Source organism: Desulfovibrio sp. An276 (genome assembly GCF_002159665.1).
Lineage (GTDB): Bacteria > Desulfobacterota > Desulfovibrionia > Desulfovibrionales > Desulfovibrionaceae > Desulfovibrio > Desulfovibrio faecigallinarum.
In genome coordinates this window covers 1-42,910 of the sequence record NZ_NFJC01000026.1, presented here as the reverse complement: position 1 = coordinate 42,910, position 42,910 = coordinate 1, and the positions used below count along the sequence as shown (strand labels likewise).

At 53.5% G+C, this 42,910-nt stretch carries 29 protein-coding genes; 10 read left to right on the top strand and 19 right to left on the bottom strand.

Annotated elements, in window-relative coordinates; all coding sequences use genetic code 11:
• Window positions 1-306 precede the first annotated feature (306 nt).
• The 14 genes from B5F76_RS10520 to B5F76_RS10455 all read right to left on the bottom strand — a co-directional run bounded on the left by B5F76_RS10520 (window position 307) and on the right by B5F76_RS10455 (window position 16,691).
• Window positions 307-1,650 carry an HD domain-containing protein gene (locus B5F76_RS10520; RefSeq protein ID WP_087354306.1) on the bottom strand — a complete coding sequence of 448 codons (1,344 nt, stop codon included), beginning with the start codon at window positions 1,648-1,650 and terminating at the stop codon, window positions 307-309.
• A gap of 224 nt (window positions 1,651-1,874) precedes the next feature.
• Entirely contained in the window at window positions 1,875-3,053 is a 1,179-nt protein-coding gene (gene dsrP, locus B5F76_RS10515; RefSeq protein WP_087354304.1) for a sulfate reduction electron transfer complex DsrMKJOP subunit DsrP, read from the bottom strand.
• Window positions 3,054-3,064: 11 nt separating this feature from the next.
• Entirely contained in the window at window positions 3,065-3,862 is a 798-nt protein-coding gene (dsrO, locus tag B5F76_RS10510; RefSeq protein WP_087354302.1) for a sulfate reduction electron transfer complex DsrMKJOP subunit DsrO, read from the bottom strand.
• 3 nt (window positions 3,863-3,865) lie between these two features.
• Window positions 3,866-4,243, bottom strand: coding sequence for a sulfate reduction electron transfer complex DsrMKJOP subunit DsrJ (gene dsrJ, locus B5F76_RS10505; protein WP_087354300.1), 378 nt, complete (start codon window positions 4,241-4,243; stop codon window positions 3,866-3,868).
• Window positions 4,244-4,246: 3 nt separating this feature from the next.
• On the bottom strand, window positions 4,247-5,884 hold the full coding sequence (dsrK, locus tag B5F76_RS10500) for a sulfate reduction electron transfer complex DsrMKJOP subunit DsrK (RefSeq protein ID WP_087354298.1): 1,638 nt from the start codon (window positions 5,882-5,884) through the stop codon (window positions 4,247-4,249).
• A gap of 11 nt (window positions 5,885-5,895) precedes the next feature.
• Window positions 5,896-6,930 (bottom strand): sulfate reduction electron transfer complex DsrMKJOP subunit DsrM, encoded by a 1,035-nt coding sequence (dsrM, locus tag B5F76_RS10495; protein WP_087354296.1) that lies wholly within the window; start codon window positions 6,928-6,930, stop codon window positions 5,896-5,898.
• A gap of 24 nt (window positions 6,931-6,954) precedes the next feature.
• Window positions 6,955-7,488: an RsbRD N-terminal domain-containing protein gene (locus tag B5F76_RS10490; RefSeq protein ID WP_087354294.1), complete on the bottom strand. Its 534-nt coding sequence runs from the start codon at window positions 7,486-7,488 to the stop codon at window positions 6,955-6,957.
• Window positions 7,489-7,796: 308 nt separating this feature from the next.
• Complete coding sequence (locus B5F76_RS10485; RefSeq protein ID WP_087354292.1) at window positions 7,797-8,786, bottom strand: hypothetical protein; 990 nt, start codon at window positions 8,784-8,786, stop codon at window positions 7,797-7,799.
• A 174-nt stretch (window positions 8,787-8,960) separates the two neighbouring features.
• Window positions 8,961-9,905 carry a radical SAM protein gene (locus B5F76_RS10480; RefSeq protein ID WP_087354290.1) on the bottom strand — a complete coding sequence of 315 codons (945 nt, stop codon included), beginning with the start codon at window positions 9,903-9,905 and terminating at the stop codon, window positions 8,961-8,963.
• 182 nt (window positions 9,906-10,087) lie between these two features.
• Window positions 10,088-11,359: a sulfate adenylyltransferase gene (sat, locus tag B5F76_RS10475; protein ID WP_087354288.1), complete on the bottom strand. Its 1,272-nt coding sequence runs from the start codon at window positions 11,357-11,359 to the stop codon at window positions 10,088-10,090.
• 298 nt (window positions 11,360-11,657) lie between these two features.
• Window positions 11,658-12,254, bottom strand: coding sequence for a single-stranded DNA-binding protein (locus B5F76_RS10470; RefSeq protein ID WP_087354285.1), 597 nt, complete (start codon window positions 12,252-12,254; stop codon window positions 11,658-11,660).
• 22 nt (window positions 12,255-12,276) lie between these two features.
• The gene (locus tag B5F76_RS10465; protein WP_087354283.1) at window positions 12,277-12,924 is read right to left on the bottom strand and encodes a biotin attachment protein; all 648 of its coding nucleotides are present in this window, start codon (window positions 12,922-12,924) and stop codon (window positions 12,277-12,279) included.
• A 41-nt stretch (window positions 12,925-12,965) separates the two neighbouring features.
• Complete coding sequence (locus B5F76_RS10460; protein WP_087354312.1) at window positions 12,966-15,206, bottom strand: acetyl-CoA carboxylase carboxyl transferase subunit alpha/beta; 2,241 nt, start codon at window positions 15,204-15,206, stop codon at window positions 12,966-12,968.
• 54 nt (window positions 15,207-15,260) lie between these two features.
• Window positions 15,261-16,691, bottom strand: a complete 1,431-nt coding sequence (locus B5F76_RS10455; protein WP_087354281.1) for an ATP-binding protein — start codon at window positions 16,689-16,691, stop codon at window positions 15,261-15,263.
• 366 nt (window positions 16,692-17,057) lie between these two features.
• On the opposite strand from B5F76_RS10455, the gene typA reads away from it, so the two are divergent.
• Window positions 17,058-18,893, top strand: coding sequence for a translational GTPase TypA (gene typA, locus B5F76_RS10450; protein ID WP_087354279.1), 1,836 nt, complete (start codon window positions 17,058-17,060; stop codon window positions 18,891-18,893).
• A 97-nt stretch (window positions 18,894-18,990) separates the two neighbouring features.
• Here the strand turns inward: typA and B5F76_RS10445 are convergent, their stop codons facing one another.
• Window positions 18,991-19,356 carry a DsrE family protein gene (locus B5F76_RS10445; protein ID WP_087354277.1) on the bottom strand — a complete coding sequence of 122 codons (366 nt, stop codon included), beginning with the start codon at window positions 19,354-19,356 and terminating at the stop codon, window positions 18,991-18,993.
• Between the two features lie 500 nt (window positions 19,357-19,856).
• Here B5F76_RS10445 and B5F76_RS10440 point away from each other — a divergent pair, with 500 nt between their 5' ends.
• The 3 genes from B5F76_RS10440 to rlmN all read left to right on the top strand — a co-directional run bounded on the left by B5F76_RS10440 (window position 19,857) and on the right by rlmN (window position 26,967).
• A complete protein-coding gene (locus B5F76_RS10440; protein WP_162608806.1) occupies window positions 19,857-21,965 on the top strand; it encodes an autotransporter assembly complex protein TamA in 2,109 nt (702 codons plus the stop codon).
• 13 nt (window positions 21,966-21,978) lie between these two features.
• Window positions 21,979-25,632 (top strand): translocation/assembly module TamB domain-containing protein, encoded by a 3,654-nt coding sequence (locus B5F76_RS10435; protein WP_087354271.1) that lies wholly within the window; start codon window positions 21,979-21,981, stop codon window positions 25,630-25,632.
• Between the two features lie 177 nt (window positions 25,633-25,809).
• Entirely contained in the window at window positions 25,810-26,967 is a 1,158-nt protein-coding gene (rlmN, locus tag B5F76_RS10430) for a 23S rRNA (adenine(2503)-C(2))-methyltransferase RlmN (protein WP_239407028.1), read from the top strand.
• 111 nt (window positions 26,968-27,078) lie between these two features.
• On the opposite strand, the gene B5F76_RS10425 is transcribed toward rlmN, so the two are convergent.
• The 4 genes from B5F76_RS10425 to B5F76_RS10410 all read right to left on the bottom strand — a co-directional run bounded on the left by B5F76_RS10425 (window position 27,079) and on the right by B5F76_RS10410 (window position 34,609).
• Window positions 27,079-28,491 (bottom strand): oligosaccharide flippase family protein, encoded by a 1,413-nt coding sequence (locus tag B5F76_RS10425; RefSeq protein WP_087354268.1) that lies wholly within the window; start codon window positions 28,489-28,491, stop codon window positions 27,079-27,081.
• A 16-nt stretch (window positions 28,492-28,507) separates the two neighbouring features.
• Window positions 28,508-29,374 (bottom strand): efflux RND transporter periplasmic adaptor subunit, encoded by an 867-nt coding sequence (locus tag B5F76_RS10420; RefSeq protein WP_239407027.1) that lies wholly within the window; start codon window positions 29,372-29,374, stop codon window positions 28,508-28,510.
• Between the two features lie 212 nt (window positions 29,375-29,586).
• On the bottom strand, window positions 29,587-31,341 hold the full coding sequence (locus B5F76_RS10415; RefSeq protein WP_087354265.1) for a TolC family protein: 1,755 nt from the start codon (window positions 31,339-31,341) through the stop codon (window positions 29,587-29,589).
• A 64-nt stretch (window positions 31,342-31,405) separates the two neighbouring features.
• Complete coding sequence (locus tag B5F76_RS10410; protein ID WP_087354261.1) at window positions 31,406-34,609, bottom strand: acyltransferase domain-containing protein; 3,204 nt, start codon at window positions 34,607-34,609, stop codon at window positions 31,406-31,408.
• An 857-nt stretch (window positions 34,610-35,466) separates the two neighbouring features.
• Here B5F76_RS10410 and B5F76_RS10405 point away from each other — a divergent pair.
• The 6 genes from B5F76_RS10405 to B5F76_RS10380 all read left to right on the top strand — a co-directional run bounded on the left by B5F76_RS10405 (window position 35,467) and on the right by B5F76_RS10380 (window position 42,539).
• Window positions 35,467-36,759: an aminotransferase class I/II-fold pyridoxal phosphate-dependent enzyme gene (locus B5F76_RS10405; protein WP_087354256.1), complete on the top strand. Its 1,293-nt coding sequence runs from the start codon at window positions 35,467-35,469 to the stop codon at window positions 36,757-36,759.
• Between the two features lie 13 nt (window positions 36,760-36,772).
• Complete coding sequence (locus B5F76_RS10400; RefSeq protein WP_087354254.1) at window positions 36,773-37,762, top strand: hypothetical protein; 990 nt, start codon at window positions 36,773-36,775, stop codon at window positions 37,760-37,762.
• 11 nt (window positions 37,763-37,773) lie between these two features.
• Entirely contained in the window at window positions 37,774-39,096 is a 1,323-nt protein-coding gene (locus B5F76_RS10395) for a glycosyltransferase family 4 protein (protein WP_162608805.1), read from the top strand.
• A complete protein-coding gene (asnB, locus tag B5F76_RS10390; RefSeq protein ID WP_087354248.1) occupies window positions 39,084-40,982 on the top strand; it encodes an asparagine synthase (glutamine-hydrolyzing) in 1,899 nt (632 codons plus the stop codon). The genes B5F76_RS10395 and asnB overlap by 13 nt, the downstream gene beginning before the upstream one ends.
• 206 nt (window positions 40,983-41,188) lie before the next feature.
• Window positions 41,189-42,109 (top strand): zinc metalloprotease HtpX, encoded by a 921-nt coding sequence (gene htpX, locus B5F76_RS10385; RefSeq protein ID WP_087354245.1) that lies wholly within the window; start codon window positions 41,189-41,191, stop codon window positions 42,107-42,109.
• Window positions 42,110-42,119: 10 nt separating this feature from the next.
• Window positions 42,120-42,539 carry a DVU_2496 family lipoprotein gene (locus B5F76_RS10380; protein ID WP_087354243.1) on the top strand — a complete coding sequence of 140 codons (420 nt, stop codon included), beginning with the start codon at window positions 42,120-42,122 and terminating at the stop codon, window positions 42,537-42,539.
• Window positions 42,540-42,910 lie beyond the last annotated feature (371 nt).

Sequence of the window (42,910 nt, the reverse complement as noted above, 5' to 3'; positions counted from 1 at the left end):
CACGTCAAATGCTGAGGCATTTACGAGTCAATTCCAAACAAGATTTGATTAATCGAATCGAAGACTGGTTAAAGGAGATAAACAGTGAACGAGTCATTTTTCGTTGGAAATGGAAGCTTGAGGACATTGAAAATGCCTTCCTGCCCAAGAGTGAGAAGGCAGTTTAGTGCTAAACGAATTTGTCGAACGATATACTAGTACTGCGCCATGCCGGGCGCACCAAATCAAAAGCGGGAAAGAATATTCTTTCCCGCTTTTGATTTCTGCCCCTAGTCAAGCGACCAAGGGCTTCCTTTCGCAATATGTCTACTCGCCCAATGTCTTGGCGTACTGGCGCACAAAAGCCTTTGCGGATTCTACATCCTTGACATCGCCCGCAATCTGGGCCTGCAGCAGGGCTTCACGAATGTAGCCAACCTGCGGTCCGGGATTGAGCTGTGTTTCCTGCATGATTTCGTTGCCATTGAGCAAAGGTTCAAGCATCTGTTCGGGAGTATTTGCGCGCTCAAGATACTTCATGTTGTGGTTGAAGGATGTATACACGTCATCCCTTGCCTGAATATCAGCCCTAGCCATCTGGATAAGACGAGGATACTGATCCAGTGCCATGAAACGCCGTATACCCCTGTCCGTCATCATGGAGTAGAAGCGCATGTGATTGCGTACGAGATGGCAAATGACATCAATGTCTTCTGCAGAGAAGTGCAGCCTGCGCAAAATCTTGCGGGTCACCTGGGCGCCGACCCTGTGATGCTGATAGAATGTCCAGTCACCATCAACATATTCTGCAGTGAAAAGCTTGCCCACATCATGGAACAGCATGGCCATGGTGCCAATCCAGTCATAATGCAGCTTGTTGAGCGGATAGCAGCGGACACATTCGATGGTGTGCGTCAGAAGATCCTCGGTTTCGGCAGACTTCTTGTTGCGCCGATGCCGCAGAAGAGAAAGTGCAGCAAGTTCTGGGATGAGCCCCTGCAAAAGATGTACGTCGAAAAGATGCCGCACAAAAAGGTGCATGGATTCCGCAGAGACCAGTCGCCACTCGGCCATAATCTCCTTGGCAGGGACGTAGTCCAGCACGCGTGAAGAGGCACGCACAATGGCAAGACGGGTATTTTCTTCTATAGGATAATCAAAGTTGGCCGCAAAACGCAGTGCTTTGACAGCCAATAGATAGTTGTGACGCAGTGTGTCATCAGGCAAGCCAGCTAGTTTGATTTCACCGGAGGCCAGGGGTTCAAAGCCCTCGTAAATATCCTTCTCCTCGTTTGCCTGAGGCCCTCCAAAGCCAGTGAGACACAATTTGTGACGTTCATCAGCCGGCATCAGCTCTGCCATGGTCGGTGTCAGGCGAAGCAGACTCAGCTCGGGATGAGCGCTGTTCTCCACAGAAAGAGGATAAAAACGGAAGAGAACGCCTTCCTGTTCGAGGGTAGCGGTTACCCTGCTCTCGTCGTTGCCTTCCTTGACATCAGGGAAAATCTTGGCAAGCACCGGATAGCTCGCCTCACAGGCCAAATCCACTGCCAGTTTGTCGGCATTGGCAAGAAGGTGTTCCTGCAGGGGCGCGTTTACGACATGGGCGTCGTATCCGTTGCGGAACAGGGTTTTGCAAAGCACGGCTGCTTCTTTCAAAGCTTCACGCATGGGCAATCTCCTTACATCAAGGGCTTTATATGCAAGTGATTATGCCTTGTGCCACTGAAAAAGGCAAGGAAGCGAAAAACCTGAAAAATTCGTGCATTGCGCAAGTATGGCGGGTGATCCTTAGCGAAGGCAAGCGCCCATTTCTTTCACTGCCTACGCCATAAAAAAGGGACCTCAGGAGAACATCCCGGGGTCCCTCTCGAAAAACAGCGTACTTTGAATCTCTACTTGATCAGATCGCCGTCGTTGTGGCCTGTCTCGAACTTGATGCTCAAGGCAATCTTCCACAAGAGGGAAAGGACAAGTGCGCCAACAGCATACACGCCAATGGCTACGGCAATCTCACGCACAGTTGGCGTGTAGATTGTCACGGATTCGAACATGTTGGGGGTAAAGCCGCCGATGAGGAGACCAAGGCCCTTGTCGATCCAGGAAGCCAGCACCAGCATCCCAAGTGCATAGGGCATGTACTTGCCGGAACGGGTCTTCGGAGGAATGAGGATGGCGAGGCAGCCAATGGTACACAGAACGGCAAGCCACATGCAGGGAGTCACCCAGGAGGTCACGCCATGATGGCCGCTGAACAGGAAGACCAGGGGATCATAGTGACCGGGGATGCCACTGTAGAAGGCCGTGAAGACTTCAAGCAGGTAGAAGAAGACGTTCAGGCACATCGCATAGGTGATGATGGTTGCCAGGGTGTGAATGGCTTCCTTGCCGGGATTGAAGCCCGTGAGCCTGCGCAGAAGCAGCATGAGCAGCAGCAGGATTGCAGGACCAGAGCAGAATGCGGAGGAAAGGAAGCGGGCTGCCATGATGGCGGTCAGCCAGTAGTGACGACCGGGAATGCCTGCGTACAGGAAGGCCGTCACTGTATGGATGGAGAAAGCCCAGATGATGGAGAGGTAGGCAAGATAGAGCACCCACTTGGGAGGAGTGGTTTCATGCCGCTCGGCTTCAAGGGTCACCCAACCAATGATGCAGTTCAGGGTCAGGTAGCCAATCAACACGATCATGTCGTAGAACATGACGGAGTTGGGCGTGGGATGCAGCATGACGTTTGCCATGCGCTGAGGCTGACCAAGGTCAACAACAATAAAGAGGCAGCACATGACCACAGCGGAGATTGCCATGAATTCTCCGAAGATGATCATGATCTTGAACTTTTTGTAGTGATGGAAGTAGGCGGGAAGCACAAGCATCACGGCCGAGGCAGCAACACCGACCAGATAGGTAAACTGGGAGATGTACAAGCCCCAAGACACGTCGCGGCTCATACCGGTAACGCCCAGACCATCAAAGAGCTGGAAGAGATAGACAATGCCGCAAACCGCTATGACAGCGACCAGGAAGAGCAGCCACATATAATAGCGCTTCGAGCCTTCGAGTACTTTTTCAACCATGGCAGGACTCCCTAGACAATGTAGTAGACACCAGGCTGCGTGCCCAGCGAAGGCTTGCGGCGGATGGTGTAGTTTTCGGCAAGTGCCTTGCGCACCGAGGAATTGGGATCATCAAGATCGCCAAAAAGAATCTTGCCATTGGACGCTTCAACGCAGGCAGGCATGAGCCCCTTGGCCAGACGTTCCACGCAGAAAGTGCACTTTTCCACAACACCAATCATGCGGGTGGGGTACTCGGGGTTGCTCACCGGGTCGCTCATATAGCCGCGAGGATCGATGAAGTTGAAGGAGCGGGCGCCGTAAGGACAGCCAGCCATGCAGAAACGGCAACCAATGCAGCGATGGTAGTCCATGGTAACAATACCATTGGGCAGCTGGTAGGTAGCCTGGGTGGGGCAGACACGCACACAGGGCGGGTTGGTGCAGTGGTTGCACAGGAGCAGGACCGGGCGATTCTTCACGCGTTCGGCAAGATGCTCGTTGAGCTCATCCGGAAATGCGTGTGTGTAGGAATCTGTCCAGAGCCACTTGATCTCCTGATCCTCGTGGCCATCAGCCTTGCTGCGGATGTCGGGTACGTTGTGCGTCGCGTGGCAAGCCTTGATGACAGCCTTGAAGTCATCCGGCGTATTGAAGGCCCTGAGGTCTATGACCATGGCCCAGCGTTTGGCTTTGAGGCCCTGGCCAGCATGCTCATACTTGCCCGGAGAGACGGCTGCCTGGGCAGAGCCCAGTCCAGCAACCCCACTTGTCAGGGCAAATACCGACAGACCAGCCACCTTGAGAAAAGATCTTCTGTTCTTGTTCATAGACTATTTGCCCCCCTTGGGAAGGATGTGGCAGGTCCAGCAGTAGGGATCGACGTTGTTGGTCACGTGGCACTTGTCACAGAACTGTTCGTAATCGTTGTGGCACTTCATGCACGTATTTTGCAGGCTGATTTCCCACTTCTTGCCAGTGGAAGAAATGTAGACCCTGTTATCCTCGCGCAAAGCCTGGTCGCGCCACTCATTGAGCAGCTGCATGTGTTCCGCACGCATGAACTCGGCGCTTTCAACGCACTCGGGCTTCTTGGGCAGAACAACTTCAGGCTTCTTGTAATCCCCGGAACCAATGCCGGCCCAGAAAGGGGAAGTACAGATCACAAGAAAGGCGATGATGCCTGCTATGACAGCTTTAGAGTTGTACATCTGCTATTCCCCCTCGTTTCCTTCATCCCCGTCGTCATCATTGACATGGGGGAGGTCCTCCTGGCGGAGGTTGACGGTACGTTTGTGCTCGCCCTTGCAGACAAGAGCGTTGGCCAGAAGTTCCGTCAGACCACTGATGGTCACGCCCGGAGCCCAGTAGTCGGCAAGCGGAGGCAGAGTGGCACGGTCAATGGCACACACGCAGGCCATGCGATTCACGCCGTATTTCTGCTGGACATAGCGCAGGGCATTGCCGCGAGGCATGCCGGAACGCATGCGCAGCTCCATGATTTCTTCGGTATTGAGACCGGAGCCTGCGCCACAGCAGAAGGTTTGCTCGCGAATGGTGTTCTCGGGCATTTCGTAGAAGTTATTCACACAATGCTTGAGAACGTATCGGGGCTCGTCGAGAAGACCCATGCCGCGGGCGGGGTTGCACGAGTCGTGCCAGGTGCAGATAAGGTCGTCGTTGCGGCTCGGGTCAAGCTTGAGCTTGTTGTGGCGGATAAGGTCTGCCTCAAACTCGGCAATGTGAACCATCTTGGTGGCAGCTGCGTTTTTGAACACGGTACCGGTGTAGGGGTTCACGGGAGTGGTCATATGGGAAGGAGTGGGACCGTTGTAGGTAGCCATGTACTGGTTGATAACACGCCACATATGGCCGCACTCGCCACCAAGTATCCACTTGCAGCCAAGACGCTCAGCTTCCTCGTACATTTTGGCATTCAGTTTCTTGGCCATGTTGAAGGACACGAAGGAACCGAAGTTGCCGCCCTCGGAGGCATAGGTGGACAGGGTGTAGTCCAGATCCAGTTCATTGAACAGGATGAGGTAGCCCATGAAGGTGTAAATGCCGGGGTCGGCAAACACGTCACCGGAAGGACAGATGAAGAGGATTTCGTGTCCACGCTCGTTGAAGGGCGTTTTGGGACGCACGCCAACAATGTCCTCGCAGTCATCGGCCAGCATTTCCACGATTTCCACGTAGGAATGGGGCTTGATGCCAAGGTGGTTGCCAGTGAAGCTGCAGTTTTTCACAGGATCCATGATCCAGTGCAGTCCAAGGCCGACCTCGTGGAGGAGTTCACGCACTATGGCAGTGATTTCTGCAGTGTCGATGCCGTAGGGGCAGAAAAGCGAACAGCGACGGCATTCGGTGCACTGGTAGGCGTAGTAGAACAGTTCCTTGACTGTCTGGTAATCCCAGGAACGGGCACCAATTTTCTTGCCAAGGATCTTGCCGAGCATACCGTAGTCCCTACGATACAGAGAGCGAAGAAGCTCGGCACGCAGCACAGGCATGTTCTTGGGATCGTTTGTTCCGAGGAAGAACTGGCACTTGTCCGCACAGGCGCCGCAACGCACGCAGATATCCATGAAAACCTTGAGGGAACGATGTTTTTGCAGACGTTCCTCAAAGGCATCACACAAAATTTTTTCCCAGTTGTCAGGCAGATTCCAGTCTTCTGCTGCCGGATCCCACTCATGAGGATGCGGCATGTGCATCAGCTCCATGGTCGCCTTTTGAGCAGGGTAGCAATAGCTGCCGGGAACAAACTTGGGTTTGGTCTCCAGCCACCCTTCAGCAGGAAAAGCCGGCCTGTTGGCGACCAGTTCTTGTGGGGTAGGTAATTTTGCCATAGAAGGACTCCTTAATCGCCAGACTTTTGTTTTGCTTCGTCTTCCAGCGGCTTATCCAGAGGAAGACCTGCACCGGCCATAGCTTCGCGGTAAAGATCCTCGTATTCGGGATATGTCAGGAAGTCCTTGGGCGGATTCCAAGGATTGACGTGGCGAACACGCCGCGTGTTACACGGCAGGTTGCGGGTGGGACTGAAGAAGATGCCCGCCATGTGAGTCAATTTGGAGAAGGGGAAGTAGATGAGCAGCACGCTCACCAGACAGACGTGCACGAAGAAGATGGGATCTATCCCCTCGGCAGATATGGGCTGGAAGCTCACCAGTCCCATGACGAAAGCCTTCACCTGGGTGATGTCGGTCTTCAGGAAGTAGCGCATCAGGATACCTGTGCACACGATGCCGAGCAGCAGGAACAGCGGGAAATAGTCCTGCGAGAGGGAGATGTAACGCACCTTGGGGTTTACCAGTCTGCGGCCAATAAGGAAGAGAATGGCAACAAGGAGCAGGCCGCCGGTCAGGAAGAAGCGCGGTGCGCCAATCTGCAGGAAGCCGTCGATCATTTCCACAAAGCTGACGCAACCGGGAACGGGGTCAACGAAGAAGCGGAAATGACGGAAAAAGACAATGAAGAAACAGTAATGGAACAGAAGAGCGAAAACCCAGAGCCATTTCGAGGAGTAGTAGATGATTCTGGGACCGCCGTTGACGGGATCGTCCTGCTTGATTTCCGCATTCACGTTGCGGAACAGGGAGCGGAAAAGAAAGACTTCCAGGAACATGCGCTTGACGACACCAAAAGTGGTGTCGGGGCAGTCGAATTTGGCCTGTTTGATGAAGTCCAGGGACTTTTCCTGACCACCAGTCGTGGGGATGGCAAAGGGCACAGGGGATTTGGCCCACCAGACCATCCTCCATACCACGCCAGCCAGGAAGACCACGATTGCCACATAGGGGAGAACGATTCCAAAGAACGCTCCCATACCTACTGCTGAACCGAGCCAGGCGATGATTGTGACAATAGCCACAACCAGTAAAGAGTTTAACATTCCCTACCTCTCTGTACGATAGTGTTAGCTTTGCCCTTCTTCAGGAAGAGGGGCTCCTCCCACTCGCTGCGCCCAGCGCACCAGCTGGGCGTGTTGGTTTTTAATCTCGTTGATTCTGTTTTGAGCAACAACTTCCCGAGATTTTGTATACAAGTCAAAACCCAGAAGAACAATTGTGTCCAAACGGGATTCTGCTTCAAGGTACTCCTTCATTTTGCCGGCTTTGGACATGGCAGGCATAATATGCTTTCGCATCAGTGGCTTGAGAAGGTAGAAGACAAGCATGGCCTGGCTCGGAAGAAATGTCTGCACAGCGCGCATGTGGACGAAACGATCAATGGCTGCCCGTACGTCTGCTGGTTTCTTGTCCCATCCGGAAACGGCCTCATAAACCGTGTTTGCGGCCTCACGCGTCATGTCAGCGACAGGATTGGTAAAAGGATCATCGTTTGTCCGCAAGAAACCTGTCGTCTGAAAGGGATATGTATCAAAAATGGCATTGATCCATTCTTCAAGAACCACATCCCTCACACTGAAAAAATATTCCGTGGACTGCATGAAACATCTTCCTCCGGCTGCCAACTTCCTGCAATAACATAGAAAAAATTGTTTGCAGGAGACAGGCAGACTGCTCGAAGTCTTGTTTTTGAACGTTATCCCGAAAGCATCGGCTTTCGAACGACAACATCCGAATCGAATTTCGTGAAGTGGAGAATTTTATAAAGAAACAAATGATGGGTCAATAGAGCAATCCGGCAAAAAAATCCTGCCTCACACTTGTCATTCCGTCTGGCAAAGCTGATTCAGGCAAGCGGTATCATGAGCATTTTTTGCGGCTTCAATTATCGCAAGCCTCAAGCCCTTCGCTAATACTGCCTGGCTGGCGTGAGAGCATCCCCCCCATCCTCACAGGGTTTGCTGCCAGTACAAAAGCCGGTTACCGAGGAATCAAGAGGCAACGTCGGATCCTTCCATCCCGATCTTTCCGTATACCTTGGGCGCTGGGGGGCGCTTTTTTGCAGGACATGTTTTGGAAGTCCCCTGTACTCCAGGAAGGGCACCTTGCCTCCCCCCTGCATGAAGACATGAGCCTTGTTGAAAAGCAGCTTCAGCTGCAAGAAAAGCATGGAGGGCATGTAAAGCTCAAGACCGGATGGGGGCGTGGCGGAATTGGCTGAATGAAAGGCTTCGCGCACACTCATGCCTTGTTCAAGATACTTTTCCATTAAGGCTACACGCTTTACATCCCAACTGTTCTCCGCAACAGGAAAGAATGCTACATCTATATTTCCGGAAAGTCCTTCAATCCCCTGCTTGCAAACAGAACACGAAGGAGAAAAATACATGTAGACAGACGCGTCCTCAACATTGTCGCTAATATCCCACAAGGGTATGGATGTCTTTACTACTATTCCAACATTGCAAACAAAGAGCACTGACCACAGATATACAAGGGCAGGATATTTGCGTTCTGCATGATTCCATGATCTTTGCTGAACGCTATTTCGCAGAGTCAAATAGACACATAGCAGAATCAGGGCAAAGATCATGCAGAAAAAGCATGGAGCCGTGAGAACAAGGAGTGCCAATAAAAAGCAGTCGCAGATCACGCCAATCATGGCAAGCCAATACGCAATGTGGGCTTTGCCAAAAAGTGAAAGTGCGCCCATCACAACGAAGGCGACCATGCCCACTACCCACAGTGAAATACCCGCTACGCTGGTCTGCTGATACAAGGAACAGCCTGCGGTAAAACAGGCTTCCTCCACCTGCCCCACATGAACCCAGAGGCAGAAGAGAACACCTATTGCGCAAAGCAGTGCAGAGGGCTTGCTGACATAGAGCTTGGATTTCATGATCAATAGAGAGAAATACGGTGCAGCGAGACTTGCCCCTCACTCACCCTATTTTCCACAACCTCCGTGTCTGTGATATGGCGTTGCTCAACGAGTGTACAGGACTTGTGCTGGCAGGGCAAACGGTTGCAAGAGAGCGGCTGAAATTATCCCCTCCTGTCCGGTTTGCGCCTATCAGCTGGGATTTGTCACTACGTAGAATGTCTTGCCTTCGCATTCATTGGCTGCAAGCACGTTGTCTGTTACCAGTTTCTCCACAATGGGCCGTATTATATCCACTCCGACATCAAGACCTTCGGCAATGCCTTCGAGAGTACTGGGATGGCGTTCAACAAGATCGGCAATCTCGCCTGCAGACACACTCTTCTTGCCGTGGCCCCCTTCCTTGTCCCCAAAAAAGGAGGCAATGATTTCGACCTTGCCGGGCAGTTGTCTTCTTATGGCCTCGAGGCGCTCTCTGGAAACAGCGCCTACATGTTTTTCTGCAGGTGGGCGTACCACCGTATTGAGCTGTATGCATTCCAGATTCTCAAGCCCCCTTGCTGCACCTACCAGAGCGTTCACATCGGCGTCACTATCATTCATGCCTGCAGCCAGGAGAATTTCAAGCCAGATTCGTCCCCTGTATTCATGACAAAAGGACTTAATCCCCTGATAGAATAGCTCGCAATTCAGTCCCTCGCATGGTCTGTTCACCTTCTGTAGTGTTTGTGGAACAACAGCATCCATGGACGGACTGATGATATCAGCCAGCGCAAGATTCTGCCGCACTTCCGGCTTCCACAAAAGTGAAGAGTTGGTGAAGACCACAACAGGCACATCGGTCATCTTCTTGATGCCAGCTATAATGTTACCAAGAGCACTGTTTAGGGTTGGCTCGCCCGACCCGGCAAAGCTGATGGCATCGGGCTTGTCTTCAGAAAGTTTTCTTTCGAGCTCTTCAAGCACCGCATCACAGGGCACATATTCAGCCAGTTTGCTTGTGTGCGTCTTCGTTCGTCCCAAAAGACAGTAGACACAGTCATAGCTGCAGGTTTTGAAAGGTATTATGTCTACTCCCAGAGATCTGCCAAGCCGTCTGGAGAGCACAGGTCCGTAGATATATTTGTAACGCTCCATCTTGGGCCTCCGAAACAAGTTCGCATGTCCGCTGTCGTTGTTGCGTCCTTGCACTTATCCGACAACGAAAGGCCTTTGCAAGCAGATTTGCGAACCGGACGCACATCTTTTCTGCATCCACAAAAAAACGAGGGGCAATGACCTTGCGATCATTGCCCCAAAAACTGTCTTTTAGTCAACGACTATTCGGCAGGACCAGAAGCAGCGTGCTGCATCTTGATCTCGACCTTCTCGGTCAGGCCGGAGTAGTACTCACGCAGAATGTCAAGGACTTCGTTACGGCCAAAGTGATCCGGAATGGGCTGGCCTTCGGAGAGGAACTTGCGCAGCTTGGTGCCGGACAGAATGACGCGGTCTTCCTTGCCATGGGGGCAGGTCCTCATGGAAGCCATGCCGTCACACTTGGTGCAGTAGAAGGTCCAGTCGATCTTCAGAGGTTCGCAGAGCAGGCGCTTGCCGGGATCTGCAGGCTGAGGAATCTTGTCGAAGATTTCCTGAGCTTCGAACATGCCGTAGAAGTCGCCAACGCCAGCATGGTCACGGCCGACGATCTGACGGTTGATGCCGTAGTTCTGACGGAAGGTTGCGTGCAGAAGAGCTTCGCGGGGACCGGCATAACGCATGTCGAGAGGATAGCCAGCCTGGATGACGTTTTCCTTCACGAAGTACTTGTCAACAAGGGTGTTGATGCACTTGATGCGCACTTCGGCCGGGATGTCGCCGGGCTTCAGGTTGCCGACCAGGGAGTGGATCACAACGCCATCGCACACTTCAATAGCCAGCTTGGCAAGATATTCGTGGGAGCGGTGCATGGGGTTGCGCAGCTGCAGGGCAGCAACGGTCTTCCAGCCGCGGGCGTCAAGCTGTTCACGCAGCTGAGCGGGAGTCATGTAGGTGCCAGCAAACTTTTCGGGGAATTCGCCCTGAGAAAGCACTTTCACCTTGCCAGCCACGTTGAAGGGCTTCTGGGCAAGGACCATCTTGACGCCGGGGTGGTCGGTGGGGGCAACGTCCCAGAACTTCTGGGAATCTTCGCCCTGACCCTTGAAGACCAGCTCGCACTCGAACTTCTTGTCTTCGTCGGTCATCTCGTAGATCTCGTCGACCTTCATGGTCGCAAGCAGCATGCCGTTGCGAACAAGGGCGATTTCCTGTCCGGCTTTGATCTCAGCCGCATCTTCGGCGGAGATGTCCAGGGTAACAGGCACAGGCCAGAAAGTGCCGTCGGTGAGCAGCATCTTTTCACAGACGCTCTTCCAGTTGGCCTTGTCCATGAATCCGTCCAGCGGAGAGAAGCCGCCGATCCCCATCATGATAAGGTCACCCTTGGCGCGGGAAGAAATTTCGACTTTCTTGAGGCCTTCTGCCTTTTTGATCTCGTCTTCCAGAGCTTTGCCCTCAAGAAGAGCGCACACAAGACCTTTACCGCCATGCGGGGGGACAAGTTTGGACATATCCATTCCTCCATGAGTTTTATAACACGGCCAATGAGCCGTATTTGTCGGGATTGCGAGCATCTTGTGAAATTATGTACGAAATGTCAATGCCTGTTCAGGTTCTTCGCGAGTTCTTTTTGGTAACAACTTGAAATTATTGTATAAATTTTATCAGACAGGGAAATTTATTTCTTCACAAGCTTGTGAAAGATCATAAAAAGGACGGCAAAGTCGCAAAAACTCTACCGTCCTCGAAAAAAACCGGAACTTTTCAGCTCTTCACTGCCCTGCTTGAGCGTGCACGCCTTGGCATGGTCTAGAAGGGCACTTCGTCAAGAGATGATTCCGAAGGAGTCGGGCTGCCAAGATCCTTGTCCCTGTTGGCTTCCATATCCTGGTTCATCTGGGCATCATCCCTGAACCGATTCTGCTGGGAAGTCTGAGAGGAGCCGTAACCTGTCTGCTGGTAACCTTCCTGGGCATACGACTGAGGAGCCTGCTGCTGGTAGGACTGGCCGTGATTGCCATTCCAACCTCCACGCCCCTGCTGGTAATCGTCTCCGCCACGCTGCATCCCATCGACATTACCCTTGCGGTCGAGAAACTGCACACGCTGGGCACGAATCTCTGTGGTATACCTGTCCATTCCCTGCTGATCCTGCCATTTTCTGGTCTGCAGGGAACCTTCCACATAAACCAGGCTGCCCTTGGAAAGGTAGTTGGAACACAGCTCTGCCTGTTTCTGGAAGACTGCAACCCTATGCCATTCGGTCCTTTCCTGTCTGTTGCCATCACGGTCAGTGTAGGATTCATCCGTTGCAACATTCAGCGAAGTAACCGGTGTGCCATTTTGTGTATACCTGAGCTCCGGATCGCGTCCAAGTCTGCCGATAAGCATTACCTTGTTAAGCATATATATCTCCTGAGAACAATCGCTAATTTTCCTGCCATTCGGTCTGAACGCGCATGATTACTTCCTTGATATTGGGCAGTTCATCCTTGGGACAAACGCCGATCAAGGGGGAATCAGTGTCTACATTGTCATTGGGCTTGAAGTAGGTAGCGTAAATAACTCCTTCTGGGCCGGAATAGTAGAGGGGAAGCTCACGCTTCATTCGGCTCATGATAAAGAGCTCCTGGCCATCCCTGATAACAACACTGCCTGGATCGGAAGATCTCATTTTGGCATCTATCTCGGGGGTAAAATAGTACTTTGCCCTTTCCGGTGCTCTGAAGAGGTGAAGGGCACTTTTCAGGATAATGCCTTCCACTTCTTCCCTGGTCAGGTGGTGACGTATGGTGACAAGCGGTGTGCCGTTTTCCACAAAGGCATTTTCGTACTCGCTGTACACCTTGTCTACCACGCCTTTTTCTGGAGCAAAGATGGGCTTGGGATTGCGTTCGCGGGTAAGCGTCGCCAGCCTAGTTCCACTGCGCTCCTTCCATTGTCCCTCGGGACCGTGCACAGCATCGCCCTGCTTGATGTCGGCAAAGTTCACAACACCTGTGTGAGGAGTCCTGACGACAATTTCCCTGTATGGGTTCTGTTTAATCTGTTCAAGCAAATCGGAAATATTCAGCATAGAGAACCTTCAGTTCCGGCTTTTTGTGGCGCGGAAAATCCTTAGCGATAGTACAGATTTCGGCCGCCGATAGTCTGCAGGGCCTGAATGAGGTTGTGACGCATCTGGCGACGATCCCAAATACCCTGGATGTGTCCCCTGTCCATGGCCTTGTAGCAGCTGTGGTAATGCGGGGGAACATCCATGCCTGTTGTAGACTTGATGACGCCAGGCCCGGCAAAACCGATATTGGAGGAACGAATGGCAAACTGGTAGGGCGAGCAGCCAAGGAAACTGGCCACCGGTCCTGCAAAGCTGTTGGTATCGTAGAGGACCATGTAGAGGCCACCGTTTTCTATGTACCTGTGCACGGCAATAGTACAGCGGGGCATCTGGATAACGCCGTTTGTTCCTTCCTGGATACGAATACCTGCCGTTCCGTGAACATAGGCAATAAAGGGGTAGCGGTTTTTGGTCGCTCTCTGGGCAGCTTCAACAAACTTGTACCCTTCGGCTGCACCAAAGGAGCCTCCGCGGAATGTGCCCATGAGCATGGCGACAACGACCTTGATATTGTCGATGCGAGCCTCGAAGGTCATGCAACCGCTCTTGCAGCCCGTTTTTTCCTGGGCGGCTCTGATGGACTTGTCAAAATTGGGGTACTCCAGAGGATTGCCAGCCTCTATTTCCTCATTGAACTCCATGACAGTGCCCACGTCAAAGACGTTGCGCACGTACCACTCCGGCTCCATGGGGAAATGGTGTCCGCAATTGCTGCAAACTCCTGCAAATTCGGCAAAGAGGTCCGGCCCCCACAGATCCGGACAACCGTATACCGATGCATTGGGGCAGGTAACGGCCTGATCGATCTTGTAACGGGGCGAGAGATAGTTCCATCTCTTGTGACGCTGCGCATCGGCCCATGTCGACAGCGAGGTCAGCTCGTTGTTGACAGCCTCCTTGGCCTTTTGCTCTTCCTGTTTGCCAAAGGGTTTTTTCAGCCAGCTCTTGAAAACATCCCATTCGTTCTCGGCTTCCTCAAGGAATGCATGAATCTTGCGCTGATGCTTGCGGTAGAACTCGTACTTGAGTTCATTGACCGGAGTCATCACAAGATCATCCAGAGTATGCAGAGCCTTTGTGAGGAAGGGACGCTTGTCCACAGCAGCTTCCCTGGAAAGTTTCAGGAACTTGTTCTGGCGCTTTTTGACAAGTCTTGTCTTGGCGCTCTTGCCCAGGCTCCAACGCATGTACATCTCGTCAAGATTGACGCCCGGCTTGTTGCGGTGTGAAACACCGATTTTCTTGAAGGGCGACAGCTTGGCAGAGAGCACAACCTCGTCTGTTGCAAGCAGAATTTCCTGACGAAGCTGACGAAAAAAGTCGAAGTGGTAGGAACGAGCCCCGAGCGGAGGTTCCTGAATTATCTTGTCAATATAACCGAAACGCAGATTGTCCTCTGCGGTAAGTTTCAGATTGTAGGCGCACTTTTCCACCAATTCCTGCGAAGGACGCTCTCCTCCACGACAATGGCCCTCGATGGCGGCAGCCCCTTCGGGAGAAATCACCGAATAGTAGCCATTCGAGAGCATGAGTCTCTTGTCGGCCAGACCAATGGCTTCTGCACCACCGCTGCCGCCTTCGGAGATAACCGCCACTACGGGAACACGCAGACCTGCCATGCAGTAGATATTGCGGGCAATCTGCTGGGCAGCCCCGGGATAGTCTTCGATGGGAAAGGAACCGGGGGTAAAAATATAGGTATGGACGGGAATTCCCTCTGTTTCGGCAACACGCATGAACTGGCGGGCCTTGGCATTGCCCCAGGGCTTGACGGAACCTCCGTTGCGAATTTCGGCACCGTGCCCCTTTTCCTGGCCAATGACCATGACAGATTGCGTGTAGCGCTTTTTGCCACGACGACGGGTAATGACTGCACGGGCTATGACCATGCTGGGGTCAATGCTGTGCTCGTCCTGTCCGCCTACTTCCGTGAAATTGTCGTACACATTTTCCAGAATATCCCGCAGACATATGCGCTGTGGGTGGCGCACAATTCGCACCTTGTCCAGCGGCGTTATGGAAGCGTCCAGTCTTGCTTCCACATACTTGAAGAGATCTTCAAGAGCCACCAGTTCCTCGTAGGGATTGACCAAGCTGTCGCTAGTGGCCTTTTCCGTAAATTCATCCAGCTTTTGCTGCAGTAACGACACGCTGTCTGCATGCTTGCCGGCAAATATATCCTGCATGTAGGAAAGTCTGTCTGTGAGACTTTGTATGCGCTTTAAAAAAAGGTTGTCCATGTTCCTCTGTGTCCTTGTCTGCACTGCTGTGGCGGCCACTGGGGCCTTGTTTACCTAGAACTTCAATATCTGTGGTGTCTTTTCCATGAGGAAGGCGATATTGTTCTTCATGGCTTCACCTGCAGCATTATGGCCCTGCAGTTCAAGCTCATTCAGGAAAACAAGACCGCGCTCCTTCAATTCCTTGAGGTCCTTACCCCAGATAATGGCAAGCGCAAGGTTGGGATCGAATTCCGTAGGAATATTGTAGGCGGACTTGGGCACCTGGGTGTGTACAGAAAGCCAAGGATGTTCCTTCCATCTGAAACGATCAATGGTCCCAACCCAGGGAGTGAAGTTGTTTTCCGGGGACTCTGCTATGAGGCGATATTCAAGGGCAAAGCCGTCAAACTGAATATCGTGCTGCGTATAGCCCAGGGGTTCACCAAGGCCTGTGCGGATCTGCTCGGCTATAAGATCAACGCCCTCCTGCCCCTTGACCCGGGCAATGCGGGCTGAGACACCATTTTCCACCTGGATTCTGGTGTTCACCTCCATAAGGAAGGGGGCTCCCTGGCGCGTGACAATCCATTCCCACGTACCCACACTGTCGTAGCCGACTTCTCTGGCCATGGTCAGGGAGTACTGCGTGATGGCGTCAAGCACCCCGTGGGCATCAAAGTTGTATTCGTTCTCAGACGGGTCAAAACCCGGAGCCACTTCCAGGCGCTTTTGGCGGCCAGTAGACTGTATGGAACAGTTGCGAGTGCCAAAATGCACCTGATTCTTGCCGGATCTGTCACCTATTATCTGCACTTCAAGATGATTGAAATCTGTGACGCGCTGTTCAATGAGCACGCCTTCGTCCTTGAACTGGCGAGCAGCATAGTTGCGCACGCGGCGATAGACGGAACGGAACTGATCTATATCGTCCACTTCCTCGATGCCCATGCCACCGCCACCAGCAGAGGCCTTGATGAGCACCAGGGGATGGTCGATTCCCTGCTGCAACTGGAAATCGAATACATCCTCGGCGATGTTCTCGGCTTCCATCTCGTCATAGATGGGCCTGTCCGAGCCGGGCACTGTAGGCACCCCTAGGCTGCGGGCAAGACGTTTTGTATTGATTTTGTCACCAAGCTCGCGAATTATCTTCCAGGAGGGACCAAGGAAGATCATTTTTCTGTCACGCTTTGTCACCCTGCGGGCAAAGCGAAAGTCCTCGGCAAAAAAACCGTATCCCGGGTGCACTGCCGTGCAGCCCGACACATCGGCTACTGCCATGAGCTCGTTGGCATCATGATAGGAGGAAACCATGTACAGGCCATGTTCCCCGCCATGATCCCTGGCAAAGCTCACATGTGTGGATTCCTTGTCCTCGGGAGTATATATGGCTGTAAAGGCAACGCCCAGCTTCAGGCAGGCCTGCATGATGCGGATGGCGATTTCACCACGGTTGCCAACAAGGACTCTGTGGCCGCTCAGTTCGGTTCTAGGGTTCTCCAAGGTCAGTTCTCCATATAGTCAGAATTTCGCAGTAAGCTTGTTGCTGAACCTTTATTTTCCTCAAAAAAGGGGCTTCTGTCCAGTAGCGCGCACGCTTTTGACCGGACAGATTGGTGACAAGGGAACAAAAAAAAGGTAGAAGCCAGCCGACTTCACAAGGGCGTTGCCCTTCTTCCGGGCCAGGATTCCATCCCCTGTTGCATCGGCCTTGTGCATGCCAGGCACACTGTACCAGCTGCAGTCTGTCCTGTACCAAGAATATCGGCAAAAGTCTGCCTTTTGTCGCGCTCTCCCTTCCCAAAGCCATAAGGGACAAAGCATACGTCACTTCACAGCCTCGAAAAAACAGAAAACAGAACAAAAACCATGCAAAATGAACATCTGCGCAACGTCGCAATCATAGCTCACGTCGACCACGGCAAGACAACCCTTGTGGATGCCATGTTCAAGCAAAGTGGTGTGTTCAGGGCCGATCAGCAGGTCAACGAACGCATAATGGACAATATGGATCTCGAAAGGGAGCGCGGTATTACCATCGCAGCCAAGAACTGCGCAATTTCTTGGCAAAACGTCAAAATCAACATCATCGATACGCCCGGCCACGCCGACTTTGGCGGCGAGGTTGAACGCTCCCTGTCCATGGCAAGCGGTGCCATTCTGTTGGTGGACTCTTCCGAAGGCCCCCTGCCCCAGACTCGTTTCGTGCTGCGCAAGGCACTTGAAGCAGGCCTCCCCGTTGTGGTCGTGATCAACAAGATTGACCGCAAGGACGCCCGCATCGACGAGGTCCTCAACGAAATCTACGATCTTTTTATTGACCTTGGTGCCAATGACGAACAGCTCGAATTCCCCGTACTCTACGCTGTCGGCAGGGATGGCGTGGCCATGTACGGCAAGGACGACGAAAGAAAGGATCTCACCCCCCTGTTCGAAACCATTTTGAACAAGATCCCCGGTCCCGAATACGATCCCGATGAGCCATTTCAGATGCTGGTGGCCGATCTTGACTACTCCGACTATCTCGGACGTCTTGCAGTAGGTCGCATCATGCATGGATCGGTTTTCAACAACGAACCACTGGCCTGCATTGGTGCAGACAACAAGCCCCGCCCTCTTCGTGCCACCAAGCTGCAAGTGTACCAGGGGGTGACCCTGAAAGAAGTAGACAAGGTCGATCCAGGCGACATTGTTGTTCTTGCCGGTATCGAGGATGTCACCATCGGCGACACCATCTGCACCAGAGAAAATCCGGCAGCTCTTCCGCGCATCACCGTTGACGAACCTACAGTTGCGGTGCGCATCGGTATCAATACATCTCCCCTGGCCGGCCGCGAAGGCAAATTTGTGCAAAGTCGTGTCATCCAGGACAGACTCAAGAAGGAAACCCTTCGCAATGTGGCAATTCGCCTTGAAGTGTCCGATGATCACGACAGCTTCATCGTCAAGGGCAGAGGCGAATTCCAGATGGCCATCCTTGTCGAAACCATGCGCAGGGAAGGCTTCGAGCTTTCTGTCGGCCGCCCCGAAGTCATCCTCAAGCAGGATGAAAACGGCAAGACACTTGAGCCCATCGAACACCTGTATGTCGACTGTGACGAGTCCTTTATGGGTGTTGTCACGGAGAAGCTGAACCAGCGCAAAGGCAAGATGATCAATTGCCACAACGCAGGCACAGGGCGCGTGCGTCTGGAATTCTCCGTTCCCTCCCGCGGCCTCATTGGCTACCAGGACGAATTCCTCACGGATACCAAGGGCACTGGCATCATGAATGCCTATCTTGAGGGATATGATGAGTGGCGCGGAGAATTCCCGAGCCGCTTTACCGGCAGCATAGTGTCCGACCGTGCGGGCAGCGCCGTGGCATATGCCCTTTTCAATCTTGAACCAAGAGGTTCACTGTTCATTGAACCGGGCGATCCTGTCTACGAAGGAATGATCATTGGCGAACACAACCGTGACAATGATATCGACGTTAATCCGACCAAGGCCAAGAAACTTACTAACCTGCGTGCCGCGGGTAAGGACGAAAACGTCATTCTGACACCGGTCCGCAAGATGACCCTCGAAAGGGCCCTGCACTTTGTAAAGGGTGATGAACTTGTGGAAGTGACTCCCCAGTCCATCAGACTTCGCAAGGTCGTCCTTTCCGCCCAGAAGCGCTACCAGATGGCTGGCATCAAGGCCGGAAAGCGCATGGCCTAGAAAATCACGCACTCTGTTTATGCACGAAGGAGGCATGGGATGCGCATATCGCTCTCCCATGCCTCCTTTGTCTTGATAGATGTATACTCTGAACAGGCTAGGGCTTGATGTAGCTGTAGCCCTCGTTTTGCAGTCTGATAATCTCGGGAATCGCGCCGGGAATGGCAACACAGCCTTCCCACAGTTGATCGCTTGCTATTTCGAATTTGTTGAGGGCATTCTGACACAGGCGAATGGAAACGCCCTGTTCCATAAATTTTCTGCCCCTTTCCTGAAGTTCGGCGCGATCCCAGTTTTTGATAAAGAGATTGACCGCCGGGCCGTTTGCTACGAGAACAATTCTTGCCTCACTAGCCTCGGGATGTTCCGCAAGGTACTTCATATAGTTGGCAATATTGTCAAAAGCCAAGTTGAGTCTCTGAGGCTCGTTGAGGTCCACATGCAAAAGAAGATTGTAGTTCATATTAGTTCAGTGCTTTCAGAAGTGTACTTGCTGCATAGAAAGTTTGTTTTGCAGATCTTTTTCAAAGCGCATGAGAATATATGATTGGCAGTATCGACTAGTTTCGTCCATAACACCAAAATATTCCTCCATTTTGCAGAAAGAACAGCAACTTAAGGACTTGCAAGCATCAAGTTTCAGCACTGCCTCCGTACTTGATGGGTTAGGCTCCTGTCCAAACTGACAGGAACGGTTTGGGTTTCCGTTTCTATGCCACATCCAACGTACCGTATCAACTCTTAAAATTTCGTTTTTTGTGACTTTTTGGAAATCCGGCTATTATTGTCTTTTTTTGTATTCTCTTTTGGGCTATGTCCATTTCATCACAGCAAACAACTTTCAAACTCGACTTCGCGGACATGCCAGCAACAAGAAAGCTCCAGAAGACACACGGGCCTGCCACCGAATCCTGCCCCTTCCCAAGCTCTTTTTGGGCAAGGCTGTGCTTTTGCCTTGTTCCTATGCTGACAGTCATGCTTTTGTGCTGTGGCTGCGGGCTCATTTTCAAGGACAAGCCTGCTCCTCGTCCGCGCTCCAACATGAGTGCGGAAGTGGAAAGCTCTGCGCAGCCTCTTCCCTATGAAGTCAAATTTGTCCTTGTGACCGATGACGGCAGGGAAGTACTTGTACCCGAGAAGGACAAGAGCGCTGACAAAAAGCAGGGAGAAGACGAAAAAGACGGCAAGAACGAAAAGGAAGAATCCTCCAAAAACGGGAAGGATGCCCCTACGAATGACTCCCATGATGACCCGTCCACGCTGAGCGCAGCAGAGGATCTTGCCCGTCAGCAAAAGGAGGAAGAAGCGCCTGCTGTTGCAGCTCCCAATCCGGAAGTGGATGGTCCCAATCTTGTCAAGGGAATGCAGAAGCTGAGTCAGCTCGTGCGTCTGCACGAAACGCCACCGGATGGAGAACTCGGTCTGGAAATGCGTGCCAGGCAGGATGTGGATGCGGCACTCAAGTACATGGCCTCAGAGGGATATTATGACGGAGCTGCAGATTTCGGGATGAGCATTCCCCAAGACGGCAAGGCCAGCGTCACAATCTACATGCGTCCGGGACGCCGCTATGTAGTCGGCGATATTTCAATAATCTTCACCCCCTACCCCGAAATTCCAGCCCAGCTGGCAAAGAAAAAGAATTTTCTCTTTGCTCCGGACAGACTGCCGCGCATACGCAAGGGCAGACCGGTTACAGCAAGCGAGGTGTTGGAAAGTGTCCAGAAACTTCCTGTTCGCCTCCACAACAATGGCTTTCCGGACGCGAGGATAGTTGGCGAATACTACTATCTTGATCGCAGCAGGAAGACCCTGAACATTCTTGTGGAAATAGAGCCTGGCGCGCCGGCTACCTTCGGGAAGGTGGTCTTCTATGGGGAAAGTTCTGTTTCAGGGGAATACCTTGCCAAGCATGTTCCCTGGACTTTGCGGGAACCTGTATTGTGGGATGAACGCAAGGTTGACCGTTATGTTGCCCATTTGCGCAGAACAGGCCTCTTTTCCAATGTAACGCTTGTCAATGAGAAGGACAGGGGGCCTGCAGACAACAATGGCTCAATCTCGCAAAAGAATATAGGCATTGCCCTGGAAGATGCCAAGCACAGAACAGTTGGCGGCATGCTGCGCTACGAAACCGACACAGGCCTTGGCGCCGAAGCACACTGGGAACACAGAAACCTCTTTGGTAGCGGAGAAAAGCTTTCTCTTACAGCCCCCTACACATCTACAAACAGGGGGCTGGAAATGGAGTTCCGCAAGCCTGCCTTCATCACCAGAACCCAGCTGTTCCGCGTGAAAGCCTCTGCCATGGACGAGACCTCGGACGCCTACGAACGCACAGGTGTAAATGCCGAAGCAGGCCTTGTGCGCTTCTGGAACAGACACTGGATCACCTTTTCGGGACTGTTCACCGACACTGGCTGGCTCAAGAACAACGAACACGACCGTCAGGCCTACACTATCTATGGCGCGGATCTGCGCCTGCGCAGGGATACGAGAGACAATCGCATGAACCCTGTCTCGGGCAGCAAGGCGGATCTCAGAATCAAGCCCATGTCCGGTCAGTACAGCGGAGATTTTTCCGCAGTTGGCACGGAATTCAGCCTTACCGGCTACTGGGCTCCATTCAAACGCCGCAGCGGAAGGCCAAGCGACAAGCTGGTCTTTGCCGGCAAGGCTGGTTTTGGCGCCTTTAATGGAGCTCAATTGCGCAATATCCCCTCCACCCAGCGCTATTTTTTGGGAGGCATGGACACAGTTCGCGGCTACGGCTATCAGCAGATAGGCCCCATGGACAGCAATGGCGATCCTACGGGTGGCAGGTCATACCAGCTTATCAATCTCGAGGCCAGATACAAGCTCACGGACAGCCTTGGCCTGGTAGGTTTTCTGGACGGAGGCCAGCTCTACACCAGCGAATGGCCAGAGTTCAATCTGGACATGGACTGGGGCGCAGGTATAGGGGTGCGTTACTATACGCCCATTGGCCCAGTTCGTTTTGACGTGGCCATGCCACTCAAGGAAGAAGACCCTCCCGTACAGTTTTATATCAGCATAGGACAATCCTTCTGAGGAAGTACCTTGTATGGACGAGAACAGGAAGAACGAGCATGGGGCAGACGTCAACCAGACGCCCGCCCCCGAAACCACAAAGGTTCACCCCACTCTCTCCTGGGGCAAAATCTGCCGTCGCGCGGCCCTTGTGCTCTGCTCTCTGCTTTTGCTCGTGCTTGCAAGCGTGATCGCGGCTCTTGGCCTGTTGCAGACAGGCAACGGACAGGCCTTCCTTGAGAAGAAACTGAACGAACTTGTGGCCGCTTCGGGCGTCAGCATACATGGACTTCGTGGAAGCATCCCCCTAGACTTTTCGCTTGCTCTTTCCTTTGCCGACAGCAGGGGAACATGGCTTGAAATCAAAAATGCCAGCCTTGGTCTGGATTTTTCCGACTTTCCCGCCCTGTTGCATGTAGATCTGGGTGTGGAGGAGGGACTCTTGGCCCGTCTTCCCGACTCTTCTCCCGCACATGCACAACAGACAACGCCGCTTGATGTACGCGACCTTTTAAAAACCATCTCGGGCGCAACTTCGGGCTTTCCATCCTGGATACCGGGAATCGAGATACGCTCCCTAGCCATTGACCATCTGAGAGTACAAAGAAGCCTCTACGATCAGGCCTATGCACGGGAATCGGAATCGCTCCAGGCTCAAAAAGAAGCGGCTATCCGCCCCCCAGACCAAACAGCCAACGAGCATTCCGAAACGGGGACACAGGTTGCGCAAGAAACAGACTGTCCGCGAACAAATGATGCCGATGTCCTGCTCCTTGCCCTGCACGGCAGGGCGAAAATTGCTCCTCACGCAGAAAAAAAGTGGGCTGACCCCATGCTTTTTGGGGATATCTCCCTGCTTCTTCTTCCCGAGGATACTGGCTCTAGGCAGGCATCACCTGGCCCTGACAAAGCCAGTTCAACAACTGCCGAAAAAGACTCAGGCCAAGTGCCATACACCAACTTCCCGGTACGTACTGTTCTTGCCGGGACAGGCCTTGACGTTGCTAGCTGCGCCATCACTCTCTCGGGCTCACTTTCCGAACCAAGGCTTGCGGCAGAAACACGCGCGGGTACCGTACAGACTGGCAACCTTGCCCTGCACAACCCATCACTGCGCCTTGTTCTGCCCTCTTCCACGCTGCCCAATCTTCTTGCAGGCGAAAAGGGACAAATCGGAATTCTAGCAAATACCCTTGTGCAAAACACCCCGCTTGCCCTAAACGTGCAGTTTTACGCACAGCTGATTGACGAAAGGCTCCTGCTTAGTTTTGTTCCTTGTGCATCATCACCGGGCATTACCCTTGATGGCAAGATCGGCACTGAACTTGGCAGCGATTTTTCTCTGCCGGCAAGGCAGAACCATGTTTTGGAAGATTCCTGCAAAACCAGCGGTAGTGCAGCAGAGGCTGCTTCTGTATCGAGACTGCCCAATCTGGCAAATCTCCTTCCGGCACTTGATGGAGAGGTACGTCTTGTTCTGGAAAACGCTCCACTCTTGGCAGAATTTTTGCCTCTCTCCATGCATGGCCTTGTACAAACCAAAGTTGATCTTGCCTTTCAAAACGGCAGGCAAAGGGCCGCTCTCGTTGTGCAGGGGAAAAATATCTCCCTTGCAAGTGCAGAAAAGATGGCGAGCCCCATTGTCAGCCTGTCTTCTGCCAGCGCTACGGCATCCATTGATGGCCTTGATTTGAACAATGCGGAGCTTGCTGCCAGCATCGACACTAAGGATGTCCGCACATCTACGATCAAACCCGTCCATTTCACCCTGGAGGCCAAGGGAAATGCCAGCGAAGTAGCCCTCTCGGCCCTGTCTTCAGGGGGTGTCCAGACAGAGCTTGTTTCTAAGCTGTCCCTAAAAGCCTCCGAGATACGGCTGACACGGTTCAATCTTGGCATTCCCCAGCATGGCTGCGGGCTGCGACTCCTTGGGGAAACTGTCCTTGCCCTTGGAGAGAAGAGTTACCTGAAAAATTGTTCCCTAGCCCTCCAACCCTCAGGAAAACTCGATCTTGCTGGCCATCTTTCCAGCGACAGCCTTGGCGCAAAGCTACTCCTGACACATCTCGATACCTCTGCCTGGGCAAGGGTTGTTCCTGGACTGCCGGCAGGCAAAATCGACGCAGTGCTGGACGTGGCCGGTTCTCCCCAAATGCCCACCGGGAAACTCAGGGTGCGCGTAGACAGCCTCACTCTGCCAGTCAAGGGGCTCCCTCCCCTTTCGGCTGACGTTGAAGGTTCTCTGGACAACAAGGGAGCTGCAAGGGCTGTTGTCAATCTGGCCCAGGCAAGCCGGGACGCCCTGGAGCTTGATACCTTTGTCTGCGAGGCAAACGTGCCCCTGCTTGACAAAAACGGCCGGTTTGCCTTTGCAACTACGGCCCCTCTGCGCATCAAGACTGATATCTCCGGGTCCGTTGCCAAACTCTGGCTCCTTGCCCTGCAACCAAACCGCAGGCTTACCGGCAATTTTCGGCTGCAGGCAGATATCGGCGGAACGCTGGCCTCTCCCTCTGGCAAGGCGAACATTTCCCTGAAGGATGCCCTTTTCAAGGATGTCGAGTACGGCATTCTGGTGCGCGAGATCAACGCAGACATCAATGCTTCCCTTGCAGGCTCGCTGGCAGCCACAAAAATCGATTTTGCCATAGATGCAAAGGATGGCAGGCGCAAAAAGGGGAGCTTCTCGCTCAATGGCTCGACCAATCTGCAGACTGTCACAGCCAGGGCCAGTCTGGATCAGTTTGCCCCTTTGCGCAGGCGCGATATACGCGCAGTGCTTTCGGCCAACTGTTCCGTATCTGGCCCCCTGACAGCTCCGCAAATCACTGGCAGGCTGAACGTAGACAGGGGAAGAATTCAGCTTGATGCCCTGCAACTGCCTTCCAGTATCACTACGCTGCCCCTGGTAGAAGGCCCGAAGGAAGCCATCCTGGCAGCGCGCAAACAGGCTGTGACAAGGGAACAGAAAAAGCGTTCCAACATTCTCGGCAATCTCGACATTACCCTTGGGGTGAACAAGTTTTTTGTTACAGGATACGGCTTCGACAGCGAGTGGAAGGCCGGCATGCGGATGCAGTGTCCACTTGCAAGGCCCGGCATTACAGGACAGGTCGAAGCAGTGCGTGGCAGCCTGGATCTTCTCAACAAGCGCTTTACCCTGAACGAGGGAACAGTAAAATTCGCCGGAGGACTGGATCCTCTCATCAATGTACAAATGACTACGGTCGTGAATGCCATTGAGACTTCTGTTGTCGTAAGTGGCACAGCAGCCAAGCTCAATCTGCATCTTACAAGCAATCCCTCCATGCCCAGGAACGATATCCTTGCCTACATGCTCTTTGGCAAGCCAGCCAACGAGCTTAGTCAGTTCGAACTCTTGCGGCTTGGAGCTACTGCCGCAAGCTTTGCTGCCTTCGGGACCACAGGAGGAAGCGGCATTGCAAATCTGGCCAGGCAGATAACCGGACTCGATGTGCTCAACTTCTCGCAAAACGATGGATCAGCCCAGCTTGAACTCGGCAGCTATGTCATGGACAAGGTCTATGTTGGCGTGAAGCAGGACACAAGTGAAAATGCCGACACCACAGCTGTCATTCAGATAGAACTTGGCCCCCGAACAAGTGCGACCATGGAAGCAGGAAGTGGCAATACTTCTGCCGGTGTCAAATGGAAACTGGACTATTAGTCCACCTGAACATATAGAAAAAATCTGCATACTTGCTACGGAAAACTTTTTTCAAGAGAAAATTACTGTACTACACCACACAACTGCAGAAAACATGCAAAGGCTCACTCATATTGGACTTTTCCCTCCGGGCTTGCTAACATAACAGGTTCAGATTTATCGCTTTTCGAGGTAGGGATGTCGGAGATCATGCAGACCATGGATTTTGCGCGGCGTGCTGCCGATGGCAAGATCAACGTGCTGGAACTTACCCTTGACGAACTCAAGGCCTGGCTTGCCGATATGGGGGAGCCGAAATTCAGGGCTGTACAGTTGTGGCAGTGGCTGTGGCAGTATATGGCCCGATCCTTCTCTGCCATGACCAATATTTCCAAGGATTTCCGCAAAAGGCTGGATGAATGTGCCTATATTGGCTGGCCTGAAATCGACAGGGTGCAGGTCAGCAGTGACGGCACTACCAAATTTCTGCTGCGTCTGGCCGACAACGAGCGCGTTGAGACAGTGCTCATCCCTTCCACTTCGAAGTCGGGCAATGTACGCTGGACACAATGCCTCTCTACCCAGGTAGGCTGCGCCATGGGCTGTACCTTCTGCTCGACAGGCACAATGGGTTTTACTCGCAACATGGCCCATGCAGAAATTCTTGGCCAGATCCTGGTAGCCAGAGAGCATCTCCATGATACAAGACCGCAGTGGCCTGTGCTCAGAAACCTTGTCTTCATGGGCATGGGCGAGCCATTGCTCAACTACCGCAATCTGGAAAGAGCGTTGATCTCACTCAATGAAAACGGGGGGCTCAACTTTTCGCCCAGACGCATTACTGTCTCCACTTGTGGTATTCGCAAGGGACTGGAAGAGCTGGGTTCAAGCGGTCTTGCCTTTCTGGCCATATCCTTGCATGCACCAAATCAAACCTTGCGCGAAAAGATTATGCCCGGTGCAGCCAAATGGCATCTGGACGACCTTCTTGCCACACTGAACAGCTATCCTCTGAAGACACGCGAGCGCATAACATTCGAGTATCTGCTGCTCGGAGGTGTGAACGACAGCCCGGAAGAAGCCAGACAGCTTGTGCGCATTGTGCATTCTGTGCGCAAGAGCAAGATTAATCTCATAGTTTATAATTCCACCCCGGGCTCGCCCTACAAGGCTCCGAGCGAAGAACGCGTTCTTGCCTTCGAAAAGATCCTCTGGGACGCGGGCATCACCGCAGTCATACGCAAGAGCAAGGGGCGTGATATCGACGCTGCCTGCGGTCAGCTCAAGGCCTCAGCCATGCGGGAAGAAGATGCTGTCATTCAAGGGGAAAGGCTGGCTGATGACATAACGGTGTAGAAGCAGCAAGTCTCTCCCCACAGGCTTTCCACAACCTGATTCATGAACAAGAGCCCTGCAGGATGAATCCTGCAGGGCTCTTGTTCATGTCATGTTCTTGTTTTTGGGCAATCAGGCCGCTTCCTTCTTGTCGAAAATCGATGGCGGACGCCAGAACCAGAAAAGGGTCACAAGTGGAATCAGGCCTGTCAGTTCTGCCAACTCACGCCGCACAGGCATGCTTGCAATGGTGTGCCACAGAAGGAAGGCTGCTAGGCCTGTTCCTAGCAATATGCACCACTGTCCTAGTCCCATGGGACGAACGGTGGCCTGGAAAAAACCTACTGTGAAGATGGCAACCCATACCTTGGTAATGGTGAGGGAAAGGGCAGCTCCTACCAGGGGAGACCAGGGTATCAGCGTAAAGCAGCAGATAATATTGACGACAAGACCGCTCAGATAGAAGGCGAAAAGCAGTCTGTGCCTGTGCATGGATATCATGGCATAGGCTGCGAGGTTGTGAAGAAACGCTGTGGCTACGCAAGGTGTGAGCAGCTGCTGGGCTGTCACGGATGTGGAGTACTGCGCCCCGTAGACAAGAGTCAGGAAACGATCGCTTTCCACGAAGATGAGAAAGATGATGGGGAGCGCGGCAGCCCAGAGAGACTTGGCAGTCTGACCGGACAATTTGCGGAAGGCATCCCTGTCCTCGTCCCAGGTCTTGGCCATGAGGGGAAAGATGACCTTGCCGAGCAGTGCGCCGGAAACAAGGACAGACAGTCCCTCTACTGTTTCCCATGCCACGCTGTATCCGCCCACAACTGCATCACCGCCGTACTTTTTCAGGAAAAAGACGTTCAGCTTGTTGTAGAGCATGGCGCAGCCTGCCATGCCGGTAAAAATCAGTCCTGTACGCAGCTGCATGAGCAGATCGCGCAATTGGGCCCAGCCAAAGTGAGCCAGAGGATTGCGCCCCAGGGCCTTCAGCGCAAAGGCCATGAGCAAAATGGATTCCAGAGGCTTAAAGACGGCAATGGCAAGTGTTGGAGCACCCATAAGCACGCAGGCAATACCGTAGCCTATGCCCACAAGTGCTGCAGGAATGCGGATGCGCATTTCCACATCCTGCCTTCCCCTGGCCTGACACAGGGCAAAGAAGCTGTCGCTGACACCATCAAGGCCAAAGCCAGCGGCTATGCACAAGACGACCAGCCGCAAGTCCTGATCGTACCCCTGCCAGCCAGTCACAAGCCAAGTCGCGACCAGGGCCACGACAAGAAGGACAAGCTTGAACCAGCTCACTTCTCCAAGCAGCCTGCGTTTGTTGGCACCCTTTCTGGCAAAGGAGGAGAGCAAAAAATCATTGAGACCCACATCCGCGGCCGTCTTCACAAGATAGCCGTAGGACAGGGCCAGCATGACCTGGCCCAGCGTTCCCTGGCTTTGACGCGCGAGCAGAATGGTAAAGATGGTCCACGACAGGTCGCGGGTCCACTGTGCCCCCAGAATATAGCCGAGACGCTGAGGAATACTCTTGAGTTTCATGCGGTATTACGTGCCACTACTTCAGGGTAAAGCGCACGACAGCCTTGAAGCCGGGCTTGAGCTCAAGATCCGGATTCGGAATGATCAGTTCCACATTGAAGTAGGAGGCCCTGGAGACATCCATGTCGTTGGAGGCCCAGGCGATCTCGGAAATAGTAGCCTTGAAGGTCTTGTTGCCCAGCGAAGGTATTTCCACAGTTGCCTCATCGCCAACGCTCAGGGAAGACACTTCTGCCTCATAGACAGGGACCTGAATGGCCATGGGATCCATCTGGCCGATTGTTACGGGCGTAAAGCCCTCATCGAACATGGCACCTGGGTTCATGGTCTGGGAGATGGACAGGACATATCCGTCAATAGGGGACTTCAAAAAGAGGTATGGAGGCAGGGTCATACCCTCCTTGATCTCCGTGTCAAAGTATCCACTCAGCTCTTCCATGCGCAGGGCAAAGTTTGCCTCCTGCTTGGCAATGGACTCTTCGAGCAGGGATATGCGTGTCTGCAGGGCATGCACGTCTGCCTCAAGACGGCCAAAGGCCTTGTTGGAGCCAAGTCCTGTTGCAGCAAGACTTTTAGCTTTGTTGCGCTGTGCGCTCACCTGGCTGAGTTGGCTTTGCAAATCGAGGATCTGTCCCTTGCTCGCTTCCGTGCCGGGGCCAAGGTTGATTTCTCTCTGCAACGCGCGACGAGCCTCGTCCTGCAGGACATAACGCATAAGAGGCTGTCCCTTTTGCACCTTGTCACCGGGAGCGACAAGGACCCTGTCCACAACACCCCTGAAATGCACTATGGGAGAACGGGTTACGGTATTTCGAACCTTGCCTGTCAGTATGGTTGTCGTTTCTGCTGCCTGAACTGCGCTGCCCAAGAGGAGAGCAAGCATGACAAGACAGCACTGAAACACAATATGTCTTTTCATCAGCAATTTTCGGCGCGGCTCCATCGGCAGTCGTGCAGAAGAGAAAGCGCCGCCTCCATGTTCTATCTTTCCAGAAAGCCGGAGTCAGAAAACCCAAGCCCGGGACGAGACAAGACCTCTGTTTGCGCAGTCTGCCAGTCCTCACAAGAACTTGTCAGGCGCAAGCGGCTGACTGCCTACTTTCCTGCAAGTGTCGGCACTGTATTCAGATCGGCAGTATCGGTTCCGGCGGCAGCGGCCTGGGGCTTTGCGGAATCATTGAGCTCGGGGAGCTTACCAAGCTCAAGCTGGCTCGGACGTCCTATGGGACGTCTGTCCTCCTTGACGGGTTGCGCAGGAAAGACCTTCTCGTCCTCGGGTGCAAGGGGAGGCTGAGCGCCAGGCACACCGGCACTGGCCATGGTGCTGCCGCCTACAAGCTTGTCCAGCTCCCTGTCAGGCAGGCCGAGGAAACGCTTTTGCAGAAGACCGGACACGTGCATCCATTCGAGCTGGGCAAGACGGTAATCTAGTTCGGTATTGATGTAGTTGAGCTGTGCCTGCACCATGGCTTCCTGGCGATTTGCCACATTGGGCAATGTCTCCAGGCCATTCTCAAAGGAGATGCGTGCTTCGTCATACTGCATCTGTGCAGTCTTGTACCTGTTGTGGGCAAGCTTCAGATTCGTAAGGGCAAGAGAGACGTTCTGCTCTGCCATAATCCACTTGTTCTGGTAGTCGAAGCGCTTTTCCGCCATGGAATGGAAGGCCTGGGCCTTGACCATACGAGCGGACTGCACCCCCCTGTATCTGCGTCCCCAGTCAATAAGGGGAAAGTCGAAAGTCAGATGCAGGAACTGGTCGGCGGTACCGGATTCGGGCTGGGCCTGACCACGGGGCGGATTCATATTGACCGAAATCGTCATATTGGGCACGTACTCAGCCCAGGCAAGCATGATCTTGTAGTCGGCAAGCTTTATCTGGGTACGCAAAAGCAGGCTGTCTTCGGACTCGGCCCAGCGTTCGTCCCAGCGCAGGGCATGGCCGTCAAAGCCCTTGAGGATCTCGCTCGCATTGCTCGCATCCACCTGGAACTGCTGGTACGGATCAAGACCTGCCAGAACCTTCAGATTGGTGCGCTGCATGAGCTCCTCTGTTTCCGCCTTTTCAAGGCCAAGCTCTGCTTCGCGTTCATGCTGCTGGGCAAGGCTGACTGCCGAGCCCTGATTGCCTTCCACAGACTCGACCTGCTTCCAGTATTCCGTAAGCTCCCTGGCCACAGGGATGAGAGAACGCTGGGCCTGCAGGACATGCTGCTGGGCCTGCAGGCGCAAATAGGCCTCTGCAATCTTGTAAATGGCTTCGCCCACCGCCTTGCGGTGTGTTGATATGGCAATGCCGGTCAGCATGGCCTGAGCCTTGATTTCAAAATAGGTTGCCACAGGGTTGGGAAACTGTGCGTAAAAACCTATTTCAAACTGGGTTCTGCCGTATTCCCCAGGGACATCATGTGCATCTTTGTTGAAGTTGGTCAGGTTCTGGGAAACCTGTACTGTCATATGCGGCTCGGGAATGTATTTCCACACAGCAGTTGTCTGATCAAGCCGCTTTATTTCAATGTCAACAGCACTGTTGACCAGGGATGGCGACTGCTGAATAGTCAAATAGACGCAGTCCTCGAAACCAAACTTCTTGTCGGGATTATAGAGATTGGGGATGGCTGCGTCGTATTTTTCCTTGTTTTCAATAGGTATGCCTGGAGCTTCATCCAGCCAGTGCCTGGCCGGAAGCTCTGGCGAGGACATGCCGGCCTTGCTTGAGGCACAGGCCGTAATCAGTACAAGCATGGCCACAGTCAAAAGGGCAGGTCCTGTCCTGCGCACGAAGCTGGCAAGTCCAGACCGGGGCTTCCCCGATTTGCCTGTCCTGGCAATTGCCTTAGCGTCGGTCATGTCCTTTCTCCTCTCAAACTGATTTTCCCAACTTCTCATGTGCCCGGATAACCATTCGGGTCCGTTACGGACGTTGCTGGCATCCTTCGTCCACACCCTCCGGCTCATCGGCGAGGGCGTTGTATTCAAGATGGTTGATACTGACAAGGCACTGCCCTGCGGCATTGGTCACCTGAGCGTCATAACGAACAACCTGATCCCGATCCCAGCAGCGCCTGAGGGCTAGGTTCAGGGAAGGCTCGTATGCTGCTGTGCCAAAACGGACAAATCCCATCAGGGATGGATTCAAGGCACAGGGCACAGAAGGCCGGTCCATGTCAAAATGCAGAGTCACTGCCTGCAGCACGGCCTCAAGACCTGGCATGCAGGCTGTATTCGCCTCAAAAAGGCTTGGCCTTCCCCTTGGGAAAAGCGAGTTATCATAGGCCCAAATTCCACTGAGGGCAAGAATGGCATCCGGGGCCAGTGTGGCCAGAAGAAGATGATCGTCCAAAAGCCAGACTTTTTCCAGCAGGCGAAAAGAGTTCGCATATCCCCTTGTGTCGTACCAGTCGCTGGTGTCGACGGCCCTGGAAGAGGGAGCAGGACATGCATATTCTTTCCATAGTGGCGGAATCTGCATTTGGCTTCCTGTCATGATGACAGTGCTTTCCACAACCGTCTCATACTGCGGAGTCCTGCGTCCGGAAGAGCTGATTCCTCTCAGGGATGTCATGACGTGGCTCATGCGCGAGGGAACTCGATCGTGATTCATCCACAAGCCTGTATCTACTTCAAGCCTTGCCTCGCGAACGAGTCCAGGCTGTACTGAGCCCAGATCATGCACGCGTATATCCGTCATTCCGGAAGCAAAAAGCCAGGGAGAAGCAAGAATGGCTGCTTCACGCTGAGCCTCAAGATGCAGGCCCAGGGGAATGGTTACAGCCTTGCCATCTGCTTGCGGCAGGGCACTGAGAGCAGGAAAAATGTCCTGCGAGATCTGTGTGGAAAACACGCTGAAGGGAGTTGTCCTTGATTTCAATGGTCTGGATTCTGGACAAACGCGCGGCGAATTGTCCGCATCGTCCAGCAGGGGCTGTGGCAAGATGCAGACAGTATCGTCATCCTCGCTTTCCATCCATTTCCAGTAGTACAGACCCGCCCTTCCCTGCAAAAGTGTCGCAGCAAGCATGTCGCCCACAAGAGGGGAATCAAGGTCGGCAGTCGCATCCAGCATGACTGCGTTCAAGGAACAGCCCGAGTCCTGCGCAGAGTGCCACAAATCCTTGAGCTCGCCCTCTTTTGTGGGATTCTGCTCGACAAGTATAATCCTTGTACCGTCAGCACAATCCGAATCGCGTATGATACTGAATATGTCTTCTCCTGTCCCCTGCAGAAGGAGAATGTCTGTCTTGCCGGACAGGAGACTCGGGCTATCCGTTGTCTCCCGCGCCTGCCCTCCCATGCCTGCTATTACTGCCCTTGTCTCTGGCAAGCCCTGGCAAAGGGTAAAACTGCATTTCCAGGAAGCTATGCTGCCCACCATGCTGGCCAGCAGACAGTCATCCTGGCCAACCACGACCACCTCCAAGGATGGAGAAGGAAGGATTTTGCGCTGACAGGGGTTGCTGGGCAGCTCCCGGAATCTTTCAGTCGACTCGCCCTCCTGAACGTCCTTTCTGACGCAGCAGGCGAGGAAGGGGCGATGTACGGACCTTCCCATGGGTTCCTTGGTCTTTTCTTCTCCCTCTTCCACAAGGTCGCCACTGAAAAGCCTTTCCAGATCGGCAATTGTCGAGACCTGCAAAAGATCCTCGAAGGCAACCTCCCTGCCCAGAAGTTTCTGCGCTTCCTCTATGAGTCCGGGGAAGAAGCTCGAGCGCAAGGCCAGGTCAAAGCGCAAGTCCATGCTGCCATGCAAATCTTCAGCCTTTTTCCCGCAGGCTTTTGCCAGAAGTTCCCTAAGCTTGGGAATGCCGCACCTGCCAGCTGCAGCATCCTTCCTGCCGGCGATATCCCCAACGTCCGCATGTCCGTCCCGAATCCTGGCCTCGAACCCGCTTTTTTCCTGCAGTGACTTTGCCAGGAACAGGCTCTTTTTTTGCAAATGACCAAGAGAATACAGCCTTGCCAGGGTCTTGCGTACAAGATCCCTTTCGTGGCCCCGTAGCGACGAGGAAAGACACAGGGCTTCCGGACGTATTTTTTCCACCATGCCGCACAATGTGTCCGCAGGGCCCATTTCCAGAAAGTGGCGCATGCCATGCCTGTCCCACAGGGCTTCTACGCACTGTACCCAGCGCACACTGTTTTCGTCCAAATCCATTATGTAGCGACATATCTCCGACTGGACATCCGGGTAAAGACCGGCCGTAACACAGCTGAGCATGGGAGTTTTCGGGGCATGCATGTCCAGGCTCATGAGCCTTCTGTAATCAAGATCCCTGAGGACACGCATGCTCGGATGGTGAAAGGCTAGGGTGATATTGAGAATGACAGCTGGTATGCGCTTCTTGCGCAACCATCGCCTGGCCTCTGCCAGGATATCTCTCGGTCCGGAAAGGATGCTCTGCTCCGGAGTATTGTAGTTGGAGACATAGAGGTCGGGCCACATGCCCTGCAACTCTCGTATGACGTCCATGCCGGCGTACACGCCCATCATGCCTGTTTCCCTGCGGGACTTTTCCTCCAGATCGGCCATGTGGCGCGACCGGGTCTCCATAATGTACCAGCCCACTTCCGGCTCGTACACTCCTGCCAGGCAAAGGGCTATAAGTTCGCCCAGGGAATGGCCACAGATAAAGTCCGGCTTGAGTCCGCGAGCAAGATACAGGCTCCACTGGGCGTATTCGAGCATGAAGAGATAGGGCTGCTGCCACCTTGTGAGACCTATGGTCTCCACATCCCTTTCATCCATGAGCCCCAGAACATCCCAGCTCGAGCAGGCTGCAAGCCTGTCCATGGCAGCCCTGGCTTCCGGAAAGTTGTCATACAGCTCCCTACCCATGCCGGGCCAAACCGAACCCTGGCCGCAGCACATGACTGCCAGTTTCGGTGCCGGAGAACTTTCCCGGGCAAGCCAGATGCCCCTTGTTCCCAGAGAGGCAAGCTCTTCGGGTGAAGGATGGTGGTCCAGGGGCAAAAACTGCCCGTATCCCGGAAGCACAGATCCCAGCAACCAAGACCCCTCTGGCTGGCATATGTGTTCATAGCACACCCCGTCGAGGGCCAGTTTCCATGAGGCTTTTTCGGCACCTTCAGCCAGCTTATTCTTGTCGGTATGGCTCATTTTCTCCACGCCTTTTTTGCTCCCCACGGCTTCAATTGCCTACAAAATCAAAAGATGTGGGGCCGGCAACATGTTGAGAAGCAACGTCAGGTTTGCTTAATGAAAAATTGGCAGGGAAATCCGGCAGAAACGCAAGCTCCCACGATTCCCTAACGTGAAGATTGGCATACAAAGCACAAAATAACAAGATTTTTCTCAAATACTCACAATACCTTTTATACTTGCATAAAAAACACCTGTCTTAAAGGAATAATTTTATTTTAAACTCAAAAACAAGAGGGTAGTTTTTATATTTATTATCAGAAATTTGTCTCATAAAAATAACATAAAAACATTACTTAAAAATAATATAAATTTTTATTATATTGTGTTCATATTTGTTTTGCAAAAGATTAATGTTTTTTATAAATTAATATATACAACAATTCCTTCTATGTGAACAGGTTTTTGTTTGCCAATTGTGGTGGACAATGGGGATTCTTGCTCAAGAAGCCGATTTAAGCTTTACTTGTGAAAGAAATTCGTATAAAAAGAATTTTTTGTGTTTGTGCCAGCTGCGGACTGAGCCAAACGAGGACAGGGCTTTACCCTTGCGAATCGCCTCTTTCTTGGCTATGAAAAAAGGAATATCTAGGCACCCTTTTGCCTGCTCTTGCCGCCTTTTTGTCACCCGCAGCTTGGTGAACCCGAAGTCACGCGCTCCTGGCTCGTCCCTGCCTGCAGGTCTTCCCCTGAAAAAATGCCTGCGGCTGCATGTCGCGTGCCTTTTTTCAGGAACAGAACATTTAACCTACCGCGAGGAGGCGGCGCATCCTCCCCCGCTTGACTGCAGGTGTACACGCGCCGGAAAATATTTGATGAACAAAAACGAATCTTCATCCGCGACCCAGACACAGGAGACTTCCAGCATTTTCTCCAAGGCCCGCTCCAAACTGGCTTTTGACCGTCTGGTAGCAATGGGCGCCAAGATGGGTATGGACAACCCTCTCTTCCTGTGCGCCGATCGCGCCGCCAAGGCAACCATCCATATTGATGGCAAAGACTATATCAACTTTTCCACCTACGACTACCTCGACATCAACGCCCATCCGGAAATTACCGCTGCTGTGACCAAGACTGCGGAAGTTTTCGGAACCTCTGCTGGTGCCAGTCGACTGGTCGGAGGCGAACGCACTCCCCACAGGCAGTTGGAGAAAGCCATAGCGGAATTTCTGGGAACCGAGGACTGCATCGTCTATGTCAGTGGTCATGCTACCAACGTGTCCACCCTGGGCTTTCTCTTCGGCCCCCGAGATCTCATTCTGTACGACAATCTGGCTCACAACTCCCTGATCCAGGGCTCCCGCCTGTCCAGTTCAGCCCGTTTTGCCTATGCTCACAACGACTGCGATGATCTTGAGCGCCTGCTCAAGGCAAAGCGCGGCGAGCACAAGCGCGCTGTCATCGTAACCGAAGGTCTTTTCAGCATGGACGGCAATATCCCGGATATTCCCCGTCTAATCGAGCTGAAAAAGCGCTACAACTGCATGCTCATGGTAGACGAGGCCCACAGCTTTGGCGTCATAGGCGAGCACGGCGGTGGTGTGCGAGAGTACTTCAACGTGGATCCCAACGACGTGGATCTGTGGATGAGCACCCTCTCCAAGACTCTTTGCGGTTGCGGCGGCTACATCGCCGGGCGCAAGGAACTTGTGGACTATCTGAAGTATGGCTCTCCGGGATTCGTCTTCAGCGTGGGCTTGTCCCCTGTCCTTGCCGTTGCAAGCTACACAGCCCTGCAGATTCTCAAGCGTGAACCCGAGCGTGTTCACAAGCTGCAACACATTTCCCAGTATTTCCTCAAGTATGCCAAGCAGAAAGGCTTCAACACCGGCGAAGCCCAGGGCTATGCCATAGTGCCTGTCATCACGGGTGACTCCATGGTCACGGGCTTCCTTGCCACCCAGCTGTTCATGCGCGGCATCTACGTCATGCCCATCACCTTCCCTGCCGTAAAGGAAGGCGAAGCCCGCCTGCGCTTCTTCCTCTCTGCTTCGCAGACCGAGGAGAATGTGCGCATCACCCTCGATGCCCTGGAAGAGGAACTTCCCAAGGCCATGGAAAAGGTCAGGGCCTACAACGAAGCGCATCCCGAGGGATACGACTACTAACCGGAGGCAACAGGTGGACAATCGGCACGTCTACGTGTGCTGCTCTCTGGATGTCGAGGAAGAGGGGCTCTTCCGCGGCAACTATCCCATTGTCCAGCCTTCGGTCACCAACCTTTCCTGTCTTTGTCGCATGCAGCCCCTCATGGACTTGGGGCTGCATGCAACACTATTCTGTGCCTATCCGGTTCTGGCCGACGATACGGCATGGGCCCACGTGGAAGCTCTGGCAAGCAGGAGCAACGTAGAAGTGGGCCTGCATCTGCACCACTGGAATACGCCTCCGCTGGAAACACCGTGCAGGGCGGCCACGAACTCGGTCCCTTCCATACGGGTGGACAATGACCTTTTGGCAGCCAAGCTCGACACACTTGTGAGCCAGGGGCGCAGACGGCTTGGCGCGGCGCCAACGTCGTTTCGCATGGGACGCTGGGATTTGCATTCCTGCCACTGGGAGCTCCTGGCAAGGGCGGGTATCTGTGCAGACGCTTCCGTTCGTCCCCTGCACGAGGGAAACGCGAAAAATTTCGGGCCGGATCATTTTCTTGCCCCGCATACACCCTATCTGGTCAAAACCTGCGTGGGAACCATCTTTGAACTGCCGCTGACAGTCACCCCTCTGGCTTCCTGGATAACCGCTACCGTGAGCCGATTGTCCAAGCCAGCAAGAGCAAGCCTACAAAAATGGGGAGTGCTGGCGCTTTTGCCGGTCTACCACCCTCTGTGGGCCATGAAGGCAGTAACGGAACTTTCCTACGCCCGTGGCAACAATGTTATTTCCCTGACGTGGCACAGCTCGGAACTCATGGCAGGAGGAAATCCCCGCCTGCCCAAGGACAGCGATATACAGGCACTTGTGCACAAGATTGGGAAATACGTCGAATGGCTGCGCAACAGGTTCGAGGTGGAATTCGTCACCCTGAGCGAGCTTGACACGCGACTGCGCGCACATGTGCCTGTTGCCACATGTGCATCGGGGGACTGGAGTTACAGAGGAAAGCCCTGAAGGCAGATTTCATGACAGAGCAAAGCACAAGGATTCCCTTTCATTCTGCTTCTCCCAAGGTGGGTATCATCCTTTTGTGGTACCCTCTTTTTACCCAGCCCTTCATATTCCGCGATGTGGAGGCCATCAAGACACGTCTTCCTGCCATCGTATACACACTCTATGGGGAAAACCTGCGCCTGTGCTCCAGGGAGATGTGCCAGGCCGGGAGCAGCGCACAGCGTCTGGGAATCAAAAAGCTTCTGCCCATCCTCTTCTCCAATGCAAAATTTCTTCTTGGACATCCTCTTCGCTATACCCAACTTTTCGGCAACCATGTGATGCGTCGCTGGAAAAGCTTTGAAATCCTTGGAGAAAATCTCTGGGCTTTCCTGTGCGGGATCCATCTTGCCCCCATTGTGCTCAGGGCTGGCATCGAAATACTCTACGCCCCCTGGCCCAGGGGAACGACAACGGCAGCAAGAGTCATATTTCATTGCACGGGTATTCCCTATGTAACAGTGGCAAGGGCCGACAACCTCGAGCCAAGGGATCCGGATCTCGTGGACAAACTGCTTGATGCCTGCGCTATCAGGACCAACAATTGCGCGGATGGTGTGCGCATAGAAAAACTGCTGGCCGAGGGCTTGTCACACAATACAGGACAAGGCACGCCTGAAGTGAGGGTCATCTACAATTGCCTTACCCTGCACGTGGACAAGTGCGCGCCCCTTGCCATGAAAAAGCCGGTGAAGCTGCTAGCTGTGGGCCGATTCGATGTCACCAAGGGTTTTGATGTACTCCTTGATGCCTGCGCCATCCTGCGTGACCAGCATGTATCCTTTACTCTTTCCCTGGTAGGCGGCGGTGGAAAGCTCATGGGGCTTGGCAATCTGGAGGAAAGGCTCCACAGACAGACAAGAGAGCTCGGCCTGGGAAAAATTGTCTCCTTCCCGGGCCTTGTGGACCATGATGCCTTTCCGGACATACTGAGAAGCCACGACATCTTTGTGGCTCCCTGCGTCATTGCTTCCGGAGGGGCAAGAGACGGCATTCCCAATACCCTCATCGAGGCCATGAGCTTTGGCCTTCCCGTGGTAGCTACCAATGTAAGTGCCCTGCCGGAAATCGTGCGTCATGAACATACCGGCCTTCTGGTCCCGCAAAGGGATCCCGCAGCTCTCGCCCAGGCTCTGCGCACACTGATTGAAAATCCGGAAAAGGCCAGGACACTTGCACTAAACGGGACAAAACTTGCCAGAGAACTTTTTTCCCCACAGAAGAACGGGGAGCTTCTGGCCGATTTTCTGGTGCAGGCAAACAGGGCCTGGAGGTCGCGCAAATGTGCGGAATAGCAGGTATTGTTGCTGTTGACGAGCGCGTCCTGCTTTCACAGGAAGACGAGGCTTGCGTGCGGGCAATGACCAACGCCATCGCCTACCGCGGACCGGACGGAAGCGGTATTCTGCGAGTGAACAACGCCTGCCTTGGGCACAGGAGGCTGTCTATCATCGATCTTGCCGGCGGAGCCCAACCCATGCAGGATGCGTGCGGAAAGCTCAGCATTGTCTTCAATGGCGAGATCTACAATTTCCGCGAACTCAGACAGGAACTCGAATCGCGGGGAGCATCCTTCCGCACCAATTCCGACACGGAAGTGATACTGGAAGCCTACAGGGTTTGGGGTAGTGACTGTCTGGATCGTCTGGACGGCATGTTTGCCTTTGTCCTGTGGGACGACGAGCTAAAGCGCCTGTTTGCCGCTCGTGATCGCTTTGGAAAGAAACCTCTTTTCTACACGATGCAAAAGGGCTTTTTGCTCTTTGCCTCGGAGATGTCCTGCTTCAGACAGGTACCGGATCTTTCCTTCACCCTGGATACCCAGGCACTCATGCGCTATCTGGCCTACCAGTACGTTCCCTGCCCCCAGACAATGTTCAGGGAGTTCCAGCAGCTGCCCCCCTCTTCCGCCATGATTCTGGAAAAGGGGCGTCTCGACATTTTCACCTACTGGGAAGCTCCGGCAAGCTCAAGCCTTGTCATCAGCGAGGAAGAGGCCTGCGAGGAATTGCGCAGACTCATGCGCAGGGCTGTCCAGCGCCGCATGGTTGCGGACGTTCCCCTGGGGGTCTTTCTCTCAGGGGGGATAGACTCGAGCATTGTGACCGGGCTCATGGCCGAATGTTCGCCAACTCCGATACAGTCCTTTTCCATTGGCTTTCACGAGGCCAGTTACGACGAAAGCAGCTATGCCAGACTCGTCGCGAAAACCTTTGGGACCAGACACTATGAAAAGGTCTTTCTGGAAGAGGACTGCACGGACATTCTGCCCAAAATTGTGAGCGCCATGGATGTCCCCATGGCGGACGCATCGGCAGCACCTACCTGGCTTTTGTCCAAGATAACCAGGGAACATGTGACTGTGGCTCTTGGTGGTGACGGTTCCGACGAGCTGTGGGCGGGCTACGAGCACTATGTGGGCTTTGCCATAGCCCAGCGCTACAACCGCGTACCGGCCTTTCTGCGCCATAATATCATAGAACCCCTGTGTCGCTGCCTTCCTGCCTCCCAGGGTTACGTCAATCTGCGCCTTGCTACGGACACCTTTCACAGGGCAGCCAAGCTGCCCCCATGGATGCGCATACAGTCCATGCTCACTGCCTGCTCCGCGGACCTGCAGGAAGTCCTGCTTAACAATCCGGACAAGAGCATGCTGGAACTGCCCACCCTGTTCAGGCCGACACTTGATGCGTATAATCACTGGCAGAACGCATCGGACCTGGATAGAACCTTCAATATCTATATGCGAGGATTTTTGCTCGACGACATTCTGGTCAAGGTGGATCGCTGTTCCATGCTCAACTCTCTGGAAGTGCGTGCGCCCTTCCTGGACAGGGAGCTGGCCGAATTCGTCATCAGTCTTCCTGCCCACTACAAGCTGCGCGGCCTCAAGCGCAAGTATCTGCTCAAGAAGGCCTTTGCCGACCTTCTGCCGAAAAGGATTCTCCATCGCAACAAGCGTGGCTTTCAGATTCCCGTCTCGCAGTGGCTGCGAGGGCGCTTGCGCCCGCTCATGGAAGAACTGCTCGGAGAAGACATGCTCTCTAGGCATCACTTCTTCAACCCAACAGAAGTTCGCCGCCTCATTGAGGCCCATCTTTCCGGAGAAAGGGATCTGCGCATCCCTCTCTGGACTCTGATGGTCTTCCAGCTGTGGTGGCGCAACAATGCCTCCCGCTGATTTGGCACAGGTATGCCCTGTTTTCCATGCCATGTTTTGGTACAAACAGGACAGTTTATGGCTCATCACACACTCATCTTTGGACAATTTGGAAGAGCTGCCATGCAGCAGCACAATTTCTGACTGCATGAGGGAGCGCAGCTCTTCCTTCATAGTAATCTCATTCCTGTCAATCTCATTTCCCTGCAAGAAAAGAACAAACTACAATGACTAGCCAATTAAAGACTCTACTTCTGCTGGCAGCACTTACCGGAATAATCATCGTCATTGGTGGCATGGTAGGCGGACGTACCGGTATCATGATCGCCTTTGTCATTGCCATGGTCATGAATGTCGGCAGCTACTGGTTCTCCGATTCCATTGTTCTGAAGATGTACAGGGCCAGGGAGCTGGCCTATGATGAAGCTCCCATGCTGCACGACATGGTAGAGGAGCTTGCCCGCAACGCAGGCATCCCGAAACCCAAGGTCTGTGTGGTACCCGAGCAGGCCCCAAATGCCTTTGCCACAGGCAGAAATCCGCAAAATGCGGTTGTGGCCGTCACGGAAGGCATACTGCAGATCCTGACGCCAACGGAGCTGCGCGGCGTTCTTGCCCATGAGATTGCCCATATAGCCCACCGCGACATCCTTATTCAGACCATTGCCGCAGTCATGGGGTCAACCATCGTCATGCTGGCCAATATGCTGCAGTTTGCGTCCTTCTTTGGCGGAGCAAGGGACAGCGAGGGCGAAAGAACCAGTCCTCTGGTAGGTCTGCTTTTGGCCATACTGGCTCCCATTGCCGCAAGCATTATCCAGATGGCCATTTCCCGCTCACGGGAATACCTGGCTGACCGGGGTGGCGCAACCTACTGTGGCGATCCGCTTTCCCTTGCCTCTGCGCTGAACAAGCTGCAGATGGCCGCAACCCAGACGCCCATGCAAAACGGCAATCCGACCACCGCGGAAATGTTCATTGTCGCTCCGCTCTTTCCCTCTTCTGTTGCCAAGCTCTTCTCGACACATCCCCCCATCGAGGATCGCATTGCAAGGCTCTCGCAGATGGCTGGGCATATGCCTGCCCAGACTCAGGCACAGCACCCTGCAGCCCCCAGGAAAAGCACAAACCGCTTCGGCGATTTATAGGATTTGAACCATGTCTTCCCAGACTGGCCTTTCCCTGGCTGCCCTTCTTTGCCTCGCACTCCTTGTCCTTCCTGCCTGTGCGGGACAGAAGTCCGAATCTGCTCCGCGACCTGTGCAGACGTGCGAAAAGCTCTATACCTATGCCCCAGGCTTTCTTGTCATGGAGCTGGCAGCAAAATCGGACATCTATATTGATCCTGCTGCCAGGGAATTTCCCGTGTTTTGCTCGGCTGCCAGGGCCCACGAGGACCTCATCCTCATGGTCAGTGCAGGCAGGATCCAGCGCGGGGACTGGGAAATCTACGGGCTCAATGGCGGAACTGAGCTCGGCTGCATGAAAAATGATGGCCGCATGGTCCTGTGCAAGCCAGCCAAGATTGCAGACTGGCATCCTCAGGAACCCATAGGCATTGCCACATCCCGCGACTAATCCCTTTTTCATGGACGAGTTCCATGACCAAGCTCTATGGATAAGCACCGAGGGATCCGCAAATTGCGGGTCCCTTTTTGCTGGCCTCTGACATGCGCCGCAGCTGCAACAAAAAGCATATGCGTGCCTTGCCCTTTGGGAATTGGTGATTATCTCAGATTTTGCAGGCAGCAAGAGGCTTGCCTGCAACAGCCGGGAAGTGCCCTTGCGGCTTCCCATCATGCGTGAACAAGAATGCAACTTCCATGATTGCAATACAAAATACGTGAATTTCCTGAAATCAGGTAACAGGTGACGTCAAAAATTCATATCTACCCATCGGCCTAAATGTATGATAGCTATTTGAAATTAAATGATTAACCTATCACACG

Coding starts and splice junctions, on each gene's coding strand:
- B5F76_RS10520 (WP_087354306.1), bottom strand. CDS start 1,650: ATGCGTGAAGCTTTGAAAGAAGCAGCCGTGCTTTGCAAAACCCTGTTC.
- dsrP (WP_087354304.1), bottom strand. CDS start 3,053: ATGGTTGAAAAAGTACTCGAAGGCTCGAAGCGCTATTATATGTGGCTG.
- dsrO (WP_087354302.1), bottom strand. CDS start 3,862: ATGAACAAGAACAGAAGATCTTTTCTCAAGGTGGCTGGTCTGTCGGTA.
- dsrJ (WP_087354300.1), bottom strand. CDS start 4,243: ATGTACAACTCTAAAGCTGTCATAGCAGGCATCATCGCCTTTCTTGTG.
- dsrK (WP_087354298.1), bottom strand. CDS start 5,884: ATGGCAAAATTACCTACCCCACAAGAACTGGTCGCCAACAGGCCGGCT.
- dsrM (WP_087354296.1), bottom strand. CDS start 6,930: ATGTTAAACTCTTTACTGGTTGTGGCTATTGTCACAATCATCGCCTGG.
- B5F76_RS10490 (WP_087354294.1), bottom strand. CDS start 7,488: ATGCAGTCCACGGAATATTTTTTCAGTGTGAGGGATGTGGTTCTTGAA.
- B5F76_RS10485 (WP_087354292.1), bottom strand. CDS start 8,786: ATGAAATCCAAGCTCTATGTCAGCAAGCCCTCTGCACTGCTTTGCGCA.
- B5F76_RS10480 (WP_087354290.1), bottom strand. CDS start 9,905: ATGGAGCGTTACAAATATATCTACGGACCTGTGCTCTCCAGACGGCTT.
- sat (WP_087354288.1), bottom strand. CDS start 11,359: ATGTCCAAACTTGTCCCCCCGCATGGCGGTAAAGGTCTTGTGTGCGCT.
- B5F76_RS10470 (WP_087354285.1), bottom strand. CDS start 12,254: ATGCTTAACAAGGTAATGCTTATCGGCAGACTTGGACGCGATCCGGAG.
- B5F76_RS10465 (WP_087354283.1), bottom strand. CDS start 12,924: ATGCTGAATATTTCCGATTTGCTTGAACAGATTAAACAGAACCCATAC.
- B5F76_RS10460 (WP_087354312.1), bottom strand. CDS start 15,206: ATGGACAACCTTTTTTTAAAGCGCATACAAAGTCTCACAGACAGACTT.
- typA (WP_087354279.1), top strand. CDS start 17,058: ATGCAAAATGAACATCTGCGCAACGTCGCAATCATAGCTCACGTCGAC.
- B5F76_RS10445 (WP_087354277.1), bottom strand. CDS start 19,356: ATGAACTACAATCTTCTTTTGCATGTGGACCTCAACGAGCCTCAGAGA.
- B5F76_RS10440 (WP_162608806.1), top strand. CDS start 19,857: ATGCTGACAGTCATGCTTTTGTGCTGTGGCTGCGGGCTCATTTTCAAG.
- B5F76_RS10435 (WP_087354271.1), top strand. CDS start 21,979: ATGGACGAGAACAGGAAGAACGAGCATGGGGCAGACGTCAACCAGACG.
- rlmN (WP_239407028.1), top strand. CDS start 25,810: ATGTCGGAGATCATGCAGACCATGGATTTTGCGCGGCGTGCTGCCGAT.
- B5F76_RS10425 (WP_087354268.1), bottom strand. CDS start 28,491: ATGAAACTCAAGAGTATTCCTCAGCGTCTCGGCTATATTCTGGGGGCA.
- B5F76_RS10420 (WP_239407027.1), bottom strand. CDS start 29,374: ATGCTTGCTCTCCTCTTGGGCAGCGCAGTTCAGGCAGCAGAAACGACA.
- B5F76_RS10415 (WP_087354265.1), bottom strand. CDS start 31,341: ATGACCGACGCTAAGGCAATTGCCAGGACAGGCAAATCGGGGAAGCCC.
- B5F76_RS10410 (WP_087354261.1), bottom strand. CDS start 34,609: ATGAGCCATACCGACAAGAATAAGCTGGCTGAAGGTGCCGAAAAAGCC.
- B5F76_RS10405 (WP_087354256.1), top strand. CDS start 35,467: ATGAACAAAAACGAATCTTCATCCGCGACCCAGACACAGGAGACTTCC.
- B5F76_RS10395 (WP_162608805.1), top strand. CDS start 37,774: ATGACAGAGCAAAGCACAAGGATTCCCTTTCATTCTGCTTCTCCCAAG.
- asnB (WP_087354248.1), top strand. CDS start 39,084: ATGTGCGGAATAGCAGGTATTGTTGCTGTTGACGAGCGCGTCCTGCTT.
- htpX (WP_087354245.1), top strand. CDS start 41,189: ATGACTAGCCAATTAAAGACTCTACTTCTGCTGGCAGCACTTACCGGA.
- B5F76_RS10380 (WP_087354243.1), top strand. CDS start 42,120: ATGTCTTCCCAGACTGGCCTTTCCCTGGCTGCCCTTCTTTGCCTCGCA.